Here is a 56,747-nt window from a genome sequence, read left to right as displayed (position 1 = left end):
TCGTCGTGCACCTCACTGCCCACGTCGCGCTCGACTGGACGCACCTCGAAGGAGTGAACCTGTTCTGGCCACTCCGCGACGCGTTCACCACCCTCGAGGGTGAGCTGACGTGGTCGCTCGCAGACGGATTCGTCCAGACGTTCGTGGACGTCCGTGTCAACCCGGCGACTGGGCAGACGCGGGTCGGGACGGACGTGACGGGGACGCGAGCGTCCGTCCACGTGAACAACCCGGTCGAGCCAGACGACCCGACGGCCCTCGCCGAGGCCGAAGTGATCGACCGGCGATTCCCGGTTGCTGGACGCGGTTGGCGGCTATACCTACTCGGACTCGGGCTCTTCACTATCGTCGCGCGACAGCTTCAATCGGCGCCGCCGGCCGACGCGTAGCAGTGGTTCGGTGCACCCAAGTTCGCTCGAACTCGCGGGCGCGCAGGCACGCGCAATGATGACGATAACGGACAGATACTTGACGGAGTATGGCCAACCTCTCATATGCCCACGGAACCCGATGTACTCGTGATCGGCGGCGGGGCAACTGGCACCGGAACCGCCCGTGATCTTGCGATGCGCGGACTAGATGTCACACTCGTTGAGCGCGACGGGCTCTCGAGTGGTACCTCCGGTCGGTCACACGGACTCTTGCACAGCGGTGCTCGGTACGCAGAGAGCGACCCAGCGGGCGCAACCGAGTGTATCGAAGAAAGTGCGATCCTGCGCGATATCGCCGGGGCGTGTCTCGAAGAGACCAGCGGTCTCTTCGTAAGCCTCGCTGGCGACGACACAGACTACTTCGAGGAGAAACGCGAAGCGTGTGAGTCGGTCGGAATCCCGACTGAAACGCTCTCACCTGACGAGGCCCGCGAACTCGTCCCCGGGCTCAGCGATGACGTCGAACGCGTGTTCCGAGTGCCGGACGGTGCCGTGTTTCCGTCACGGCTGGTCGCGGCCAACGCACTAGATGCCGAGGCACACGGTGCGACCGTCCACCCAGACGCACCGGTTGAGTCGGTGACCGTCGAAGACGGGTCGATCACCGCGGTTCGCGTCGGCGGGAGCGTCGACGACACGATTCACCCGGCGTACGTGGTCAACGCGGCCGGCGCGTGGGCCGGCGAGGTCGCAGCGATGGCCGGACTCGAGGTTGACATGCAGCCGACCCGCGGAGTGATGGTTTCGCTCGCGTACGACGACCTCGGGCCGGTGTTGAACCGATGCCGGGATCCAGACGACGGCGACATTGTCGTCCCGCACGGCGAGGAGGCGGTCGTCGGGACGACAAGCGTACCGGTGAACGATCCCGATGACTACGAGCAAGCGCGCTGGGAGGTTGAGACCTCGATCGACGAGTGTGCGGCAATGCTCCCGCCGGTCGCCGACGCGCCGGTCGTCCGCGAGTGGTGGGGAGTTCGTCCGCTGTACGCCCCGGACGAGAACGAACGCGGCGGCCGCGGGATTTCACGCGGGTTCTTCCGGTTAGACCACGCTGCAGACGGCGTTGAGAATGCCGTCAGTGTCGTTGGAGGGAAGCTGACCACCTACCGAATGATGGCCGAGTCGACCGCCGACCTCGTGTGTGAGCGGCTTGGTGTTGATGCCGCATGTCGCACCGCCGAGGAGCAACTCCCCGCCGCAGACGACCCACAGCGGCTTGACGCGGCTGTCGCCGCGTACGACGGCCAGGGTCCAACCGATGCGGACGTCGTTGATGCCAGTGCGGGTGCAGCGGGAGCAGAGTCCGCCGGGACTGCCGAAAGCGACGATTGATCCCGGTTGATAACCGAGGGGCACGGCGAGCCCGCCCTCAGCGAATAGGGGTGTCTCGTTTCGACTACGGTTGGTTCTTGTCGTCGAAGCGTTCTCGTATAGTATCGGATGTAGTGTGACTCCGACAACCGCGTGACTCCCGGATACTCCGTTCCGCCATACCCTCCCCAATATGTGTGTGTGATGGCGGCCCTGTAACGAACACGATTCCGCGACACACGGACACCCATTCCAGCCACACCCTCCCCAACCGCTTCCGTACGATTGTATCGGTGACTGTGTGACTCCGACGACCGTGTGACTCTCGGACACTCCTTTCTCCCACAGCCTCCCCAACCGATTCACTCGTCGCCCACGGGCGACTCGTTCATCCCTCGCACGCGCTCGCAAGCCCGCCTTCGGCGGCCTTGCGAGGCGCGCGCCACCGCAAGAGGTGGGATGGAAATGTGTACGAACGTTTCGTGAACACTCGACTGGGTGCCGTGCCCGCAGCGGCTTGAGCCGGAGTGGACAGCTGTGTATTTGGTTCGAGAACACTGCACGCCGACGGTTGCACACGGATCACCAACGCACCGACGATTCGAACACAAGCACAATATAAAGGCCGCGTCTCCTCAGAAGAGGTAAAACAGCGGGAAGAGGAACACCCAGACGATGTCCACGAAGTGCCAGTAGAGGCCGAAGTACTCGATCGGCCGGTTGTCGTCGAGGTACGCCCCCTGGTACGCCCGGTAGAACAGGAACCCGGCGATGAGCAGCCCACCGACGACGTGGATGCCGTGAAGGCCGGTCGTGACGTAGTAGATCGACGCCTGGATCGGGTCACCGTGTGCATTCGCCGAAATTGTTACACCGCGGTGGAAGATCTCGTGGTGCCACTCCCACAGCTTGATCGCGAGGAACGTACAGCCGAGCACGATCGTCGTCCCGAGCGTCGCCAGCACGCCCTTCCGGCTCCCGCGGTGGGCGGCCACGAGCGCCAAGATAACCGTGAACGACGACGTGAGTAGCACGAACGTGTTGATCAGTCCGGGCAGCGACTCCGTCAGCGGCTGCCAGGTTCGCCACCCGGCGTTGAACCGGATGAACACCGCAGCCGAGATGAACGCCCCGAAGACGATCACGTCAGACGCGAGGAAGAACCACATCCCGAGTTTGACCTTCTCGACGCCGTTGAACGGCCAGCGCTCGGCGAACTCCGTCGGCGGCGCATAGAAGTCCTCGAGGCCCCACTTCACGCCGGTGTACACGAGCGCAAGCAGGCCGAGGACGGCAAACACCGGGTACATCGGGTTCGTCACCGTGAGCCCGGTCGCAGCCAGCGACTCCCCGAGCGTGAACGTGACCGTCTCGCGGAAGCCGGAGAGGCCAAACAGGAAGATACCTGTCGCCAGCGAGAGCGCAAATGGCCAGATGCTCGCGTGGCTCGGGTGTTTGTCCCAGTGTGGGTACGCGCGGATGTGGTTCGAGTGTGAGTCACCGCCGTCGGTGACGGCGTTGCCGTTCTCGTCGGCTCGCACGGCCGGTCCACCGTCCGGCACGTAGTCTTTCACGAACTCGAGCTTGCCAGACGCGTACGAGGGCCGGTTTGGCCAGTTCTCAAGCGGCGGCGGCGACGGCACTGCCCACTCAGCCGTTCGCGAGTAGTCCCACGGGTTCTCACCTGCGTCCTCGCCCGAAACGTACGACTTGGCGAGGTTGTAGAACATGATGAAAAAGGAGCCACCGAGCACGAACGCCCCAATGGTCCCCGCCTGGTGAATCGGCTGGAAAGCCGGGTTGTACTCGAAGACGCGTCGCGGCGTCTCCCACGCGAGGAACATCGAGAAGTACACCGCGTTGAAGCCGAGGAAGAACGTCACGAAGTGCACCTTCCCGAGGAACTCGTCGTACATCTTCCCCGTCATCTTCGGGAACCAGTAGTAGACCCCGCCGACGAGCGCCGTCGCCCCGCCGAACATCACGTAGTGGAAGTGAGCGACAACCCAGTAGGTGCCACGGAACTCGTAGTCAAGCACGATGGCGCCGAGGAAGACACCCGTGATGCCACCGAGGATGAATAACAACAGCGCGCCGAACGCGAAGAGGAACGGCGTGGTAAACTGGATACGGCCTTTCATTAGCGTGTAGATGAGCGCGAACACCAGCAGGTCGAACGGGAGCGAGATGCCGATTGTCGTCGCCATCATCAGCGTCTTGATTTCGAGATTGATCGTCGTCAAGAACATGTGGTGCATCCACACGAGGAACGACTGAACGGCGATCAAACAGATCGCGATGATAACCCACTTCCGGCCGACGAGTCGACGTCCGGAGAACGTCTGAAAGAGCTCAAGCATCACTCCAAGCGCGGGGAAGAAGACGATGTATACCTCAGGGTGGCCGAAGAACCACCAGAGGTGACCCCACAGCAGCGAGCCGCCCTCGGTTGCCGAAAAGTACACGCTCCCGAGGACGCGGTCAGCGCCGAGAATCATCATCGCCGCGAGCAGTGCAGCGAACGCGAACAACATCATCCAGACGGTCGCGAGGATAGACCAGGTGAACATCGGCATGTCCATGATGCCCATCCCTTCGGCACGCGAGTGGTGGATCGACGTGAGGAAGTTTACCGTTGAGGCAGTAACGCCGACGACGAACATGAACAGCGCCAAAATCGCACCTGTCGATCCGATCGTCGGCGTGTACATCGGCACGTTGAGCGGCGCGTACATCGTCCACCCCGCGCTCAGCGTTCCACCTTGGAAGAAGCTGAACCCGAGCAGCACGCCCGAGAAGAGGTACATCCAGTACGAAAGCGCGTTGAGCCGCGGAAACGCAAGGTCGTCGGCGCCGATCTGTAGCGGCACGAAGTAGTTCGCGAACGCGAACGCGAACGGTGAGAGGAACCAGAACACCATGATCAATCCGTGAGCGGTGACGGCCTCGTTGTACGCGAGCCCCGAGAGGATGTGGTTTGCCGGGTCCCACAGCTGCAGGCGGATGAGCAGCGCCATCACGCCGCCAAACAGCAGGAAGAACAGCGACGTGATCAAATAAAGGATCCCGATGTCCTTGTGATTCGTTGTGACGAGCCACCGGCGGACGGAAGTGGTTGGCGGCAGTTCGCTCACGCGGGGACACCTCCGATGGTCGCACGGTCACCAGCGAGGGCCACGCGGTCGGCGCTCACTGACGCGCTCTCGGCGCCGTCGAGCGTCGTCGCTTCGACGCTCGAACTGTTCTCGCTTGCGGCGTCACCGCCCGTATTCGCGTACCACTCTTCCCACTCGTCTTGCGGGAGGACGGTGATCTGTCCTTTCATCGCCGAGTGACCGGAGCCACAAAGCTCGAAGCACTCGACCATGTACGTCGCCTCACCGCCTTGGGCTTCGACCTCTTCTGAGCTGACGGAGAACCATGTCTCGCTCTCCTCGCCCGGGATGGCATCCGATTTTATGCGTAACTCTGAGGAGCCGAAGTTGTGCCACACGTCTCGTGAGGTCACCGTCAGGTCGATCCGCTGGTCGGCCGGGACGACGAGTTCAGTCATTTCGCTGTGTCCGTTGGGGTAGATGTACTCCCAGCCGAACTGGTACCCTTCGACCGTGATCTCGATGTCGCCTTCTGCACCGGTGTCGGGTCCGTCCTCGACGTAGAGGAGAAGACCGTAGGCGTACACCACGAGACTGATCACGACGACCGCGCTCAGCCCGAACGAGAGGAAGAGCTTCTTCGCTTTCGGCCCGCCCTGTCCGGTCGGAAGTTCGCCGACGACCGGCGCGTCGAACTCCTCGTCGGGTTCGCTGCCGTCGTCGCGGTACTTGTAGACGTTCCACAGCGTATACGAGACCACGACGATGCCGACGAGGGTGCCGAGCGAGAGGAAGACGAAGAAGATCTCTTCGAACACCTCCGCTTGCGCCTGCCAGTCGGTCCCTTGTTGTAGGGTGATTGGGTCTATCATGTTCGTCTCTCAGCTCTGCTTTGTCAGATGGTGAAAGCGCACTTAGCTCTTTTGTACTCCACCGTTCGGTGACCCGGACATGTACCGAAAATCACCGTCAAAAAGTCGATCGTGAACCCACTCGTGGGGTCGCCACCGTGCCGTCGACGGCCGCGTACACGAAGGCTATTTGTACATACGGGCGAACTGAATAGTACTACAAGCACCATGGTTTCGCTCACCCTCTTGAGTACCGTGTTGATGGGGCTGCTCGTCGTCGGGACGTTCGCCGCCGTCGCGCGGATTGGCAGCAAGCGCACCGCGCCGGGCACGGACGACACCGTGGACCGCTACACCGCCGTGACGCACGCGCTCCGCGACCTTGCCCGCACGCCCGCCGTCTGGTCGGTTGCGTTCATCGTGCTCGCGTTAGGCGTTGGCGGGCTCGCGGTGCTCGCAGTCGGCAACTTCGACCTCGTTGAGGGACTCTCGGGGTCGCTTTTTGCCATCGTCTACGCGATGGTCGGACTGCTTCTCGTCGGGTTCGTCTTCACTGGGGCGTATTTCGGTGCCCGTGGCCGCGGACTTGGAAACGCCCATGGTATTGCTGCCGGGTCATTCGCCGCCGGATTGGCGTTCCTCGTGCTTGTGGTCGGGCAACTCATCGTCGGCGTTATCGGCTGAGGTCGGTCAGTCGCTCACTTGGTGACACAGTGGGCGACCGGCCATTGGGGCGATTTTTATGCCACCGAGACGCCGTGTCGAGTCAAGAACGCGCTCGCGGTTTTGATCTCCGTCGGACTTCCGACGATCCGACGCTGCGAGCCGTCTTCGACGATCGTCACGGTACACCGCGCTTCGAGTGCGTCGCGGAGCCCGTCGAGTGCGTGAGCGGGGACGAGGATCTGCGTACTGTCGCGGAACGTCGCGGCGTCTGGCATTCGTCACTCCGACCGACGGCCGACCACCGGATAACCGTGTCGAAGTATCATTCTAACAACTCGTGAGGCGGGGCCACGGCTGTCGGTCGTCCGGTGACTTCTGGGGTCCGCGGATGCGGAAGGACACTTTTAACGACTCCACCGGCCGAGTGAGACACGATGGGACTGGAAGAGGAGATCGAGGACCTCCGCGAGGAGATCGCCAACACGCCTTACAACAAGGCGACCGAGGCGCACGTCGGACGGCTGAAGGCGAAGCTCGCGGAAAAAAAAGAGAAACTGGAGAACCAGTCCTCGGCCGGCGGCGGCCACGGCTACGCCGTCGAGAAACACGGTGACGCCACGGTCGCACTCGTTGGCTTCCCGAGCGTGGGCAAGTCGACGCTCATCAACGCGCTCACCAACGCCGACAGCGAGGTTGGCTCGTACGAGTTCACGACGCTCAACGTCAACCCAGGAATGTTGCAGTACCGCGGTGCCAACATCCAGATGCTCGACGTACCAGGGCTGATCGAGGGGGCAGCTGGCGGGCGCGGCGGTGGCAAAGAGGTGCTCTCTGTCGTCCGCACCGCAGACCTCGTCGTCTTCGTGCTCTCGGTGTTCGAGATCGAACAGTACGATCGACTCCGTGAAGAGCTGTACGCGACGAACATCCGGCTCGATACGGATCCGCCGACCGTCACGATCCGCAAGACGCACAAAGACGGGATTCAGGTCACGACCGGCGACGGCGTGACGCTCGACGAGGCAACCGTGACACAGGTGTTACGCGAATACGGCTACGTCAACGCCCAAGTCACGATTCCACACGACCTCACAATCGACGAGTTGGTCGACGCCGTCATGGACAATCGGGTGTATCTGCCGTCGATGGTGACGGTGAACAAAGCCGACCTGATCGACCGCGAGTACCTCCCGACGGTGAACGAAGCACTCCGCGAGCGCGACCTCGATCCCGAAGCGGTCGTGTTCATCTCCGCCGAGGAGGAGCGCGGGATCGACGGACTCAAAGAACGCCTATGGTCGGAGCTTGGGCTCATTCGTATTTATATGGACAAGCCGGGTCGCGGGGTCGACTACGAGGAGCCGCTGGTGTTGTTCGCGGGATCCACCGTCGGTGACGCCTGCGAGAAGCTCGGTGGCGAGCTTGACGAGCGGTTCAAGTTCGCACGAGTGTCCGGGCCGAGCGCGAAGCACGACGAACAGCAGGTCGGGAAGGGCCACGAGCTCGAAGACGAAGATGTCCTCCGCGTCGTCGCTCGGAAGTAAGACTGTACGCGGGACGGCGTAGGGTCTGAAACTACGCAGGAGATCGTGAGATCTGAGACCACACAGGAGACAGCGTGAGATCTGAGACCGTCGAGAGGGGAGAAGTGGGTCTGCTGTGTGTGGCTCGACTCGGTATCACGTTTCTCGGAGTGCCCGATGCCGCTTCGTTCTGCTGCTCGAGATTCTCGTGTCGGAGACGAGTCGCCGGGCGCAGTGTGGCCGCCCCGCAACCGCCCGGCAACCGCCCCGCCGCCCCACAACCGCCCCGCAACCACACCGCACCTCGCGGCTCACGGCGGAGCCGTTCGCCGGCCGAGCGCTCCCAGTGGTCGCGCTCGGCACCTCCCCAGCCGCGTCGCTCACTGCGTTCGCGACGCCCTCGCGCTCGGCTCGCGCCCGCTGGGCGCTCGTCGGAGCGCGCCAGCGGGTGTGAATCACGCAGCTGGGGCCCGGCCTACTGGCGGGTCGACCGAAAGGCGCTTTTCGAGCCGTCGCCTCACTCGGACATGATCACGGTCGCGCTGGCCGGCAAGCCAAACGCCGGCAAGTCGACGTTCTACACCGCTGCGACGATGGCCGACGTCGACGTCGCCAACTACCCATTCACCACTATCGACGCGAACCGCGGCGTAGCAGCCGTCCGTACACGCTGCCCCTGTCTCGACCGTGACCAACGGTGTGGCAACGACCGCTGTCACGACGGCATCCGGTACGTCCCGGTTGAGCTTCTCGACGTCGCCGGGCTCGTCCCCGGCGCCCACGAGGGACGCGGGCTTGGCAACCAGTTCCTCGACGAATTGACCGCCGCGGACGTGGTGTTGCAGGTCGTCGACGCCTCCGGCGGGACAAACGCCGAAGGAGAGCCGATCGAGCCCGGGAGCCGAGATCCGGTTGCAGACGTCGATTTCGTCGACGAGGAACTCGACGCCTGGCTCGCGGGACTCGTCGACGACAACTGGGAGAGCGTCGAACGCAAGTCGCGCTCGCCCGAGTTCGACCTCGAGGACGCGCTCACGGCGATGTTGACCGGTGTCGGTGCCACCGAGCCCGACGTCGCGGCCGTGTTGCGTGACCTCGAGTACCCCGACGATCCAAAGCGGTGGACGGAGGGAGACCGCGACCGCCTCGCACGGGCGATTCGTACCAGAACGAAACCGATGGTCGTGGTCGCGAACAAGGCCGACGCCGCGTCCGAGGCAACTCTCGACCGACTCCGTGCGGGTACCGACAAGCCGGTCGTGCCATCGACCGCGGACAGGGAGCTCGCGCTTCGTCGAGCCGCCGACGCGGGCGTCGTGGTCTACAATCCCGGTGACGACGACTTCGACGTCGTCGGTGACGTCTCCGGCGCTCAGCGCGCGGGGCTCGATGCGATCCGCGAGATAATGGCTCAGCTCGGCGGGACGGGCGTGCAAAAAGCGTTGAACACAGCCGTCTACGACCGGCTCGAACAGATCACCGTCTACCCCGTCCAAGATGCGAGCCGGTGGACGGATGGGTCCGGGACGATGCTCCCGGACGCATTCTTGTTACCGGCGGGCTCGACGCCACGTGACCTCGCATACGCGGTGCACACAGATATCGGCGACGGGTACCTTCACGCGGTCGACGCCCGGTCGAGCCGCCGGATTGGCGAGGACCACGAGCTCTCAGAGGGCGACGTAGTAAAGGTCGTCTCGACGGCTGGTCCGTAAGCCGGCAGCACTGAAGCGGTCGCGCTACTCGGCTGAGATGACGTCGTCGATGCGGAGGACCATCGTTGCCGCCTCGGTGGCGGACTCGACCGCCTCGTGTTTCACCGCCGCGGGGTCGACGATGCCGGCCTCAAGCGGGTCACCGACGGTCGCCGTTCGACCCTCGGCAAGGATCCCGGCACGCCCTTCGCTGTCGTGTGTCGCCCGCAGGTCGACGAGCGTGTCGATCGGATCGGCACCAGTGTTCTCCGCCAACGTTCGCGGGAGCGCGTCGACCGCGTCGGCGAACGCCTCGATAGCGAGTTGTGCTCGCCCTTCGACAGACGCTGCGGCGGCACGCAGGTGTGTGCTGATCGCGATTTCGGTGGCACCAGCACCGGGGACAACCCCGCTCTCACGCGCCGCAATCACCACGTCGGCGGCGTCGTTGACGGCGCGCTCAAGTTCGTCGACGACGTGTTCGGTCGAGCCGCGCACCAGGAGAGTGACCGCCTCCGAGGCGTCGCCCCCGCGAACGGAGACCATGTCGTCGTCGTCACCGGCAGATTCAACCGTCACCGTCTCCGCGTGACCGAGGTCGTCGGCGGAGAGTCCATCGAGCGTCCCGAGTCGAGAGGCACCGGTGACGCGGGCCACGTCGTCGGCATCGCTCGAGCTCACGCTCTCGAACGCTAGGATGCCGGCGTCGGCGAGGTGCCCGGCGACGCGGTCGTCGATCGCCTTTCGACAGACCAGCACGTCGACACCGGCCGCCGAGAGGGTGTCGGCGTATCCGCGAAGCTCGGCCTCCTCCGCCTCAAGTGCGGCCGTGAGTTCGTCGACAGATCCAATGGCGTACTCCGCGTCGACGTCTCCCTGGCGCAACTCGAGTTTCGTCTCGAGGACGGCAACGGATGCGTCCTCAACACTTTGAGGCATGCTATCGTGTGCGGAGTCGTCTTCGAACACCACGCCGTCGACGAGCTCCGTCGCCGATGATGGCGCGCCGCTTCGGGGCTGAATGTGGATCGCGTCGTCGTCGACGCCGTGGTCGGTCGCAACCTGCTCGACCGCCCCGACGACGAGTTCAGCCAAATCACGGGCGGTGACGTCCCCGGTACCCTTCCCGGTCATCGAGGATTCTGCGACCGCTTCGAGGAGGTCGGTGTCGATGTCACCGTCTATTACCTGCTCGTCTACGGCCTCGGCGGCCAACCGGGCAGCCTCGGCGTACCCTTCGACGACGACCGTCGGATGGAGCTCATCTTCGAGCAGGTCTTCGGCGCGCGAGAGCAGCTCACCGACGAGGACTGCGGCTGTCGTCGTGCCGTCTCCGACGGCCTCCTCTTGGGTCTCTGCGACCTCGACCATCATCTGTGCGGCCGGGTGGTCGATGTCCATCTCGTCGAGGATGGTCGCCCCGTCGTTCGTGATCACGACGGTCCCCGACGAGTCGACGAGCATCTTGTCCATCCCGCGTGGTCCGAGGGTCGTGCGGACCGCCTCGGCCACCGCCTTGCCGGCGGCGACGTTCGACTCTTGGGCGGCCCGGCCGCGAGTTCGTTCACTGTCCTCAGAGAGTACGTACAACGGTTGGTGAGTACGGGATGCCATACATCGCTCAGTAGGCTAGCGCTTCTGTATATATCTGTCGCTATAGCGTCGGGCGGACCGGCAGACGGCAGTGGGATGGACCATCAGGCGACAGCCGGCTCCCTTAGTCGAAGACAGTGTTCGAAGCGGCGTCGAGTGAGGAGTGCGGCGTGGTCCAGTTTAGCTCGAACCGACGAGGATTTGGGTGACTCTCTCGAAGCGTTCGATCGATGACCGATCCGCTCGTCGAGGTCGTGCATGCTCGCGGTCACGAGCACGTGTCCGCAACGCATGTGAGCACGTTCGAGGTCACCACCGACGACTGGCTCACGCCGGCCGGCGATTGTATTCTGGCGGTCGAAGCTAACCGTGCTCCACGTGACTTCTCGACAGCGTTTCGGGACGCGTGTGCGACGACCGAGGCGACGGTCACGGTGACAATCACCGTGGAGGGCCCGTCGGCGACTCACACTGAAACGATCGTGGGGCGCGGTGATCCCGGACTCAACCTCCTCAACGACCGGTCGCTGGTGGCGCGCACGAGCGACTATACCGACGACGCGCGGACGATCCTCGTCGGTGCCGACGCGGCCGCGGCCGACCTCGACCGAGACCTCGTTGAGGCGCTCGCCGCCGGTGCGCCCGTCAAGTTGCGGCTGTCGGTCAGAGACTGAGGTCCCGAGTCTAGGGGGACGTGACCGACACCGGTTCACTGTGTTATTTTCCAACTGCCGTTGTGTGAGACACAGGCAGTCGTGTCCATCAGAGGTGACAGCCTCCCCGTCGTGCACAGTGGTTGCTGAACCACGCGCTACGTATCGCTGAGTAACAACAGATCGTGTGTGAACCGCCTCGGGGTCAAGTGGTTCGAGACGCGGAACGTCTCGTCACCACGGAAATCTCCGATTTCCGTACGACCCCGAGGCACTCGGTCTGCTCCGCCTGTAGAACTCGGTCGCGTCGATGGACTCGCCGGGAGTCCCGTGAGCGAAGCGAGGGGGACGTCGGCGAGGGAATGACTGAGCGAACGAAGTGAGCGAAGGAGTGGACTCGCCGGGATTTGAACCCGGGGCCTCTCCCATGCCAAGGGAGTGATCTACCACTGATCTACGAGCCCGCGTTTGCATTCAAATGTATCCTGCTGTATCTATTAAGCGCTTCGACTCGGCCTGCAGATCGGGCGACTCACAACCGGTCCGAGTCGACGTAGACGTCCAATTCGACGCTCCGTGAGGACCCCTCGAGATCTCTGACTGCCCGCTCGACGACCCGCTCGGCCTCGGATTTGATCAGCGGGATCGCCTTCTTCAACACCCACTCGAAGGAGACGAGCCGCGGTAGATCGAGCACAGCTGGACTCGCCGAACTGGGGTCGAACTCCACCTCGAGGGCGACCCGACAGCTGGCTGCACTCGAGTCGTCGTCACGCCGACCGGCTTCTGCAGCCCCTATCTCACGGGTATCGGGGTCGCCCCCATCGTCCGCCATCGGCGTCACCCGCCATCGACCCCCAGCATCGATGTCCTTCGTGATTGTCCAGTCGATCGTGGCCGGTGGCTCCACGTCGGTCACGCGTGAGTGGGCGGTGTACGTGAGCTTCCACCACGAGAAGTTGAGTGCGTAGCGGGTTCCGGGACCACCGTCACCGGTGAGCGTCTCGACCTCCTCTAAGTACGCCGAGTACCGGGCGTACTGGGGGAAGTCGACGAGAAAATCGTACACCGTCTCCGGGTCGGCGTACACCTCGGTGCACACGACAAGTTCGTCCACACCGAATCCTTCGGGCGGGAGTTAATAAGCGGTCCGGGCGCAGACCCGAACCGAGTTGGCTGTCCCGGCTCAGTCGTCGCTCGAGACCTGGCCAGTCGTATCGCGGCCGGCGTCAGGTGTCTCGTCGGCGGGCGACGGGAGTGTGTTACGGACGTCAGCACCGACACCCTCGTCGATCACCTCGGCGTACGCGTCGGGGAAGACTCGCACGAAGTCGTTGAGTGCCGCCTCCCAGTCATCAAGCAGCGCCACGGCACGGTCGCTGTCGGTGTAGCTCTGGTGGTTCTCAATGAGCCGCCGGAGCATCGCCTCGTCACTGTCGTCAAGCTCGCGTGAGAGCGAGACCATCCCGCGGTTAAGCCGGTCAGCGAGCTGGTCTTCGGGGTCGTACACGTACGCGATACCGCCGGACATCCCGGCCGCGAAGTTCCGGCCGGTCTCACCGAGCACCGCGACGACGCCACCGGTCATGTACTCACAACCGTGGTCACCGACGCCTTCGACGACCGTAGCGACACCGGAGTTGCGAACACCAAAGCGCTCGCCTGCCATGCCGTTGACGTACAGCTCGCCGTCGGTCGCGCCGTACAGACATACGTTTCCGGCGACGACGTTGTTAGCGGGGTCGTAGCCGGCGTCCTCAGGCGTCGAAACAACGATTCGCCCGCCAGAGAGGCCCTTTCCGACGTAGTCGTTGGCCGCACCAGAGAGCTCGAACGTAACGCCGGCAGCAAGGAACGCACCGAAGCTCTGTCCGGCGTGACCATCGAACCGGCAGGCGACCGTGTCATCAGGGAGTCCGTCCCCACCGTGTGCGGTGACAACGCGGTTTGACAACGTCGCGCCAACGGCCCGGTCAACGTTTTCGATGTCTCGGGTGAGCGCGACTGGTGCGGCCTCCTCGATGGCGGGTGATGCCTCCTCGATGAGGTCCCAATCGAGCTGCGCCTCGATGCCAGGATGGGTCTGTGCTCGGGTCTTCGTCCGTGACTCGCCCGCTGGCTCGGCAATCACGGCCGCGAGGTCGAGGTGTTGTGCCTGCTCGTGGTCGGTCTCGCGCTGAGTGAGCAGCTCGGGCCGTCCGATGAGCGACTCGACGTCTGTGACACCGAGCTCGGCCATGAGCTCGCGCAGCTCCTGGGCGATGAACGTCATGTAGTTGATGACGTGGTCCGGCTGGCCGGGGAAGCGCTCTCTGAGGTCCTCGCGCTGAGTGGCGACGCCGACCGGGCAGGTATTCTCGTGACACTGCCGAGCCATTACGCAGCCGGACGTGACGAGCGAGGCGGTCCCAAAGACGTACTCCTCTGCGCCCAGTGCCGCGGCGACGGCGACGTCGCGACCCGTCTTGAGTCCACCGTCGGCCGTGACTCGGATCCGGTCGCGCAGCCCAGTCGCACAGAGCATCTGGTTCGCCTCTGCGAGACCTAGCTCCCACGGTAGTCCCGCATTCTTGATCGACGTCTTCGGTGAGGCGCCGGTACCACCGGAGTGCCCAGAGATGTGGACGACGTCGGCATTGGCCTTCGCGACGCCGGCCGCGATTGTGCCGATGCCGGCCTCTGAGACCAGCTTTACGTTCACGTCGGCTGAGGGGTTTGCGGCCTTTAGGTCGAAGATGAGCTGTTTGAGGTCCTCGATAGAGTAGATGTCGTGTTGTGGCGGTGGTGAGATGAGCCCGACACCCGGCGTCGAACACCGGACGTGTGCGATCATCTCGTTCACCTTCTCTCCGGGGAGGTGTCCGCCCTCACCGGGCTTCGACCCCTGTGCCATCTTGATCTGCAGCTCGTCAGCGTTAGCCAAGTAATCAGCAGTCACGCCGAACCGGCCGGACGCAACCTGTTTGACCGTACACTCTTTTTCTGTGTCGAAGCGCTCTGGCGGTTCTCCTCCCTCGCCGGTGTTCGACTTCGCGCCGAGTCGGTTCATCGCGATCGCGTTGTTCTCGTGGGCCTCCGGCGAAAGACTCCCGAGGCTCATTGCAGCCGTCGAGAATCGCTCGACAATCGACTCGACCGGCTCAACCTCCGATATCGGGACCGGGTCTCGGTCCGACTCGAACTCGAGGAGGCCACGGAGCGTCTGGAGCCGTTCGGACTGGTCGTTGACCAGCTCGGCGAACTCCTCGTACGCCTCGTAGTCGCCGGCACGTACCGCCTTCTGAAGCGTCCCGACCGTCTCGCGGTTCCAGCCGTGATACACCCCAGACGACCGGTTCTCGTACTCGCCGGTCGTCTCAAGCTCCGGATCGGCGCCAAATGCCATCGCGTGTCGCGTACGAAGATCGTCTTCGATCTCTTCGATGCCGATCCCCTCGGTCCGAATCTCGGTTCCCTCGAAAAACTCGGCGACGAAGTCGGAGTCGAGCCCGACTGCCTCGAATATCTGGGCACCTTGGTAGGACTCGACCGTCGAGATCCCCATCTTCGCCATCGTCTTCAACAGACCGTCTTCGAGTGCGCCGCGGTACGCCGCGAGTGCCTCGGCTTCGTCTGCCCCGTCCGGTCCTGCAACGACGTCGGCGATCGACTCGTACGCCAAGTACGGGTCCACCGCGTCGGCACCGTAACCGACGAGCGTCGCCATGTGGTGGACCTCGTGGGGCTCACCAGACTCGACGACGAGTCCAGCCCGATTTCGGAGTCCGTTTCGCACAAGATGGTGGTGAACGGCACCGGTGACGAGCAGACTCGGCACTGCGAGCCGATCGGGACCGATTGCACGGTCGGAGAGCAGTACGATGTCTGCACCCGCCTCAATCGCCTCTGCGGCCTCGCGTCGGATGTCGGTGATAGCGTCGGTGAGTGAGGTGTCGCGGGCGTACGTCGTATCGACGGTTGCCGCAGAGAATTGGCCCTCTGCACGGTCATCGACGGCCCGCAGCGCGTCGGTCTCGGCGTCAGAGAGAACGGGCGACGATGCAACTATTTGTCTGGCGTGTGCGGGCGTCTCTGCGAGCAGGTTTCGCTGGTTGCCGATGCGCGATTCGAGGGAGGTGACGAGCTCCTCGCGAATGTAATCGATTGGCGGGTTCGACACCTGTGCAAACAACTGCTTGAAGTAGGTGAAAAGCGGGCGGTCGACGTCCGCGAGCACAGAGAGCGGCGTGTCGTCCCCCATCGAGCCGACCGGGTCTTTGCCCTGCTCGGCCATCGGCTCGACAAGGTGATTCAGTGAGTCAGTCGTGTAGCCGAAGGCGGCCTGGTGTGCGCGGACCGACGGCGTCTCGTGGTTATCGATGCCGGTCGCGAGACCGTCATCGGCGACGATGTCGCCCAACTCAACCTGCTCGTCCTCGACCCACTCTCCGTATCGTTCGTCGGTGAGCTCGGCGAAAACCTCGTCGTCGGGGACGATGCGACCGGCTTCGGGGTCGGCGACGAAGATCTCACCCGGCTGGAGCCGGCCGCGGTTGGTCACGTCTGCCGCATCAGTCGGGAGTGCGCCAACCTCGCTCCCGACGATCAACCGGTTGTCGGTCGTGACCTCGTACCGACACGGTCTGAGTCCGTTCCGATCGAGGACACCGGCGACCTTGTCGCCGTCGAAGCCAATAACGAGCGCCGGGCCGTCCCACGGTTCGACGAGTGAGGCGTGGTAGTCGTAGAAGTCTGCACGGTCTTGTGACATCAACTCGTCGCCGCGGAATGCTTCGGGAACGAGCATTCGGAGGACGTGCGGGAGGTCGCGACCGGTCTGTAAAAGCAGTTCGGCCGCGTTGTCGACGCTTGCGGTATCTGACTGGTTGGGGTCGTCGATCACCGGTCGAATCGTTTCGAGCTCCGCGCCGAATGCTGGGTGTTCAAGATCGTTCTCGCGGGCTCGCATCCAGTTGACGTTCCCGCGAATGGTGTTGAACTCGCCGTTGTGCACAACGTTTCGATATGGGTGTGCGAGGTGCCATGCGCCGAGCGTGTTCGTCGAGAAGCGCGCGTGTACCAGCGCGACGTGGCTGGCGAACCGGTCGTCGGCGAGGTCCGGGTAGTAGTCGGCGAGCTGTGAGCCCCTCAGCAGGCCCTTGTACACGACCCGCTGTCGGTCGAGCGAACAAACGTAGAACCGGCCTGCACCCGAGATGTCGGCGACCGCCGTTTCGATCTCGCGTCGAGCCGCATAGAGCGCGCGGTCGAAGCCGAGTACCGCTGGATCGACGTCGTCGGGATCGCTCGAAGGGTCGGTGAATCGCTCGGCGAGCCCCGCACCCTCGACCGGAGCGACGAAGAGTTGGGCGACGTGTGGCTCGGATTCGAGTGCGGTCTCGCCGAGCCCCTCGTTGTTCGTCGGCACGTCTCGCCAGGTGAGCACCTCGAGTCCGTACACCGAGAGCACCTCGGCGATGACGTCGTGAATCTCCGCCTGGACGCTCGGTTCGGTCGGCATGAACACCGACCCCACTGCGTACTCCGAGGGCAACTCGGCGTCGACGACGGTTCGGAAGAAGTCGTCCGGGCGTGCCACCATGATCCCGGCGCCGTCACCGGTGTTCTCTTCTGCGCCGGTCGTTCCCCGGTGTTCGAGGTTCTCTAACAGCTGTACTGCGTCCGATACCGTCTCGTGAGTCGGTCCGCCGTCGAGGTCGACGACTCCACCGATACCACAGTTCGACCGGTCGTCAGCCGGGTCCGCGAGCCCCTCTCGCTCGCGACCGGCGCCGGTCGGTGACGTGCGGGTGGTACTACGTGACTTGGTCATACGTACACACACGGAGCGCCGCTTAAATGTATAACCCTGATACGGGTAGGATCTATCGCATACACATTAGGGAATATAAGGTAATTATTCATCAGGGGTGGATATCAGGATATACAGTCACGGATCGATCAGTTATGGGCCCAGCTGCGAAAGATAGTACTATGATCGTAGAGAATACTGGGCGCTCGACGCGCGGCTTCGGATATATATCGCCGTATGTTCACCGTTCGATCGGTACGTACGTGCCGTTGATGTCCCAGTGGTGGATACAGTAGACGTCTCCGACCTCGGTTGCGATCTGCCAGCCGTCGGCTTCTTCGTCCCAGTGTTCGGTACGGCCACATCGTTCACACGTTCGCTCTGTCGGCGGTGCAATCGTGACGCCCATGACGCTCGCTACGCGGCTATATATAAAAAGCGTACCGTCGTCGACTCCTGACGAACCACGATGTCCTGCTCGCGACGTCACCATGTATCACGTACAGTTGCGCACCCACCGCATCACCGTACGACGTCGACGTCACCCTGCACGAGAGATCACGGGTACAACTCGTGCACGCGCGGGAGGCCTACGACGTCGTCGTGAAGGGAGGTCAGACGGGCCACGGCCTCACTCCGCTCGTGTGCGCGCCGCGATCCCGGCCACGACGAGGAGTGCGACGACGGCCGGCACGATGCCGAATCCGGAGACGTCGTACGCCGTTCGGCGAATCGGGGCGTCTTCGAAGCCGGGGAGTTCATCCGACCGAGGGGTGCCGCTCAGTTCCTCGGCCCGTGACTCTCCACCGTCGGGGGTCGAAGAGACGGTCTCCGACGTGGCGTCGGATTCTTGATCGGCGGGTCCGGACCGTCGCTCCTCGTTCACAGAACGTTCGCTCGGATCGACGGCGGGAGTGGTGCGGGCGGTGAGCACGGACTGAACGCCAGATCGCCGACTCGCAGTCGTCGCTTCCCCACCGTTTCTCGTGCCCGCTGTAGCTGCGCCATCGGCGGGGTGGGCGCCACCACCACCGCCTCCACCGCCACCGCCTCCGCTACTGCCACCGCCACCACCACCGCCTCCACCGCCACCGCCACCACCGCCGCCTCCACCACCACCGCCTCCGCTACTGCCACCGCCACCACCGCCTCCGCTACTGCCGCCTCCGCTACTGCCGCCTCCACCGCCACCACTGCCGCCTGCGTCCGCCCCAGTACCGTCGTTGTCCCCTCCAGGACCGGCCGCTTCGTCTGGACCATCTTGCGTGTGGTTGCCGTCCGTGGTGCCGTCGTCGGCCTCTCCGCCCGAGACGCTGGCACCGCCGCTGCCATCGTCGCCGTCGGCACTCCCGTTGGTGCCACCGCCGGTGCCACCCGTGTCCCCAGTCTCGTTGCCTGGGTCAGTACCGGAGCTGGTGTTACCACTGCCCCCCTCAACCCCACTGCCGGTCTCACCCTCGGTGTTTCCACCGTCGTTACCGCTTGCGTCCGCCCCGTCGCTCCCGCTTTCACCACCACTGGCTTCACCACCGCCGCTCCCTCCCCCACTCGTTCCGCCACCACTCGTTCCGCCACCACTCGTTCCGCCACCACGACTGCTTCCCCCGTCGCTCGTTTCGCCATCTCCGCTCGTCTCGTCGGAGCCACTGCCAGAGGTCCCAGTACTGTTGCTTTTCTCGCCGTCGGCGCTCCCACCAGTGTCGCCGTCGGTGGGCGTCGAGGTGTCCGTCGTCGAGTCTGTGTCTCCTGTGGTAGCGTCTGGGTCGGTGGGTTGTGTCTCGTTCGAGTCGGACGAATCGGTAGTGGTCTCGTTTGTGCCAGTCGTGTTCGACGGCGACGAGCTGGTGTTCGTCGTGTCGGCATCGGCGGTCGACGGCTCGTACCGGAGCGGTACAGACACGGTCTCTGCTTCCGAGTCACTGCTACCCGAGAGCTCCCGGAGTCGGTCGTCTGTCACCGAAAACGTCGGTGTGAGAGACGCCGTGGTCCCGTCTGCGTGCGTCGACGACCCGAGCGTCTCGGCCACGCTCCCGACGAGGTACAGCCCGTCGGTGTGAGTGACGACCGTCGTCCCCACAGCCGTCGTCCAGACGCTTCGATTGGTTGGTGTGTCGTGAGCGGTCCACACGGTGAACCCGAGCCCAGCGGTCTCGTCGAGGTCGGTCCCCGTCTCGAGCGATCCGGGTTGCGTCGCCTCATAGCCATCCAGCCCGGTCGCCTCGATCGCGTACACGACGGTGTCGTCGTCCGTCACCGTCGTCGCCGGTGTGAGGGTCCCGTTCGAGCGTGCCTCTACGATCGCAGCCAGTGAGTCGAAGGCCGTCGGCTCTCGTGACGTCGAGTAGACGGTCAGGTTGCTCGTCGACCGGTTCTCGAGGCTGACCGTCGCCGTCTCGGTCGCACCGCTCGGATTCGCCGTAGCAGTGAGGACGTACGCTCCAGGTGACAGAGATCCATTCGTCGACGTGGTCGACACCGACGTCACGGTCGTAGAGGGGGACACCGAAAGGAGCTCGCCGGCGAGAGACGGGTCACCGAGTGCGTAGGTGTTGACCCCGATCGAAGTCGGCACAGACCGTGGAGTCGCGATCGTCGCAGTCGCGAGCGCGCCGTTATCGTTGGCAGGTGAGAAGGCGAGAGAGGTAGTATTCGTACTAGCATTAATGGTGAATCTAGCGATTTGACCTAAATGCGGCGGCAGTCGAGAGTACGTAACTGACGGCGATTGTGAATTTATAATACTTAGTCTTAGCGAGGAAGTCGTTGTCGAATGCGTGTCTGTTACGGTTACAGAATAGTTTCCCGCATCTTTGGGATCAAACGATATAGTAGCATTACCAGTTGAATTTGTAGCTGTTTTTTGATATTCCAATATATTTCCGCCGGATTCGGAGATGTTTATAATTAGTGTTCTGTTGGGGATAGAAGTAGTCATGTCTACTTTTATACTGTCTTCTTCTGATATATACTGTGGCTTGGTTTCTAGTGAAATGTTTAATTTTTGAATATTTATGAGAGAATCTCCTGCGTGTCCTGTGTTAGTAACCGTATACTCCCCTACTCTTAGCCGTGAAGTGTTATACAGTAGAACTTGACTGTCATGTGTAGATTCTAACTGTTGAGTGACTCCATTTTGATCAAGTTCAACAGTGAACTCCCCAGGAGAAGTTGCCTCAAATACGATAGATTCTCCACGGGCAACAGATGTGGTCGTATCATTTGAAATGGTATTTGATGCAAATGTATTATTATACACCTCTGTCCTTATCGGGAATCCGGTACTTTCCGGTACGATATTCTGGAGCGAGATCGTCTGTACATCATCCAAATTAACATTAGGATCAAAGATTTCAGAAGTGTACAACTGTAGTGTATTATTGTATATAGCATATGAATTACTGTCATTAAGTAATATAGGTTTTGTTTCTGATTTATTATAACCCAAAATAATTTTTCCTGAATTACTAATTTTGTGGCTGAACACTATTTCAATAACGCTAGGATTCCCGTCAGCTATTCTAGATATATAGCTAACTGGCCGACGTACTACTGACAAGTTAACTGGAGGAGATATCTGCGCAGTATCAACCGCATATATCGTTTGATAATGGGGCTCTCGGTTTCCAGGGTGTATTGTTACAGTTATGTCTGTAGTATTGGTTATTTCCGGTATTGTCACGTCCATATTTCCTTCTGATGCTATTTTTTCAGTCAGAATGTTTTCGGTTGTGTTGTTCGTACGATGAATAACAATATAATCAGATCCTGGGTTCTCTAAAGAGATGTTCTGCAGATGGACAGTGTTACTGAGAGCGTCGTAGCCAGCAATATCAACGGTTGAACCTGATGAGATTGTAAAGGAGGTTGTGACAAAATAGCCCCCTTGTTCTAATGAATAAGTGACCGATTTATTTAGCTTGGATTCAGACGTAGGGTCAAGTGAGACAGCGGTCGTATTTATGTTGTCAATGAGAATATCATACGTTCCAGTTGAGGAGATTGACGACGCATTGACGATGATCCTAGGACTTGATGAATCTGGGTTATCAATGTATACCCCGTCAGTAATTACGGACTGATCGTTTCTAATAGAGTATGATGACGAATTAGCATCTAGTTTGGCTCCAAGGTCAATTAGCTGATCTACATTGACAACTATTGGATTTGAGTCACTGTATACTTCTACACCAGAGATAACTTGCTCCTCAGTTGGACTTATTCCAATATCGTCTGCTTTGCCAACGTCGTAAATGAATGCACTCGCTGTTCTCACATCTGTAGCAAGCATACCACCAGCAACAACCAACAGCACGATCACCGTCGCCCAGAGCGTTTTGTTAGCGTTCATGTGTGTCTTCCCCCTCCGAGAGCCGTCGCTAGCGAAGAACGCGACCTCCTACTCCGCTGCGCCCGCAGACGGGCGGGCACCGACGGGTGGTGGGGCACGTTCACCGAGACGTATCGATTATAAATTTATTTCGAGCCGAGTAATTTCTTCATCGTGAAACATCTGCAGCGCCCAGAAATAGTGGTCGTTCTCAGGATCCTACGGGGTGATGACGGCTCGCCCATCGATCTCGCCGTGCTCAAGCTTTTCGGCGACCGTGTTCACGTCGTTGAGGTCGTATCGGCTCGTGTGTAACTCGACGTCACCCTGCTCCACGAGCGCGACGAGCTCTTGGAGTTCGGCGTATCGACCGACGATGTTCCCGACGAACGAGAACTCACCATTCACCAGCGCCTGGGCTGGCTCGTGGATGTGGCCGCCGTAACCGATGATATGGTGATCGCCGCCGGCCGCGGTGATGTCCGGTGCGTACGCGGTCGTCACGTCCTCGCCGACGAAGTCGAGCACCTGTGCGGCACCGGTGTCGTCGGTAATCGCCGCCACCTCCTCGCGGACGTCGGCGCCTGTGGGGTTGACCACGGCGTCGGCACCGTATCGCTCGGCGAGTTCCAGTGCGGAGTCTTTCACGTCGACTGCGGTGATCCGTGCGGCACTCATCGCGTCGAGACACTGCAGGCCGATGTGGCCGAGTCCCCCGATGCCGATGACGACTGCGTGGTCGCCCGGGTTGAGCTCTCGGACGGCCTTCTTCGCGGCGTGATACGCCGTGATACCGGCGTCGGCGTGCGGCGCGATGTCGATCGGGTCGACCCCACCGGGCAACGGAATTACCGACCGCTCGCTCGTGTGGAGGTAGTCGGCGAAGCCTCCATCGGTGGTGAGTCCGTTGAACGCGTCGTTCTCACAGTACATCGTCTCGCCGAGCCGGCAGGGCCGGCACGTCCCGCAGGTCTGTACCGGGTGACAGATCACCGCGTCACCCTCCGAGACGAGCTCGACGTCCTCGCCGGTCTCGACGACCGTCCCCGCGTTCTCGTGGCCGAGTGTCATCGGCAACTCCTGAGGGACGTACTCTGCCCACATTCCCTCGATAATGTGATTATCTGTTTGACACCATCCGGCGCCCTCAACGTCGACTATCACGTCGCTCGCACCCGTGGCACTCGGGCGGTCGACCTCGTCGATCGCGAGTCCATCGGTCATGTCGTCGGTGTACGCGTGGAGTCGTGCTGCTTGCATGCACGACACACTTCGCTGGGGGCTATCATAAACGTTCGTTATGAATGATCGAGGCGTCCGCTCACAGGAACGGTCGAAGCTCGCCGAGTGGCGGGAATCGCAGTGGCTCGTCGGCGTCGTTGTCGAACACGACCGGTTCGAGCGCGTCTGCGTCGGTCAAAAGCGGTGAGGTGAACGCTTCGGTGGTCAGTTCGTTGACGACGACACCTGACGCCAATCGGGTAAACGCCGGAAGACACACCACGTCGGCGCCACGGAAACACCCTCGGCCGTGGAGTACACATGGATGCCGGGCACCCTCAAGAACGATCGTCGGGTGCACGTGCCCGAAGAGGTACCTGTCGGCCGTCGTCGTCGGCAGTTCGTGGCCGTGACAGACGACCGTGTGTGAGCTCGTACCATCGTCTGCGAGGACGTACGCGTCGTGAAGTGGTCCATCCCACACGTTCGCGAGCCCGACATCGTGGTTGCCAGCGACGAGGACGAGTTCGGCACCGGCGTCTGCACAGGTGGTCTCGAGCGCTTCGAGCGTCTCACGGCTGTGATCGCTCACCCGACCGAACGTGTGGACGACGTCCCCAGCGATCACGACTGTTTCGGGGCCGAATCGGGCGAGCAGTCTGTCGAGCCCCTCACGCATGTCTGTCGCTGCACCGAGCGGGAGCGAGACCGCGGACGACTCGTCGCGGCCGATGTGGGTGTCGGCAATTACGAGCGTCGCAGCCGTCTTGAGGTACACCCCTCGCCCGGTAACGGTGATATCCGTCACCGACCGAACCCGGATCGTGCCGTTCGCGCGCCTGCCCGAGTAGAGGACGGTCGGCTTCCATCTGCGTGGTCACTGGCCGTGGCGTACGCCTCCTGTACCCGCCGAAACGTCTCCTCGTCGCCGCCGCGGTCGGGGTGGGCGTCTTTTACTCGCTCACGATAGGCGTCTCTCACCGCGTCGGCGTCGGCGCTTGGCGGAAGTCCGAGCTCGGCAAAGGCGTCTGTAACAGACCGATTCGGTGCCGACCGACCCGCAGGCGACTCCTGATCCGGCTCTGAGACGTCGAATGGGAGTCGTCTGCCAAGGCCACGACCAGGCATCTCGTGTTCACACAACACAGCGTACACATCTGCGCCGTCTAGTCGAAAGTAGTCGTGTGCGTCGAAGGTCACCGCGACGTCCCGCGCCGGGAGGTAGAACGGGACGGTCACCTCACCAATTGCGTGGTTTTCGTGGAATCGCTCGTCGATAGCGCTCAGGTATGCTCGTATCTCGGCGTGTCGGCGCTCCCCGATACCGCCCGAATCATTCCCGCTCGGCTGTTCACGCGGCGGCGAGAGCCGGCTACCGAAGTAAAAGACGAGCGCAACGCCGACAGAGGCGACCGCTCCGAGAGCGACACCGGCAATCACCCACGGCGGAAGCCCACTGGGTCCAACCACGGTCACGCCCGCAGTAACGCGGCCGGGGGTATGAATCTCTCGGAGCCGATCACGTCGCGACGGTGAGTCGCACGCACGTGGAGACGGCGAGCCACGCGCACGCCGCCGGTCAGATCAACCCGTTCGCCTCGACGGCTGCCATCACGTCGTCGACGAGCGACTCGACGGTGTCGTACGGAAACTCCTGCTCACCGGCGAGTTTGGTGGCAAGCTCCATTGCAGTGAAGCTTATCTCGCCCGCCTCGAATCGCGTTGCCGGGCCGTTCGGGAGCGCGGGAACGAGGTCCATCTGGCTCTCGACGGGGAAGTCTGCGCCGGCGAACGCGTCGAGAAACTGTTCACGAAGCTCCGCTTTGGCCTCAGTCATGTGCACACGTGGCCAGAGCGCCCGCAAAAGGATTGCGACCGGACTCGGTCAACCTCGCTCGTCACGACATTGGGTGCCGGAACCTGCGATACTTTGTCCATGGAACAAGGAATAGTGGATATGGACTGGCCGTTCGACGACAACCTGCTCCGTGAGCTCACAGAGGCCCGTGGCGTCCCCGGCTACGAAGACGACGTACGCGAGATCGTCTGTCGCGAACTCGACGAGACGGTCGACCGCGTCCAGACCGACGCGATGGGGAACGTCGTCGGCACGCTTGAGGGGTCACGCGACACTAGCCTCGCAGTGGCAGCACACATGGACGAGATCGGGTTCATGGTTCGACACGTCACCGACGAGGGGTTTCTCCAAGTCGATCCGCTCGGTGGGTTCGACGCGCGAGTACTTAGAGCCCAGCGCGTGACGGTCCACACGGCAGAGGCGGACCTCACCGGCGTGATCGGGTCGGTACCGCCACACACACTCACCGACGAGCAGCGCGAGGCCGACGATGAGGTCGCTGACGTGTATATCGACCTCGGACGCGATGGCGAGGCGGTCACAGAACTGGTGTCCGTCGGCGACCTCGTCACGTTGGATCAGACACTGACCGAGCTGGGCGACTGCGTGACCGGCAAGGCACTTGACGACCGTGTGTGTTTGTTCGCGATGCTTGAGGCGGCCCAACGGATCGAGGACCCCGCTGTGACGATCCACTTTGCCGCGACGGTCCAAGAGGAGGTGGGGCTCCGCGGGGCCCACGCGCTCGGCGTCGATATCGACCCCGACTTGGCGATCGCCCTCGACGTCACCGTCGCCAACGACGTCCCCCAGATCGGCGAGCCAGCGGACGCGGTGACCGAGGTCGGCGAGGGAGCGGCGATCAAGCTCAAGGACTCCTCGGTGATCACGAGCCCAAAGGTCCACCGACGCCTGACCGCGGTGGCTACGGAGCGCGACATCGCACACCAACACGAGGTGCTCCCGGCCGGCGGAACGGACACCGCAGGCTTTCAAAACACGCACGGCGCGAAGCCTGTCGGCGCGATATCGATCCCAACGCGGTACCTACACACCGTCACCGAAACAGCCGCTGTCGACGACATTGCCGCCACGATCGACCTTCTGACTGGATTCTTGGAGACCGAGACCGGCGAGTACGACTACACCCTGTAGCGGCCGAGCGCCGTGTCGCGGCTGCTCGAGACAGGACACCCCACGGCCCCTCGTGGCCGGTGCAGACCAAACTCGTTTTAACCGTCGGCGTCGAATCGCGGGATAAGGTAGTTATCTATGGAGATGCCACGCCGATTCAATACGTACTGCCCGCACTGTGACTCCCACCAGGAGCACGAGGTCGAGAAGGTGCGCTCGGGCCGCGCAACCGGGATGAAGCGCGACGCCCGACAGCGGCGCCGCGCCCTCGCGACGATCGGAAACGCCGGCGGGTACTCGAAGGTGCCCGGTGGCGACAAGCCAACAAAGAAGACCCACCTCAAGTACCGCTGTGGTGACTGTGGAAAGGCGCACATGCGCGAAGGATGGCGTGCCGGCCGACTCACCTTCCAGGAGTGAGCATGGCAGGAAGCTTCTACCGCGTCGTCTGTGCGGACTGTGAGAACGAACAGGTCGTCTTCGGCAAGGCCGCGTCCGTCGTATCGTGTGCCGTCTGCGGCACGACACTCGCGACCCCTACGGGTGGGGACGCCGAGTTGCAGGGTGACGTCGTCGAAACCGTTGAGGCACGGTAACCGCCTCACATCCACTCATGAAGTACAGCGGCTGGCCCGAACCCGGTGAGCTCGTGGTCGGCGACGTCGACGAGATAGCCGACTTCGGCGTCTTCGTCGACCTCGACCAGTACGAAGAAAAGCGCGGCCTGTGTCACATAAGCGAGGTGGCGTCCGGCTGGATCAAGAATGTCCGCGACCACGTCCGCGAGGGACAGACGGTCGTCGCGAAGGTGCTCGAGGTCGACGAGTCGTCGAACCAGATCGACCTCTCGATCAAAGACGTCAACGAACACCAGCGTAAAGAGACCATCCAAGACTGGAAAAACGAGCGGAAAGCCGATAACTGGATGCTCATCGCGCTCGGTGAAGACGTCTCTGATGACCGGTATACGTCGGTTGCGAACGCCCTGTTGCGCGAGTACGAGTCGTTGTACGACGCCTTCGAGGCGGCGGCGATTCACGGAGACGAAGCCCTCGAGGACGCCGATGTCGACGCGGACGCGGCTGAGGCGATTGTCGCCGCAGCCCGCGAGAACGTTTCGGTGCCATATGTAGACGTAACGGGATACGTCGACCTCGAGTCGATGGCTGCCGCGGGCGTCGACCATGTGCGGGAGGCCCTCGAGGCGGCCGCGGGGAACGGCGAGATACCAGACGGTGTCGACCTCGATGTCGCATACGTCGGCTCGCCGGAGTACCGAATAACCGTCCGGGCGCCCGACTACAAGACGGCCGAAGACCAGCTTGAGGCGGCCGCCGAGCGCGCCCGTTCGACGATAGCCGCCGCTGGTGGAATGGGTGCGTTCCACCGCGAGCGACGCGAAGACGACGAGTAACTCGGATACCAGAACACCTGATGCGATCCGATATTCGCGTGTGCTCGACGTGGGAAACCGATCACGACCGACCGGTGTACACCCTCACCGATACCTGTCCGATCTGTGGCGCACCAGCCAAGAACAGTGCACCCGCACCCTTCGATCCGACCGATCGGTATGGAGAGTACCGTCGCCGCGCGCGTCCGGACGCTCCCGATTGATGACCGGTCGCGGGAACAAGGAATATCGGAATAGCCACGCTCTTGTGACCGCCGACCGGACAGATGCGGTATGGACGACATCGAAATCGACGAGGTGGCAACGCCGACCCTCTCGGAGCCGGTGCTCATAGAGGGGCTCCCAGGCGTCGGACACGTGGGGAAGCTTGCCGCAGAGCACTTGCTCGAAGAGTGTGACAGCGAGCTAGTGCGTCAGGTGTATTCGACCGAGTTTCCGCCACAAGTGAGCGTCGAGGGCGAGGACGGCGTCGCATCGCTCACGTGTGCGGAGTTTCACGCGGTTGAGACCGACGGAGCGGACCTGCTCGTGTTGACCGGCGATCACCAAGCAGGATCGAACGAGGGCCACTACCGGCTGACGTCGACATTCCTCGACGTCGCCGAATCGTTCGGGGCGACGCGCGCGTTTGCACTCGGTGGCGTGCCGACAGGTGAGTTCGTCGAGGAGTACACCGTCCTCGGCGCGGTTTCAGGCGACGCGCTCTCTACGGAACTCCGTGAGGCTGACGTCGAGTTTCGGACCGACGAGCCGGCTGGCGGGATCGTCGGCGTCTCTGGTCTCGTGCTCGGACTCGGGGCTCGACGCGGGTTCGAAGCAGCGTGCTTGATGGGTGAGACGAGCGGCTATCTCGTGGATCCAAAGAGCGCCCGGGCGGTTCTCGAGTCGCTCTCGACGTTGCTTGAGTTCGAGCTCACATACGAGTCACTCGAAGACCGCGCCGAGGAGATGGAGGAAGTGGTCGGGAAGATCCAAGAGATGCAAGACGGCCCGGCTATCCCTGACGACGACCTCCGGTACATCGGGTGAATCATCCGCGCAGGGTGTTCGGGTTTCGGCAGAGCTAAATCGGGTCCCCGGTCATCGATCGTGTATGACAGAGGTACGCGTCGCTGGCGTCGGACTCACGCGGTTCGGCTCGCATCCGGACCGAACCGGGCGAGACCTCTTTGCGACGGCCGCCGAGCGCGCGTTCACTGACGCAGACGTCCCGCGCGCAGATGTAACGCGGCTCAACTACGGCAACTTCATTGGCGCGCTTGCAGAACAACAGGGACATCAAGCGCCGTTGATGGCTGAAGCCGCGGGAATCCGTGCGCCGGCCACCCGCTACGAGTCGGCGTGTGCGTCCGCCGGCGTCGCAGTACGGGAGGCAGTTCGGACGATCCGTGCCGGGGATGCCGACGTCGTCCTCGCCGGCGGCATGGAACGGATGACGAATCTCGAGACGCCGGCGGTGACCGAGGGCCTCGCGATGGCCGCCGACGACCTCTTCGAGGTTCGCGCGGGTGTGACGTTCCCAGGGGCATACGCGCTTTTAGCTCGTTCGTACTTCGAAGAACACGGCGGCACCCGACGCGACCTCGCGCATATCGCCGCGAAGAACCACGCGAATGCGGTGCCGAACGAGTACGCGCAGTTCCGCGATCCGATCTCCATACGAGACGCGCTCGACGCCCCACCAGTGGCCGACCCGCTTCACCTCTACGATGCCTGCCCGATCACCGACGGGGCGAGCGCTATCGTGCTCGTCTCGGAGTCGTACGCTGCCGACAACGACATCGACGCGCCAGTAGCCGTCACTGGGGCCGGCCAAGGATCGGACCGGTTGGCGCTCGCAGACCGGGCTGATCTCACGCGAACGCCGGCCGCGGTCGCCGCCGCGGAGACGGCGTACGACGCGGCCGCAATCGAACCCAAAGACGTCGACGTTGCGGAGGTCCACGACTGTTTCACCATCGCGGAGGTGCTCGCGATCGAGTCGCTCGGGCTGGCCGAACCGGGTGCCGGCATCGCCGCCGCCCGCGACGGGGTGACGACTGCCGACGGCGACACCCCGGTGAACCTCTCTGGCGGGCTCAAAGCGAAGGGACATCCCGTCGGCGCCACGGGCGGCTCACAGATCGTCGAGGTGACCCGCCTGTTGCGCGGTGACCATCCGAACAGCGAACACGTCCCAGACGCGCGAGTCGGCGTCGCGCACAACGCCGGCGGAACAGTCGCGAGCGCGGTCGTCCACGTGCTGGAGGTGGCCCGATGAGCGCCCGCGAAGAGGGATACGACAAGTGGCTCGACGCACTCCAAGCCGGGAACGGACACGCGCTCGTGTGTCCGGAGAGGCACGGGTCGCTTCCGCCCCGCCGGGTGTGTCCGACGTGTGGGGCGACTACGCTGTCGCGCGAGCCGCTGCCGGAGACGGGTACTCTAGAGACGTTCTCCGTGGTCCACGTTCCGGCACCGCCGTTCGCCGGAGACACTCCGTACGTGACCGCGATCGCGTCGTTTGGTCCGGTGCGGCTGACTGGTGTGCTCCGCGGGGTTGACCCGAGTGCCATCGGTGGTGGCAAAGATGGCCGCATTGACGACGGTGCCGACGTCGACGTGGGCACGCGAGTTTCGGCCGGCGTCGAGACGCGAGACGGAGCGGCCGATCGAGTCGTCGTGTTTCACCCAATCGGAGACGACACCGAGTGAAGCGTGGTCGTCGGAGTCGCTGCGGTCTGACCGTCAGCTACTCGGTGACGATTTCGATCTCGTGGCCGTCGGGATCCGTGGTGAACGCGTAGCGGTTATCACACGATTCGGGGTCACGGTAATCACGCGCTTCACGTCCCATCAGGGTCTCCCAGGCGTCATCAAGGTCGTCGACGGCGAGGGCAAGGTGGCCCCAGGCGTCACCCATCGTGTAGCTGCGCCCGTCGTAGTTGTAGGTGAGCTCGATTGACATCGCCTCGTCAGGAGCGGCCGCAGGCTCGACAAAGTAGTTCGCAAACGTGTCGGACTCCCAGCGACTGACCTCGTCGTATTCGAACTTTCGGCTCCAGTAGCCGAGTGCCGTATCGGCGTCTTCGACCCGGATCATGGTGTGATCGAGGCTCCACTTCGCGCCGTGGTCGCGCTTGACGATCTCGACTTCGTGGCCGTCGGGGTCTTTGACGAACGCGTACCGGTTGTTACACGACTCGGGATCGCGGTAGTCTTCGACGCCACCTGCAAGCAGTTCGTCGTACGACGACTGGAGCTCGTCTTCTGGCACGCGAACTGCGATGTGGCCCCAGGCGTCACCCATCGTATACTCCCGGTCGTCGTGATTGTACGTGAGCTCCAACAGCGCACCGGACTCGTGGACAGACTCCGGGCCGAGGAACACGTTGGTAAACGTGTCGGCATCCCATCGGCCCTTCTCCTCGTAGCCGAGGTGCGTCTGGTACCACTCGAGGCTCTCCTCGAGGTCTTCAACGCGCATCATGACGTGATCGACGGTGGGCTCCATACGTGACAACTCGGCGGCTCGACGCAAAAGCATACTGAAACCGGCGTGGCTCCGAAGCGTGTGCAGACGGTATCGTCCGCGAGCCGCACCGCGATGTCGGCACACACTTGCCTGCGCCACAGAAACAGCGGGTATGGACGCCAGTTACTTGCCGTACGCGATCCTGGCGATGGCCGCGTACACGTTTGTGTCACCGCTCATGCGGCTCGCAACCACCGGTCCCGACGCCGTTCCGAGCGACGTCGCCGTCATCGTCTCCAACGCGCTGCTCATCGGAATCGCCGTCTCCGTCGTGTGGTACACCGATCAAGGATTCAGCACCCACCTGAGTTCGCCAAAGCTGTCGTACGTGCTTGTCGCCGGCATCTTTCTCGCGGTCGGAATCCTCGCGTTGTATCGGGCGCTCTCGCTCGGTCCGGTAAGCGTCGTGACGCCGATCTTTGCGCTGTTTCTCGTCTTCTCCTCGCTCATCGGGGTGGTCTTGCTGGGTGAAACCTTCTCGGCGCGGAAAGCACTCGGGATCGGCTTTGCGGTCGTCTCCGTCTACTTGGTCTCTGGTGCATGAGCTGCATACCTCTTGATACGCTTGTCCGATCGATCCGGAAACGCCCGCCGCGTGAGCAAACACCTTTGACACGCGGGCGGTAGACCAACCGGTTCAGTGGTCTCCGTTCCGAATCCAGTTCGCCTCGTCGTACTCGCCGTGGGTCTTTTATTGGCCCGACTCGGCATCATCGACCGCCACCGGGTGGTCCGGACGACGGACTTGGCGTGGCCGCGGATCGTCACCGGTATCGCCCGGATGTCGAAGAACGCAGTCGACGTCGCGATGGTTGGCGTTGCCATCGGTACTAGCGCGGTTGCCGGTGTCGGGTTCGCCGGCCCGTTCTGGGGAATCGCGTTCGCGATCGGCGGAGGCGCGGCCGGTGGTACGATCGCGCTCGTCTCCCAGCGATACGGGGCCGAGTCATTCGAGGAACTCGGAGACGCCGTCCGCGCAGGCGTGCTTCTCGTGGTCGTCGCCAGTCTCCCGGTGACGGCCGTCTTTTACGCTGTTCCCCACGAACTTATTTCGCTGCTCTCCAGTAACGAGCAGGCGATCACCTACGGTGCCGACTACCTGCGGATTGTCGGGTTCGGGGTCCCGTTCGCTGGACTCAACCTCGTCGCCAGTCGGGTGCTCGTCGGCTGTGATGACGCGTACACCGCGATGCAGCTCCGGGCCGGCGGTGCGGGTGCGAACGTCGTGTTGAACGCGGGGTTCATATTCGGGTTGGGATGGGGTGTTGAGGGCGCCGCGCTCGGGACCGTCTTTTCGAACCTCGCGGTCACGGCCGCGTTCGCGCTCGGGATCGCGCGCGGGCGACTTCCCGTGCTCGGCGCGTTTCCCGTCGCGATCGACCCGTTCGGGTCGTATCTGAACCGTGAGATGCTCTCTGATCTCGTTGAGATCGGGCTTGCGGTCGGCGCGCGCAACCTCGTCTGGGTCGCCGCGGAGTTTCCGATGTTGTTCGTGCTCGATATTTTTGGAGAGACGACCGTGGCTGCGTTCGTGATCGCCCGTCGGATCTGGGGCATTATGAACACCCCTGGCTGGGGATTCGGTCTGGCGTCCTCAAGTCTCGTCGGGCAGGCGCTCGGCTCAGAGGACCCAGCCGAAGCCGAGGCGTACGCCCGCGATATCATCCGGTTTTCCGTCGGGACGTATCTCGTGAGCGCCGGGCTCGTCGCCGTCTTCGCGCCCGACATCGTGGCGTTGTTCGTCGAGGACCCGACGAGTCCGGAGGTGCCGATCGCAGTGCAACTCGTCTATGCGGCCTGTATCGCGGTCGTCTTTCAAGGCGTCTCCGGAGGTGCAGCAGGGCCGCTTGACGCCGCCGGCGACACCACCGTCCCGTTTGCGAGTCAGTTTGTCGGGATGTTCCTCGTCGCCATTCCGCTCACGTATCTCGGGGCGACGACCGCGCTCGGACTCTGGGGGCTCTACCTCGCATTCCTGGCTGAGACGTCGATCCCCGCGTCGATCAACTACTGGCGCTTCCGGTCGGGGCGGTGGAAAGCCATCAGCGAGGCGTACCGTCCGGACCCGGTGGCCGTAGACGACTAACCGACGACCCTACCCACCACCCACTCGACGCTCTACTCAAACACCCGTTCCGGTGGCGCGTGCCTCGTAGGCCGCCGAAGGCGGACTCGCGAGCGCGTGCGAGGGATGAGCGAGTCGCCAGAGGCGACTCGCGAATCGGCTGGGGAGGGCGTGGCTGAAAATCGTGTCCGGGTGTCGTGCGGTCGTCTTGGTCACACAGTCATCGGCATATGAGAGCAAATCAGCAGGAGAGGGCATGAGTAAGTAGTACCCATGCATCGCAGTGTCGTGTTCGACACACGCGGTAACACAGAGACACCATCCTACCCGGAGCTTATCACGACGACAGTCGAACTGCCCGGGTACGTGCAGCGACGACGACTCCTCAGCGGACTCGGAGCCGGGTTCATCGGGTGGACCGCAGGTTGTGTGTCTACCACCAACGATACCGACGACACCAACGATACCGACGACACCAACGATACCGACGACACCAACGATACCGACGACACCAACGATACCGACGACACCAACGATACCGACGACACCAACGATACCGACGACACCAACGACACCACCGCCAACGACACCGATACGAACACAACACTGGCGGAGCATTCCCGAGCGATCACCATCGTTTGCAGGTCACGCACTTCGACATCGAGAACGGTCACCCTCGAACTGTCGAGAGACACAACACAGATACAACAAACCACGTTCCAGCTCGATCCGAACTCCGAAACAAGAATCACGACACCCATCACAGAGCCGGGTCGCTACGAGCTTACCGTCTCAGTAGCGGCGGGCCCGACGACCACACGGCCGTTCGCGATCGACGACTACGACCTACGCGCGGGGTCGAACCTCATCGTGGAGATCAGCGGGTCTGACATTATGGTGGTACTTCAAGAGTAGTGCTCAACAGCCCGCGACGTCACCTGCAAGCGCCAGCGCTATGCGGTCTGTGTGCTTTCGGCGCCACTTAGCCCCTCAAAGAAACTCACGATCGCGTCGATAAGCGACTGAAGCGCACTGAGATCGATACCTGTCAGAGAGGATCCTCCGTCGGCAGCGCCAATACCGGCGAACAACAGGACCACGGCTCCGAGTGCGGCCACTGAAAGTGTAGTACGGTACATACAGAGAATATACACACGCATGCAACTAAAACGCTGTGCTCGATCTGCGTGTGAACGAGCTACGTCGCGGCCTCCCCGTTCCCTTCTCTAGTCGTGCCGGAAACATCGCGTGCCCGTGAACGCCATCGCGATATCGTGTGCGTCGGCGGCGGCAATCACGTCTTCGTCGTTGACCGAGCCGCCGGGCTGAATCACCGCTTCAACGCCCGCTTCGGCTGCCTCCTCTATCGCATCCGGGAACGGGAAGAACGCGTCAGAAGCCATTACGGCGCCGTCAGCGGACTTACCCTCGGCGTCAGAGTCGGCTTTCATCGCCGCGAGCGTTACCGCGTCCACGCGTGACACCTGACCCATCCCCACGCCAACCGTTTCGGTGCCGGTCGCAAAGAGAATCGCATTCGATTTGACGTGCTTGATCGTCTTCCACGCGAACGTCATCGTCTCGAGCTGGGCAGCCGTGGGCTCGCGCTCGGTTACAACCTCGAGATCGTCGACAGTCGGCGACTGAGTGTCTCGCTCTTGGACGAGCCGACCGCCGACGAGTGGCTTCTCGGTGAACTGCTCGCTCGGCTTGGCGGTGTCGGCGAGCGGCCCCACCGCAAGCACGCGGAGGTTCTGTTTCGCGGTGAGTACGTCGAGTGCGCTGTCGGTGTAGTCGGGAGCGACGACGACCTCTTTGAACGACTCGGCGACGGCTTCGGCGGTGTCCGCGTCACACCGTCGGTTGAGCGCGACGATACCGCCGAACGCCGACTTCGCGTCGGTCCGCAGCGCCCGGTCGTACGCGTCGGCAAGTGTCTCGCTCGTCGCACACCCCGCCGGGTTCGTGTGTTTGATCACAGCCGCTGCGGGATCGTCGAACTCGGCGACGAGTCGGAGCGCAGCGTCGGCGTCGTTGTAGTTGTTGTACCCCATTCCCTTCGCGCCGGAGTTCAGCTGGTCAACGCCGACGACGGTGGCAGTCGCACACGTAGCGTCGGCGTACAACGCGGCGTCTTGATGCGGGTTCTCACCGTATCGCAGCGTCTCGGCTCGATCCTCGGAGACGAGTCGCCGCGTGGGGAAGGCCCCGCCGACGTCTGCGTCGACGGTCACCGAGACGGGGATGCCTGCGTCCGTCGTCTCGACGTCGACGTCCCCTGAGGCGAACCACCGCAGCGCCCGCGGATACGCGCTGAACTCGGCCTCGTACAGGACACGGTCAGCAAGCGTCTCGACGTCGTCGTCTGCGTACACCGGAACGGGTTCTTGAGCGAGGATCGGGCCGTCGTCGACCGCCTCGGTGACGAGGTGGACGGTACAACCGGTGGTTCGCACACCAGCATCCAGGACCTGTTCGTGGGCGTCGGTTCCAGGGAAAGACGGGAGCAACGACGGGTGGACGTTGAGCGTCGGCGGCGCCGCCGACAGGAACGTCTCCGTGAGCACGCGCATGTACCCGTCTAGGCAAACGAGGTCGGCGTCGTAGTCGGCCAGTCGGTCAAGGATGCGCTGTTCGTGGCTCTCACGTGATTCTCCCGAGTCGCGCTCGACGACCTCGGTCGGGATGCGGCGCTCGGCGGCCGCCTCGAGGATCGGGGCTCCCTCGCGGTTGCTCACCACGACGGAGAGTTCGGCGCCACCCGGCGCGACGTCGTCGATGTGTCGAAGGTTTCGCCCGCGGTTGCTGGCGAGTCCGGCGATCTGCATGTGCGAATCGTCCAACCGGTTGCGTTTATCCGTTGCGGTCGAGATGCGGTAGTGTACACAAACACGGACAGATACGGGCGGTAGATGGGCGATCTGCTGCCGACGTATCCACTTCCGTGCACGCACCGGTCGGTCGCATCGACACGCTTTTGCGCGCGCCGGGGGCAGTCGCCGACATGACCGACGACACGATCACGGGGCTCTCTCGCTCGGATCCGCTCGCTGCCGTCTCGCCGCTCGACGGCCGGTACGCCGGGCGAACAGCGCCGCTATCACCGTACGCGAGCGAGGCCGGATTGATGCGCGCGCGGGTGCAGGTCGAAGTTGAGTACCTGATCGAGCTAGCGGGCCTATCGGCGACGCCGATCACCCTCGACGACACCACCATCGATGCACTCCGAGACCTGTACGAATCGTTCTCGGCCGACGACGCCGAGCTAATCAAGGCCCTCGAGGTCGACGGTGCCGCAGGATACGCGGCCACCAACCACGACGTGAAAGCGGTGGAGTACTTCTTGCGCGTGCGTCTTGCCGAGTGGGCCGATAGCGTTGAATCGCGGCGAAGCGACCCCGAATCGCTGTACCCGTGGATCCACTTCGGCCTCACGAGCGAGGACGTGAACAACCTCGCCCAGCGGCTGCTCGTCGGGCCGGCGGTCGAGACGGTGCTCGTGCCTGCGATTCGCGACGTGCGTGACGCGCTCGTCGGGCTGGCACACGAGTATCGGGACGTATCGATGCTCGCCCGGACACACGGCCAGCCGGCGACGCCGACGACCTTCGGCAAGGAAATGGCCGTCTACGCGGCGCGACTCGGCCGCGCGCTCGGCCGGGTCGAGGCCGCTCGTTCGGGTCTCTCAGGAAAGCTCGCCGGCGCCTCCGGCACGTACGCGGCACACGTCGCCGCGTACCCCGAGGTCGACTGGCCGTCCGTCTCGCGGTCACTCGTCGAGCGACTCGGAGTTAAGCACGTCTCGCTCGCGACGCAGGTGAACCCTTGTGACGACCTGGCAGCGCTGTTCGACGCGCTCCGGGGCGTCAACGACGTCCTGCTCGACCTCGACGTCGACGTCTGGCTGTACGTCTCCGACCGCTACCTCGGGCAGCGCGCAGTCGCAGGCGAGACGGGGTCGTCGACGATGCCGCACAAAGTGAACCCGATCGATTTCGAGAACAGCGAAGGGAACCTCTCGGTGGCGAACGGCGACCTGACACTCTTGACCGACTACGTCACGAGTTCGCGACTCCAGCGGGACCTCTCCGACTCGACGGTGAAACGAAACATCGGCGCCGCGTTCGCTCACTGTCTGATCGGCTACTCGAAGACGGCCGACGGGCTCGAGACGGTCGTGCCGAACGAGGCCGTGATGCGGGAGGCGCTGGAGTCGACGCCCGCAGTGATCGGTGAGGCGGTCCAGACGATACTCAGACGCGAGGGCGATACCGAGGCGTACGAGCGCGTCAAGGAGCTCACCCGTGGGTCGTCGGTGACGCTCGCGGACTTCCACGAGCTCTTTGCCGAACTCGACGTGGCCCCATCGGTTCGCGAGGAGCTCCGCGCGCTCACACCGGCGACGTACACGGGAATCGCCGCCGACCTCGCAGACGGTGTCGGTGAGCCGGCGGCGACCGACACGACGGACGCCGAAGACGCGCCGTGAGCGACGGACGGACGAGCCGGACGACCGCTCGGTACCGTCGTCCGAGCGGTTGCGAGACTGACCCCCGAACCACAACGCATTTTTCTCGTGCGGCGTCAGCGCCGAGCGTGTCTACCCTCCACACGCTCTCTCGTCGGTCGCTCGCGGGTCTCCCGGTGATCGGAGTCCGCTTCGAGCGGCAGACGTACGCAAACGTAGCGTACCTGACCGGCGGCGTCCCGCTCGGTGTCCTCTACTCGATTGTCTTCGGTCTCGGGATCACGCTCGGGGCGCTCTCGAGTATCGTCGGCGTCGGGGTGGCGTTGTTGGCCGCGGTGTTGTTTGGCTCCCGACTGGTCACCGGCCTCGAGCGTCGACTAGCGAACGCCGTCTGGCCGGTCGACCTCCAGCGGCCGACGGATGTCGGCGACCCGGCGGGGAGTGTAGCCATCCTTCGAGCGTACGTCGACGCGCCGTCGACGTGGCGCGGACTTGGGTTCCTCTCGATGCGAGTCTGGCTTGCCCCGCTCACCGCGGTAGTATTCGTCGTCCTCGCAAACGCGATCGCGGTCGCGTCCGTGCCGTTGCGATACCCCACGACCATGACGTTCGGCGAGCTCAACGGCGAGCCGGTGACGTGGACGGTCGACACCACACCAGAGGCGGCACTTGCGGTTCCCGCCGGACTCGTCGGCGTCGTCGTCGCCGGTCACGCCGCGAACGGCGTCGGCGGCGTCGCCCGACGGATGGCGGTCGCCTTGCTCGGGTCGGAGCACCCCGAGCCGTCGTCGTAGCCCACCGATCTGCCATCGTAGCGACTCACGTCTCCACGAACTCGACGAGGACGCCGCCCGTCGACCCCGGGTGACAGAACGCGACGCGGTGCCCGCGCGCGCCGGGCCGCGGCGACTCGTCGACGAGCTCGACGCCGAGATCACGGGCGTGGTCGAGTGTCGCTTCGATCGCGTCAGTCGCGAACGCGAGGTGGTGGACTCCCGATCCCGAGGCGTCGAGGTAGTCAGCGATCGGACCGTCGCCGGTCGGCTCGAGCAGCTCGAGGGTGGCTCCGCCCTCGAGCCCGACGAAGACGACGCACATGTCTTCGAGCGTCTCTTCGTGAACGACCGCCGCATCGAAGAGCGCGACGAACAGCTCGGCAAGTGCGTCGATGTCACGCGTGGCGATGCCGGCGTGGTGGAGACGCATACTCGGTGTGGCATCCCGTTCGGATATAAGCTGTCGGGTCGCCGACCGAGACGGTTGTCAGCGTGTTTGACATCCACCCACAACTGAAGTCGTGATCTTTCTCCCTTATTTTGTGTAACAACAAGCGAATACTTTGTGTGGTTCTAACAGCGACAAGGTAGTAGACAGTTCGTGAGCGATCCACCACCCGACCCTACGTCGAAGGCGTCCTCGTCGGAATCTAACCTGTCGACAGGCGGTGTCACCGATAACGCTGTGGGCGCTACGGTCCCATCTGAGTCAGGCGATCAGATGAGCTCACGGAACGTCCTCGGCTCGCTCATCGAGACCGGGCTCCACGAGATGCGCCGCGAGTCGTCCGGACTCTTGCTCTCAGGGCTCTCAGCGGGCCTCGACATCGGCTTCGGACCGCTGATGATGGCGGTCGTGTTGACGCTGTCGCCGGGCAGCTACGGTGACCTCGGCACCGAGTTGTTGTTGGCGGTCGTCTACTCGATCGGGTTCATCTTCGTCATCCTCGGTCGCTCGGAGCTGTTCACCGAGCACACGACCCTCGCGGTCGTACCGGTCATCGACGGGCAGGCGTCGCCCCGACAACTGGCACGGCTCTGGGGGCTTGTATACGCCGGTAACGTCGCCGGCGGGATGGCATTCACACTGCTCGTGAGCCTCCTATTGCCCGAGCTCGGTGTCGTCTCGCCAGCGGCCTTCGAAACGATAGCGAACAAACTCGTCAGCCACTCGCTGACGTGGCTCTTCGTCGGCGGAATATTCGCTGGCTGGCTGATGGGACTGCTCGCGTGGCTCGTCACTGCGGCCCAAGAGACGACGAGTCGACTGATCCTCATCGTCGTCGTCACCGCAACGATCGGACTGCTCCACCTCCCGCACTCGATCGCCGGCAACGTCGAGGTGCTGTTCGGGCTGTTCACCTCGCCGACTATCGGCGTCGGCGACTACCTCGCGTTTCTCGGGCTTGCGACCGCAGGCAACGCTGTCGGTGGAGCCGTATTTGTCGCGCTGTTGAAGTACGGACACGTGGTCCGCGGGGCGAGCTGAATCGACCCGAGACCTCACCGGCCCGGCGTGTACTCGCCGAACTCCTCGCGAAAGACGTCGCTGATCTCTTGAACTGTCGCATACGCTTTGACCGCCTCGAGAATCGGCGGGAGAACGTTGTCGTCGCCGCGCACCGCCGCTCGGACGGCGTTGAGTGCGTCATCGACAGCCGCGTCGTCACGGTCGCGTTTCACCGCCGCCAGCCGGTCACGCTGGGCTGCCTCTCGTTCGGGATCGACCGATTCGAGGTCCATCTCCGGTTCCTCGTCGGCCTCAAAGGAGTTGACACCGACGATGACCCGCTCGCCGGCTTCGATCTCGCGCTGTCGCTCGAAGGCGACATCCTGGATCTGGCGTTCGACCCAGCCGCTCTCGACGGCCGCGAGCGCTCCGCCACGATGATCAACCTCCTCGACTATCTCGTGGGCGGCCGCCTCGAGTTCGTCGGTGAGCGACTCGACATAGTAGGATCCTGCGAGCGGATCGACCGTGTCTGCGGCGCCGGACTCGTGTGCCAGGATCTGTTGGGTCCGCAGGGCAGTCCGGACAGACTCTTCGGTCGGAAGCGCAAGCGCCTCGTCTTTGCCGTTGGTATGGAGACTCTGGGTGCCGCCGAGGACGGCTGCGAGCGCCTGATACGCGACCCGCACAACGTTATTCTCGATCTGCTGGGCGGTGAGCGTCGACCCGCCGGTTTGGGTGTGGAACTTGAGCTGCGTCGAGGCGGGGTCGTCCGGATCGAACCGCTCCTCGACGAGCCGCGCCCACAGCCGCCGGGCGGCGCGGAACTTCGCGGCCTCCTCGAAGATGTCGTTGTGGGCGTTGAAAAAAAAGGAGAGCTGTGGGGCGAACGCGTCGACGTCGAGACCGGCGTCAATCGCGGCCGTCACGTACTCAAGCCCGTTTGCCAGCGTGAACGCCACCTCCTGAGCCGCTGTCGACCCTGCCTCGCGGATATGATATCCCGAGATCGAGATCGTGTTTACGTTCGGGACCTCCTCGGCACAGAACGCGAAGATATCTGTGATGAGCCGCATCGACGGCTCCGGGGGGTAGATATAGAGATTCCGCGCAACGTACTCTTTCATAATGTCGTTCTGGACGGTTCCTCGGAGCTCGGTGCGATCGACGCCCTGTCGATCGCCCATTGCGATGTACATCGCGAGCAGGATTGCCGCCGGCGCGTTGATCGTCATCGACGTCGACACCTGATCGAGGGGGATTCCCTCGAACACCGTCTCGAAGTCGGCGAGCGTGTCGATGGCGACGCCCGAGCGGCCGACCTCCCCGGCCGCCATCGCGGCGTCGGAGTCGTACCCCATCTGTGTCGGCAGGTCGAACGCCATCGAGAGCCCCGACGACCCCTCGTCGATGAGGTAGCGGAACCGCTCGTTCGTCTCGGCCGCCGTCCCCATGCCCGCGTACTGACGCATCGTCCAGAGCCGACCGCGGTACATCGTCGAGTAGACGCCACGCGTGTACGGCGGCTCACCCGGGAACCCCACGTCCTCGCGGTAGTCCGCGTCCGCGCGATCCGCGGGAGTGTAGAGCGCGTCGACAGACCGACCGCCGGTATCGGTCGTGAACGACTCACGCCGCTCACCGAACCGGTCGACGGCGTCGCCGTACGGACCATCCTCCCACGCCGTCTTCGCGTCTCGGATCGCAGCTAGTTCCTCCGGATCGTACATTATGATCACGCTCGCCTGACCGCGACTTAATCATTGTCCGTCCGCCTCCACCGCACCGGGGGCGCCCGAACCGCCAGTCGTTAGAGGCTCGCGCGTGCAGGTGAGTACGTGACTACCGAAACGATGCGTGCGATGCGGGTGCCGGCGGCCGGCGAACCGTTCGAGGCAGTCGAGGTCCCGATTCCCGAGCCGTCGGCCACGGAGGTCCGTGTCGCCGTCGAGGCGTGCGGCATCTGCCACAGCGACGTGTTCGTCAAATCCGGAGCCCATCCCGCCGTCGAGTATCCCCGGATCCCAGGCCACGAGATCGCCGGTCGGATCGACGCGGTCGGCGACAACGTCGAGCGCTGGGAGCCGGGCGACCGTGTCGGTGTTGGCTGGCACGGCGGCCACTGTTTCACCTGTGACCCCTGTCGACGCGGCGACTTTCAAGGATGTGAACACGGTGAGATCACCGGGCTAACGTTCGACGGCGGGTACGCCGAGTACGCGACCGTCCCAGCGGAGGCCGTCGGTGCGATCCCCGACACGCTCGGTGCCGTTGAGACGGCTCCGCTCTTGTGTGCTGGTATCACGACGTTCAACGCGCTGCGAAACGCCGAGGCCGATCCAGGCGATCTCGTCGCCGTCCAAGGGATCGGCGGACTCGGCCATCTCGGCCTCCAGTACGCACACGAGATGGGCTTCGAGACGGTCGCGCTCTCTCGGTCGAGTGATAAAGAAGCGCTCGCGACGTCGCTTGGCGCTGACCACTTCGTCGACACGAGCGAGCGCGACGCCGGCGAGGCACTGCAGTCGCTCGGGGGCGCCCGCGTAGTGCTCGCGACTGCCCCGTCTGCGGACGCCATCGCTGCGGCGGCCGCCGGCATTGGCCGCGACGGATCACTCGTCGCGGTCGGCGTGCCGGACGAGTCCGTCGCGGTCGACGTGCAACACCTCGTCGGCACCCGAGGAGCTATCGAGGGATGGGCCTCGGGACACGCGGCCGACTGGGAGGACACTCTGGCGTTCAGCGCCCTCCGGGACGTGACTCCCACGGTCGAGACGATGCCGCTCGAGGAGGCCGCGGCCGCCTACGAGCGCATGCTGGCGAACGACGCACGGTTCCGGGTCGTCCTCGAACCGTAGTCCGACGGTAGTGATCCGAGGTCCCATTGCACGGCCGATCAGACGCTTTGAAGTCGCCCACCACGAGAGGGGAGATATGCCAACCGGCGACCGGCGCGTGTTGCTCGTGGGGGCGCTCGGAGCGCTCGTCGTGCTTGCCGTGTTGTTTACGCTCGTGGGTCCGACAGCCGTGTTCGAGACGCTCGCGGCTGCCGACCGCCGGCTCGTCGCCGTCGTTATCGGGTTCGCGCTCGTTTGGCTCGCCGCCTGGGGACTCATGCTGCGGGCAGTTCTCGCCTCGTTGAGCGTCGAGGTGCCGACACACACCGCGATCGTCGTCTACGTCGGGGCAGTGTTTGCGAACAATGTGACACCGTTCGGACAGGCCGGCGGCGAGCCGGTCGCTGCACTGCTCATCTCGAAGGTCTCTGACTGCCGGTACGAGACCGGGCTCGCCGGCATCGCCAGCGTCGACGTGCTCAACGTCGTCCCCTCGCTCTCGCTCGTGTTCGTCGGTGTCGGGTACTACGCCACCACCGCGGCCGTCGGCGATCGGCTCGTGACGGCCGTGACGTCCGCGGTCGTCGTTATCGGAACCGTCGTCGTCGTACTCGCGCTCGCCTGGCGGCACCGCGAGACGCTCATCGACCGACTCCCGGCCGTGATCGCGCCGATAGTCGGCCGGCTCACTCGTGGTCGGTCTGACTCAGACACGCTGGAGGACGGACTCAGTGAGCGGCTCGAACGCTTCTTCGCGGACGTCGAGCGGGTCGGGACCGACCGCCGGCAGCTCTCAGTCGTCGTCGGCCTATCACTTGTCGGGTGGCTCGCACAGGCCGCCGCGTTGACCGCTGCCTTCGCCGCGATGGGCCAACCCATCCCGCCACACGTGGTGGTGTTCGCGATCCCGCTGGCGAACCTCGCCGGGGCGACACCGCTTCCCGGCGGGCTCGGCGGCATCGAGGCCGCGTACGTCGCGCTGCTCGTCCCGACTACCGGCGTGGCCGCCGCGACGGTCACGGCCGCCGTGCTCGTGTTTCGTGGGGCGACGTACTGGATGCCGGTCGTACTCGGCGGGGTCGTCACGGCCGCCTTCGGCGTCTCGGCGGTTCGTGCCGACTGAGCGCAGGCGCCGTGGCCGTCGACCGGCACCTGAACCAGCCCTCACTCGACCGGCCGGAACCGGAAGCCATCCCACGACTGGCTGGCCGGCTCGCGAATGCCCGCCTCGGGGTCGCGCAACTCCGCGACGTAGACCGGCTCGACCCGGTCGCCGATGGCGACGACCTGCGTGTCGGTTCCTGGTTGGTCCTCGCTAGCGTCCTCGCCATCTGCGGCTTCGTCGTTGGGGGTACCCTCGTCTGTGCCACCATCGTCGACGACGACCTGACCGAGCGCCCGGACCGGCGGTCCGTCGTACGACACGCCGAGGTCAAACTCGACGATAGCGAGCGTGTTGGGCTGTCTAACGCCTGGTGGCGTCGCCGTCGACGTCGTCCACGTCACCACGTGTGCCTCGTACTCGCGGAGGTCAAGGGTGTCAGTGCGCTCAACACCGTTGGGGCCGACCGGGTGTGGCGGGTACGTGACCGACCCGTCGGCGTACACCGCCGCCTCGAATGGGTGGGCGTTGTCGCTCATTGGCCCCCCTCCAAGATAGTCGTCGTCACACAGTTGCCGAATCCACCGACGTTACACGCGAGGCCGACGTCGGCGTCGACCTGGCGCGGTCCCGCAGTTCCTCGCACCTGGTTGACGACCTCGTACACCTGTGCGACCCCGCTCGCGCCGAGCGGGTGGCCCTTCGATTTGAGGCCGCCGGAGGTGTTGATCGGGAGGTCGCCGTCCCGGTCGGTGACGCCGTCCTCGACCGCACGCCAGCCTGTCCCCTTCTCGAAGAACCCGAGATCTTCGCTCTGGAGGAACTCGAGGATCGTGAACATGTCGTGAAGCTCAGCGACGTCGACGTTGTCCGGGCTGATATCGGCCATCTCGTAGGCGATTTCGGCCGAGTCGCGGACGCCACCCATCGTTGTGAGGTCCGCCCGCTCGTGGACAACGTGGGTGTCCGTCGCCCCGCCGATACCCGAGATCACGACGTACTCGTCGTCGTCGACGTACTCCTCGGCGACCGACGCCGGACAGCAGACGAGTGCGGCCGAGCCGTCAGTAATCGGACAGAAGTCGTACAGCCGAAGCGGGTCGGCGACGATCGGGGATCCGAGGACCGTCTCGAGGTCGACCTGCTTTCGAAACTGTGCGTGGGGGTTGTCGACGCCGTTGGCGTGGTTCTTTACCGCGACCTTCCCGAGGCTCTCGCGGGGGGCGTCGTACGTTTCGAGGTAGTGTCTGGCGGTGAGCCCGGCGAACGATGGGAGTGTCACCCCGTGTTTGTACTCCACCGGGTGGGTGAGCGAGGCGATCACGTCCGTCGCCTCTGCGGTCGACCGATGGGTCATCTTCTCGCCGCCGACGAGAAGCGTACACTCGCTCGCACCGGAGGCGACCGACTGCCACGCGGCGTAGACGCCGGCACCCCCGGACGCTGACGTCTGGTCCACCCGGGCGGTGTATGCAGGCGTGGCTGCGAGGTCGTGTGCGAGCGCGTTGACGACACCTGTTTGTCCCTCGAACTCACCGCTGGCCATGTTCGAGACGTAGAGGTGATCGAGGGCTGCGCCCGTGACGTTCGCGTCCGCCAGCGCGGCCTCGCCGGCCTCGACGAGCAGCTCGCGAAGCCACGCGTCGCGCTGCCCGAACTGGGTCATCGACGCGCCGATGATCGCTACGCGTTCCATAGCGTCGGGTCCGGCGGGCGAGTCAAAAGCGTACCCTTCTCGTCGTCGGCCCCGGCGGTCACTCGCTTCGGCGGCCGGCGTGACCCGGGTAGTCGCGCTCGAACCGGGCGCCCAGTTCGTCGTGGTTGAGACGGATTACCACCGGTCGGCCGTGTGGGCAGGCGTAGGGATTCGAGCAGTCGTCCAGCCGGTCGAGGAGGTCGACGACCCGGCCGTCTGTCAGCGATGTGTTACCTGTGATCGACGGGTAACACGCGAGGTCGGCGAGCAGCTCGTCGACCGCGTCGGCGACCACGGGCGTGTCGGCAATGGCGTCCGGGTCGGCTCCATCAGCATCTGCTTCGCCGCTCGCGGTTGCGTCGGCGACGAACTCGGCGAGAACGTCACGCAAAAGCGTCGGGTCAAGCGTGGTGTCGAAGACAGCGGGGACGGCCTCGACGGTGACTTCCCGTTCGCCCGCCCGCTCTGCGCGGAAGCCGACCGCGTTGAGGTCCCTGAGGAACTCGTCGAACAACGCGGCTTCCCTCGCGGTCAACGCGACTGTCACCGGCTCGGCGAGCGCCTGGGCCGCGGGACCGTCCGCGAACGCGGCTCGAAGGCGCTCGTAGTTCACCCGCTCGTCGGCTGCGTGTTGATCGATCAACACCAGCCCGTCGGGTACCTCCGCGACGACGTAGGTATCGTGAAGCTGGCCGAGCACCCGTAGTGATGGGAGTGAGTCGTACTCGCGTTCGGTTCCCGTTTTCTCGCCGCCGAGGGTATGTTGGGTGGGTTCAGCCCGCCGCATCGGCTGTTCCCGGTGATTGCCCCGTTGATCGGTCGGCGCAGCTGCGTCAGGCCGTACCGCTGAATCGGTCCTCGGGAGAGTCTCGGAGGCGCCTGATCCGGCCGTCGACCCAGCGGTGTCGTTCGCTCCTCCCAGTTGTGTACTGTCTGGTGTATCGGTATCACCGGGTATATCGGCGTCGTCGGGTGTATCGGTGTCGTCAGCCGTATCGGTGTCGTCAGCCGTATCGGTGTCGTGGCCCACGACCTCTGACTCCGACGTCCGCGTCTCCCCTCCGGAAAGTCCGTCGACCGACCACGCCTTGTCGTCGGCTGGGTCAAGTGCTTCGGTCGGACTATCAGAGACGCGGTCTGCATCTCCGGTGGCAGTCTCGTTGTCGGCGGTGCTGGCCGCACGGTCACTCGCACTGTTCTCACGGTCGCTCGCACTGTTCTCACGGTCGCTCGCACTGTGCCCATGGTCGCCGGTAGCGCTTTCGGCGTCGGCTGTCGGGTCCGCTGAGTCGCGCTCAGCTGTCCCCGCCGCGTCTGCTGTGTCGTTGGCGTCGCGTCCGGATGCCCCTGCGGCACCGCCGAGGACCTCGTTGGTCGGCCTCTCGGGAGCGACATCGACCTCGTCGGGAGCCGATCGACCGCGCGGGGCCGTCGACCGGATCAGGCCATGGTCGAGTAGCGCCGACTCCACGGCCGACTCCACGGCCGACCGCACAGCCGCTTCGCGGTCGAACCGAACCTCGAGTTTGCGGGGGTGCACGTTCACGTCGACGTCGGCCGGCGGGACCTCAACAAAGAGGACTGCGAACGGGTACCTGTCCGGCGCAAGTTGCCCGCCGTAGGCGTCGAGCACCGATTCCCGAAGCGCGCTCGCGGTGACGTACCGCCCGTTGACGTACGTGGTGAGGTAGTCGCGGCTCGAGCGCGTCGTCTCGGGGTGCGAGACGAGTCCCGCGACACGACACACGGGCTGATCGGTATCGGCATCTGCATCGCCGCCGCTCGGCGTGTCGTCGCTCGGCGTGCCATCGCTCGACGTGTCGTCGTCGCCCGGGGTCCACTCGACGTCGATCATCGACTCGGCGACCGGCCGGCCGTAGACGGCGAGGACCGCAGAGCGGCGGTCGTCGTTCCCTTCGGTGGCGAAGGTCTCGCGGCCGTCGTGCTCGAGTGAGACGGCGACGCCCGGGTTGGCGAGCGCGTAGCTCGAGACGACCGTGTTGACGTGGTCGAACTCGGTTGTCACCCGCTTGAGGAACTTCTTGCGTGCGGGGGTGTTGAAAAAGAGGTCCTCAACCTCGACGGTCGTCCCAATGGGACAGCCGACAGGCCGAACCGCGCCCACCTCACCACCCTCGACGGTGACCTCGGCGCCGGCGTCCGCACCGGGCGGGCGCGAGCGAACGGTCAGTCGCGAGACCGCACCGACCGTGTACAGCGCCTCGCCTCGGAATCCGAGCGTCCCGACGCCGGCTTCGAGGTCGTCGATGTCGGCGATCTTCGAGGTCGCGTGTTCGGCGACCGCCGCCTCCAGCTGGTCGGCCGGGATCCCGACGCCGTCGTCGCGAACGCGGATCCCTTCGGTGCCACCCGCCTCAACCGCGACGGCGACGCGGCTCGCACCTGCGTCGAGGCTGTTTTCGACCAGCTCTTTCACCACGCTCGCCGGGCGCTCGACCACCTCGCCGGCGGCGATCCGCTGAACCGTCTGTTCGTCCAACCGCTCGATCTCCGGCGGCTCCATCACTGCCCGTCACTCCGCACAGCGTGTACTTGAACTCGTCCCCCGCGTCATCGCCATCTCGTCTTCGTCTCGTCTCACCGTCGCGTCGTCGCTCTCCGGAGATCGCCTCGATCTCCGGTTCCGCGAGCGCTAGGATTATGCCGTCACCGATCGTGCTATTTTACCACATGTCACAACAGTCCGTTCAAGAGGAGTTGCACGTCGATCAATACACACTCGGTCTCGTCGGGCCCGATCAAGAGTGGGCCGGGACCGTCGCCGACGGGGGACGCGTGACGACGTACACCCCGCCGGGCTGTTGGGGTCCGATGGTCACTCCCTCGTTCCGCGGCGGCCACGAGGTGACCCGGCCGATCCGCGTCGAGGGGGCGTCCGTCGGCGACGCGGTGGCGATCCACATCCGTGATATCGAGGTGACGAGCATGGCGACGAGCACCGGGTCGATGGCCGAGCGCGAGGCGGCGTTCGAGGACGACCCGTTCGTGGACCACCGCTGTCCCGAGTGCGGAGCGACGTGGCCGGACTCCGTCGTTGAGGGCACCGGCGAGGATGCGATCCGCTGTGCCGAGTGTGGTGCGAACGCTTCCTCGTTCGGCTTCGAGTACGGGTACACCGTGGCGTTCGATCACGAGAACGGGGTCGGTGTGACCCTCGATGCCGACGGGGCCCACGAGCTCGCCACCGACGCCGAATCCGTGATGGATATCCCGGAGAACGCCCGACAGCACCCGATACTGTTGTACGAGCCCGACGGAATGCCGGGGACGCTCGGCCGGCTCCGACCGTTCATCGGCAACATCGGGACGACACCGCCGGTTACCATTCCCGACTCACACAACGCCGGCGATTTCGGCCAGAGCCTGATCGGTGCCGACCACGACTACGGTGTCGAGACCGAAGCCGACCTCGAACAGCGTACCGACGGCCACATGGACATTCCAGAGGTACGTGCGGGCGCCACGCTGATCTGTCCGGTTGCCGTCGACGGCGGCGGCATCTACGTGGGCGATCTTCACGCGAACCAGGGTGACGGCGAGCTCTCGTTGCACACGACCGACGTGAGCGGGACCGTCACGATGGACGTCGAGGTGATCCACGACCTTGAGCTCGACGGGCCGATCTTGTTGCCCAACGAGGAGGACCTGCCGTTCATCAGCAAGCCGTACGACGACGACGAGTGCGAGGCCGGGGTCGCACTCGGGGCCGACCATGGTGTCGACGTCGAGACCGAGATGGCGCCGGTCCAGGTTGTCGGGTCAGGCGCGACCGTCAACGATGCCACCCAGAACGCCTTCGACCGGGCTGGCGCGCTGTTCGATATGAGTGAGGGTGAGATACGCGCTCGAAGCACGTTTACTGGTGGCGTGCAGATCGGCCGGCTGCCGGGCGTGGTTCAGCTCGACATGTTGGTTCCGACGTCGCTCTTGTCGGACCGCGGGCTGGGCGAGGTTGTCACCGCACAGTACGAGGTATGAGCGCGTTTGACATCCTCCTCCGCCTTCAGGCGGAGGAATCCCACGGCACCGCGCCGCTGGATTGGGATATTAGGGTTTGCAGTCTACCACTTGATCCTGCGGTTGGAATCCACTGGACAAGTCATATAGGTAGACTCCGGGCTGTGCCAACCAGCCGGTACTCCTATCCCCACCCAAAACGGGTGCAGACTCAGAGTTACTTTCTGTGTTGTTGATGTCGAGACGGATGTTCTCCGCCCCATTCACGTCAGCGTTGAACGCATCGTCGTGTTCCTCACACACGTACAAGCCACGTTCGACACGCTGACTCTCCTCTTTTCTACCGCAGACGCAACACGTCTTGCTCGTGTCGCGCTCTGACACTTCCACGACTTCGATTCCCTCGACCTTGGCCTTGTATTCGAGGATGTCCGTGAAGCGGTCGAACGCCCACCCGTGCAGGTCAAGGTTGCCGTGCTTACCCCAATTCTTCGACTCACCGTTCTCGTCTTCTCGAACACCAGCAAGTTCCCCGACGTTGATGCGACCCACTTCTTGCTCGACACATCGTTCAACGATGTGTTTGGCTAAGGAGTGGAAGAAGTGGGTGCGTCGCTCTGACCACCTCGCATGGAGTCGAGTGGCTTTTTCACCACCAGAGTCATCGCACTTTGCGATTTCTTTCGGGAAGTAGTACCCGTCCTGTTTCAGGCGGTTGCCGGGGCACAAGTCGGCTTCTTCGGTACTGTATGCGACGGCGGCGAAGTTGCAGATGCCGAGGTCAACACCTGCCGACTCGGTACCGGGAGCGTCGGGGGCCTCCACTTGGTGCTTACACACAAGGTGGAGCTCCCATCGCCCCTTTGCCTTGTCGTAGACGGCCCTAACCTGTTGCAGGTTCTCGACGGTGACGCCGGGGCGCGTCTCGTAGTCAACAAGGATGTATTCCCACGCTCTCGGATGCTCCTTGTGGTTCGCGCCTTTCGACAGGCGGACTCGCCCGTTGTTGGTGTCGTGACGGATGCCTTTCTGCTTCCACGTCACGGTCGAACGCGGGTGTTCTTCGTGGACGCGGTGGCCTTCTGAGTCGTAGTAGTTGCGTTTGCGGTAGCCGGGCGGATTCGCACGAGAGTCGGTCTTGCGTTTGCCGTACCACGAATTGAAGGCTTCAGCGAGTTCCTCCAGAACGCGCTGACTGGACTGTGAGTGTAGTCCGTTGTATTTGGGGTGAGTCTTCAACTCGCTTTTCAAGTCCGAATCGTCGGGAATTTCGCCCGTGTCCTCCCACACTTGGCGGGAGTGATAGTTTGCAACGTTCCAGAGCTTCGATGCACTCCATCCATGCCGGTCGAGCACCTCCTCTACCTGCTGGTAGTTGAGGATTTTCGCCCGGTAGGTGCAGTGGATGTGCATCGCAGAACACTCCATAACTGGTTATGAAATCTTTTGTTGTAAAATTTTTGATTCAGTGTGGAATATCCAACCGAGCGTTTGTATGGTTGACGGTGTAGGAAGTGTCGGATTCATCCCGCGCCTAAAGGCGCGGGTATTCTCCTTGCTCTATATAACCGATACTGATGGCGCGCGCCTCGCGGGGGCGCCGCAGGCGAGCTCGCGAGCGCGTGCGAGGGATGAGCGAGTCGCCACAGGCGACGAGTGAATCGGTTGGGGAGGATGTGGCTGAAAGAGGTGTCCGGGTGTCGCGGAGTCGTCGCAGTAACAGCGCAATCGACACGATCGTATAGAATTGGTTGGAGAGGATGCGGTCAACCGGCGCCCATGTGTCGCGGCATCGTGTTCATCACACCGCTGCTGTGACATTCATATGGAATCGGTCAAGGAGGATGTAGCCAAGTGGTGTCCGCGTGCCGTGGAGTCAGTTACACGACGTCGCCGTGGGTATGCGGGTGTCGGTAGGTACATGAGCACGACCGCGCGACACACGGACACTCTGTGCAGCCACACCCTCCTCAGCACGTGTGTGAGAGTGGCTCTACGAATACGACCGCGCGACACCCGGGCACCACTTCGCCACACCCTCCCCAACCGATTCGCTCGGTCGCTTCGCTCCCTCGCTCATCCCTCGCACGCGCCCGCAGGCACGCCTTCGGCGGCCTACGAGGCGCGCGCCATGCGAGTTGTGATTGGTTCACTCCCCGCTCGCCTTTCGAGGGACTCCCCTCGGTCGTCCCTCGCAATGCGCGGGACCGGATTTGAACCGGCGGACTCCTACGAGACAGCGTCCTAAGCGCTGCGCCGTTTCCTGGCTTGGCTACCCGCGCGCAGGTATCGTTACGCGAAAGCCGCAAAAGAACCTGACGAACCGCCCGCGGGTCACACACAGAACGAACAGTCACAGTAGGTCTCACACACCGGATTCGCACAGTCGGCATTCCGCGCCGAACAGTACGTCCGCCCGTGTTGAATCAACAACACGTGAAGCGGGTAGATCAACTCGTCCGGGACAACCTCGTCAAGCACATCGTGAGCCCGTTCGTTCGACGCCGACTCCGGAACGAGCCCGAACCGCTTCGAGACGCGCTCGACGTGCGTGTCGACGGCCATCGTCGGCTTCCCAAAGTGAAAGTTCAACACCACGCTCGCGGTCTTTGGCCCGACGCCCTTGATATCCATCAGCCACGATTTCGCTTCGTCAGTCGCCATCGCATCGAGGAAGGCGAGTGAGTACGCCCCACCGGTCTCCTCGCGAATCGCCGACAACGAGCGCTGGATTCGCGCAGCCTTCTGATCGGGCAGCCCGGCCACGCGGATCGTCTCGACCAGCTCATCGTGGTCGGCCGCCTCGATCGCCGCGAAGTCGTCGTACCGGTCGAACAGCGCCGCAACGGCCCGCCGAGTGTTCGTGTCCGCGACGTTCTGTGAGAGGATCGTCCCAACGAGTTGTCGGACGCCCTCACCGGGTGCCGCGGTGGGGTCAGCACCGTGTTCAGCCACCCGATCGACCGGTTCGTACAGCGAAACGAGGTCCGCGTGCAGCTCGCGCACCCGCGATTCAGTCCAGGCGTGTGTCGACATACCACCGATTACGAGGGGAGGAACTTCAGCGCCGCGGTCATCACCGCCTACGCGTCGCCTTTTTATTGCTCACTCACCCAGGATCGATGTGTACCGGGCGAGTGACCGCGTCGAGCACGCAGCGTGGATCGAGCGACTCGAAGCCGCCAGTGAGGCGCTCGATCTCGACGCAGAGACGCGATCGACGGCGACGGACCTCTTTTTGTCACAGGCACCCCCGTCCGCCGACGGCAAGCGCGTCGTGGCCGCTGGGAGCCTCTACGCCGCGGCACTGATTCGCGGCCAGCAGCGCTCGCAGTCGGCGGTAGCAGACGCCATGGACGTCTCGCGGCTCTCGGTTCAACAGCGCTGGAAGTCGATCCTGGCGGACGCCGGGTTCACGCCACCGACGTGGTGAACACGACCCCCCGGTGTATCGATCATGAATCCACTCGCGTGTCGACCACACCTCTCGCTCACCGCGGCGTCGCGACGACACCGAGGTGGTCGGCGTGGAATCGGTCGAGTGGCTTGGTCTCGAGCACCTCGTAGGTCGTCTCGAGCTCGGCAAGCACGTCAGCGTACACCGTCTCGGGATCGGCGGTCACGTCCTCGCTACGGGCTTTGATAGCCAGTACGAGTCGTCCGTCATCAGCCAGAAACGCGGCGTTTCGGTTCGCAACGGTCGCCTGCCCGCGAGTCGCGACGTCCTGGATGATCACGTCGACGTTCGATTCGACTACGTGCGCATACGTCGTCGGGCGTCTCGCGTCTTTCAACAGCGGAAAGAGACGCTCGCGTGGTTCTGCGGCCGCCACGAGCTCGCGGGCGGGGCGCGGCGCGAACTCGACCGCGTACGTTGGTCCAGCGAAGTCGGCGACGTGACTGACGGTGGTCCCGGCGGCGGCGCCCAAGTAGAGGACCGTCTCGCCTCCGGTGAGTCCTGTCTCTACGCCCAACTCGAGCATCCCACCGAGCTTCGACCGGGTCGGGTCCCACGCGCGCCACTCGCCGTCGGTCGGTTCGCCGTAGACGGGCGGGCCGCGGGTCGCCAGCTGAGACGTGCCGTCGAATGGACGGCGCTCGATGCCGGTCGGCAGCGTCGGATCACTCATGATGCTCCCCCGTGTGTCTCGTTGTCTTCGTTGGATTCCTCCTCGGCACGCGCACGGATCGTCGCCATCCGCTCGCGCAGGTCGTCGTGGAGCGACTCGCGATACACACCGGAGTAATGATCGACGCGGGCAGCAAGCGCGAGCTTGCCTGCGAGCGCGCGCGCAGCCGACCCACGATCGTCGGGGCAAGTGCCGCGAACGAACTCGTGGGTGTAGATGACGCCGTGCTTCGGCGACGGCGCCCGACCGGCGAGGTGTGCGAAGAGGGCGTCTTCGGCGCCGAGCACCTGCACCGTCCCCGCGGGTTTTTTCGCCAGCGACTCAAGCCCACCCGCGAGGGCGATCAGTCGCGCGGCCAGTGTCGCCCCCGCCATCGCCGCGAGGTTCGGCGCGACAGCTGGCGCTGTCTGCTCGATGGTCGTCTCGAGCGCGTCACCCTCTTCGGCCAGCTCGGAGACCTGCGCCGCGAGTGAGACGACTCGCCGGTCCAGCTCGTCTGTCGGATCCTCGTTGGCGAGTGTTCGTGCGCCGGCGATTCCGGGCGACGACGAGGGGAATCGACTGCCGGCCCACGTCGCGACGCGTTCGGCCAGCTCGTTGGCTAGCCGCTCACAATCGTCCATGGCGCGGACCGCGTGGACGAGCTGTTGGTCGTCAGCGCGCTCGCGCTCGCGAACCGCCGACCGCGTCGCCGCAGTCGTCACCGCGTGAAGACGGTCGTAGTAGGCGGCCCGCGAGTCGACGACCTCCTCGTCGACGGCGATCGACGGCCAGTCGCGCGGCGCCGCTGCAGAACCCGTCTGGACACGCTCTGCGGCCACCTCCGGGTCAGTGCCGTCGGTGAGCCCGGCGAACCAGCCTGCGGTGCCGTCGTTTACCGTGGATGCGGCCGCGGGCGGGTCGGTCTCGGTCTCCTCGTCCATATCGGTCATTGTCACCGGCTACTCGCCCCGATTGTATAGGCGTTCCCGACCGCCGCCCTCACAATGACCCGATGAGCGCCGCGTTGGGTGGCCTCGGCTTGGCGAGTCCCTGTGCGGTCACGAACGAGAGCCGGCTGCCGGTAGCACGGTGGGTATATGAGTAGGTCTCGTATCAGAGCACGATGGAATTCGAAGACGTTGTTTCGACCCGCCGTTCCGTACACGAGTACAGCGACGAGCCGGTCGACCGCGACACCCTCGATGCAGTGTTCGAAGCAGCCACCCTCGCCCCCTCTGGGTACAATCTCCAGCCGTGGGAGTTCCTCGCTCTTCGTGACCCCGAGAAGAAACAGGCACTGCGCGAGGTCGCATTCGATCAAGAACACGTCACCGCCGCCGACACCGCAGTCGTCGTGCTCGGTAACACCGACCCGACTGCACACGCCGAGCCGGTGTTCGACGACTGGCTCGCGAAAGAGTACATTCCGAACGAGGAGGTCCGTGACGCCCTCCTCGAGAACGTCGACGGGATCGGCGCACAGCCATCGGACGAGCGTCGAATCTGGACCACCCGTTCGACGAGCCTCGCCGCGATGACGCTGATGTACGCCGCGTGGGATCATGGCGTCGCGAGCTGCCCGATGGAGGGGTTCGACCCCGAAGCACTCGTCGAGACGTTCGACATCCCCGACGGCTACGAGCCCGTGATGCTCATCACGCTCGGCTACCCGGCAGAGGACGCCGCAGATGTCGAGAACGAGCGGAAGGCCCGCCGACCGGTCGAGGAGGTCGTCCACTACGACGAGTTCGAGCCGGTCGAGGAGACGCCACTCGACGGCGCGGACAGCTGAGCCGCCGCACCACGTCAGTCCGCCGCACGCGATCGTATCGCGCGACGGCGCCATCGAAGTCTCAGCAGCCGGTGGAGCGCAGCTCAGACCAGCCGAGTTAAGCGGGGCCGCGGGTATGAGCCAGTATGTCCAAGGAGCCGTCGCCTGCCGTCTCCAGCCGTGGGGAGCTGGTCGCCATCGTCACGCTGCTCATCGTCCCAGTGGCTGTGGTCCCCGCGCTCAGTGGCGGTGAGCCCACGGTGGTGAGTCTGTGGGGCCTCGTCAACGCCGGGGCTGCAGGCTCGGCGGGCGGCATCGGGCTCTATCCCATCTGGACGTACTTCCTCGATCAACCTCGAGCGTTCGGAGCGCTTCCGTCGTCGATCCGCGTCTGGCCGCTCGGCGGGTTCTTCCACCTCCTCGCAGCCGTGAGCGCGGCTGGTGGTGTAACTCTCGGACACGAAGACCGGCGGGTGACCGGCGGACTGCTGTTGTTCGCGGCGCTTGCTACGCTGTGGGTCGGCCTCGGTCTTGCCGGTCGGTTCGGCGTCGGGACCGGTGCGGGTATTCTCACTGTCGTGCCTGTCGCACCAATCGTGACCCTGGGCGTCACCACCCGATACCGGGATGCGATTCGCTCTGTGTTTCGGTCTCGGTGACAGTGACGGCCTCAACGGGTCGACTAGCCGCACGTGACCCGATGGTCCGTGGCCTAGTCACGCTGTCCGGGTACGGCGCGCGAGTCCGGCGACGACGAGCAGTGCTAGGGCTGCCACACCAACGCCGAACCCAGGGATGGATCCGCTCGTCTCGCCGGCTCCAGCGTCGGCGGTGTCGCCGCCGGTTTCGTCGGCCGCGTCGACGTCGAATCCTTCGACGACGACGGTCTCAGAGGTCAGCTCGTCGGTCGTCGCGACGATCAATTGCTCGCCAGTGGTCTCGATCGGGACCGCCAGCTCACCGTCCGCGTTCGTCTCACCCACGGTCGTCTCGTCGAGCTCGACGGTGGCCCCCGCGACTGGCTCATTATAGGCATTCTCGACGGTCGCACGTGTTGTCTCACCGACGACCACTCGTTCGTTCGCAAGCGTAAGCGAGAGCGCTGGGGTGCGCGAGATGATCACGTTGGTTTCGACGGCCGACTCGTCGACCGAGACCGACTCCGGCTCCGTATCGTAGCCCTCGGCGTCGACGACGAGCCGATACTCGTCGTTTACCGGGACGTTCAGCGAGGCGATACCGTCTGTCACGCTCGCTTCGGCACCGTAGGCGCCTGACTCGGCGCGGACGGTCCCTACAGACGTCCGTGCCGGTGGGTCGAAGTGGTCGTCGAACACCGCAACGTCAAGCGTCACCCGCCCGCGTTCGATTTCGATGGTCTCGGTCGGTTCGTTTGCGACTGTCTCGACGGTG

52 protein-coding genes and 2 tRNA genes (2 of these 54 only partly in view) are annotated in these 56,747 nt (G+C 63.9%); 27 read left to right on the top strand and 27 right to left on the bottom strand.

Annotated features, from left to right (window positions below):
* Window positions 1-389 carry the 3' portion of a metal-dependent hydrolase gene (locus ACWUI7_RS09815; RefSeq protein WP_496642034.1) on the top strand. 289 nt of this gene lie to the left of the window's left edge, so only the last 389 of its 678 coding nucleotides appear in the window; its start codon lies beyond the left edge, outside the window; it ends in the stop codon at window positions 387-389.
* 105 nt (window positions 390-494) lie between these two features.
* On the top strand, window positions 495-1,766 hold the full coding sequence (locus ACWUI7_RS09810) for an FAD-dependent oxidoreductase (RefSeq protein ID WP_496642033.1): 1,272 nt from the start codon (window positions 495-497) through the stop codon (window positions 1,764-1,766).
* 614 nt (window positions 1,767-2,380) lie between these two features.
* Here ACWUI7_RS09810 and ACWUI7_RS09805 read toward each other — a convergent pair.
* Together ACWUI7_RS09805 and coxB are read right to left on the bottom strand one after the other, a co-directional pair.
* The gene (locus ACWUI7_RS09805) at window positions 2,381-4,879 is read right to left on the bottom strand and encodes a cbb3-type cytochrome c oxidase subunit I (protein WP_496642032.1); all 2,499 of its coding nucleotides are present in this window, start codon (window positions 4,877-4,879) and stop codon (window positions 2,381-2,383) included.
* Window positions 4,876-5,712 carry a cytochrome c oxidase subunit II gene (coxB, locus tag ACWUI7_RS09800; protein WP_496642031.1) on the bottom strand — a complete coding sequence of 279 codons (837 nt, stop codon included), beginning with the start codon at window positions 5,710-5,712 and terminating at the stop codon, window positions 4,876-4,878. The genes ACWUI7_RS09805 and coxB overlap by 4 nt, the downstream gene beginning before the upstream one ends.
* A gap of 207 nt (window positions 5,713-5,919) precedes the next feature.
* On the opposite strand from coxB, the gene ACWUI7_RS09795 reads away from it, so the two are divergent.
* On the top strand, window positions 5,920-6,375 hold the full coding sequence (locus ACWUI7_RS09795; RefSeq protein WP_496642030.1) for a hypothetical protein: 456 nt from the start codon (window positions 5,920-5,922) through the stop codon (window positions 6,373-6,375).
* Between the two features lie 56 nt (window positions 6,376-6,431).
* Here the strand turns inward: ACWUI7_RS09795 and ACWUI7_RS09790 are convergent, their stop codons facing one another.
* Window positions 6,432-6,632 (bottom strand): VNG_1110C family protein, encoded by a 201-nt coding sequence (locus ACWUI7_RS09790; RefSeq protein ID WP_496642029.1) that lies wholly within the window; start codon window positions 6,630-6,632, stop codon window positions 6,432-6,434.
* A 159-nt stretch (window positions 6,633-6,791) separates the two neighbouring features.
* On the opposite strand from ACWUI7_RS09790, the gene ACWUI7_RS09785 reads away from it, so the two are divergent.
* Window positions 6,792-7,901, top strand: coding sequence for an OBG GTPase family GTP-binding protein (locus ACWUI7_RS09785; RefSeq protein ID WP_496642028.1), 1,110 nt, complete (start codon window positions 6,792-6,794; stop codon window positions 7,899-7,901).
* 506 nt (window positions 7,902-8,407) lie between these two features.
* On the top strand, window positions 8,408-9,595 hold the full coding sequence (locus ACWUI7_RS09780; protein WP_496642027.1) for a redox-regulated ATPase YchF: 1,188 nt from the start codon (window positions 8,408-8,410) through the stop codon (window positions 9,593-9,595).
* Window positions 9,596-9,619: 24 nt separating this feature from the next.
* Here ACWUI7_RS09780 and thsA read toward each other — a convergent pair whose 3' ends face one another.
* Complete coding sequence (thsA, locus tag ACWUI7_RS09775) at window positions 9,620-11,188, bottom strand: thermosome subunit alpha (protein ID WP_496642026.1); 1,569 nt, start codon at window positions 11,186-11,188, stop codon at window positions 9,620-9,622.
* A 209-nt stretch (window positions 11,189-11,397) separates the two neighbouring features.
* On the opposite strand from thsA, the gene ACWUI7_RS09770 reads away from it, so the two are divergent.
* On the top strand, window positions 11,398-11,841 hold the full coding sequence (locus ACWUI7_RS09770; RefSeq protein WP_496642025.1) for a DUF371 domain-containing protein: 444 nt from the start codon (window positions 11,398-11,400) through the stop codon (window positions 11,839-11,841).
* A gap of 371 nt (window positions 11,842-12,212) precedes the next feature.
* Here the strand turns inward: ACWUI7_RS09770 and ACWUI7_RS09765 are convergent.
* The 5 genes from ACWUI7_RS09765 to ACWUI7_RS09745 all read right to left on the bottom strand — a co-directional run bounded on the left by ACWUI7_RS09765 (window position 12,213) and on the right by ACWUI7_RS09745 (window position 20,183).
* Window positions 12,213-12,284, bottom strand: a tRNA-Ala gene (locus ACWUI7_RS09765).
* A 68-nt stretch (window positions 12,285-12,352) separates the two neighbouring features.
* Window positions 12,353-12,937 carry an SRPBCC family protein gene (locus ACWUI7_RS09760; RefSeq protein WP_496642024.1) on the bottom strand — a complete coding sequence of 195 codons (585 nt, stop codon included), beginning with the start codon at window positions 12,935-12,937 and terminating at the stop codon, window positions 12,353-12,355.
* Window positions 12,938-13,006: 69 nt separating this feature from the next.
* The gene (gene gltB / locus ACWUI7_RS09755; RefSeq protein WP_496642023.1) at window positions 13,007-17,632 is read right to left on the bottom strand and encodes a glutamate synthase large subunit; all 4,626 of its coding nucleotides are present in this window, start codon (window positions 17,630-17,632) and stop codon (window positions 13,007-13,009) included.
* A gap of 220 nt (window positions 17,633-17,852) precedes the next feature.
* On the bottom strand, window positions 17,853-18,020 hold the full coding sequence (locus ACWUI7_RS09750) for an HEWD family protein (protein ID WP_435160492.1): 168 nt from the start codon (window positions 18,018-18,020) through the stop codon (window positions 17,853-17,855).
* Window positions 18,021-18,242: 222 nt separating this feature from the next.
* Complete coding sequence (locus ACWUI7_RS09745) at window positions 18,243-20,183, bottom strand: hypothetical protein (protein WP_496642022.1); 1,941 nt, start codon at window positions 20,181-20,183, stop codon at window positions 18,243-18,245.
* A gap of 577 nt (window positions 20,184-20,760) precedes the next feature.
* Here ACWUI7_RS09745 and ACWUI7_RS09740 point away from each other — a divergent pair.
* Window positions 20,761-21,051 carry a hypothetical protein gene (locus ACWUI7_RS09740; protein ID WP_496642021.1) on the top strand — a complete coding sequence of 97 codons (291 nt, stop codon included), beginning with the start codon at window positions 20,761-20,763 and terminating at the stop codon, window positions 21,049-21,051.
* Between the two features lie 1,106 nt (window positions 21,052-22,157).
* Here ACWUI7_RS09740 and ACWUI7_RS09735 read toward each other — a convergent pair.
* The 4 genes from ACWUI7_RS09735 to ACWUI7_RS09720 form a co-directional block, all read right to left on the bottom strand.
* Window positions 22,158-23,198: an NAD(P)-dependent alcohol dehydrogenase gene (locus tag ACWUI7_RS09735; RefSeq protein WP_496642020.1), complete on the bottom strand. Its 1,041-nt coding sequence runs from the start codon at window positions 23,196-23,198 to the stop codon at window positions 22,158-22,160.
* 61 nt (window positions 23,199-23,259) lie between these two features.
* Window positions 23,260-23,967 (bottom strand): metallophosphoesterase, encoded by a 708-nt coding sequence (locus ACWUI7_RS09730; protein WP_496642019.1) that lies wholly within the window; start codon window positions 23,965-23,967, stop codon window positions 23,260-23,262.
* Window positions 23,964-24,635: a J domain-containing protein gene (locus tag ACWUI7_RS09725; protein WP_496642018.1), complete on the bottom strand. Its 672-nt coding sequence runs from the start codon at window positions 24,633-24,635 to the stop codon at window positions 23,964-23,966. The genes ACWUI7_RS09730 and ACWUI7_RS09725 overlap by 4 nt, the downstream gene beginning before the upstream one ends.
* Window positions 24,636-24,738: 103 nt before the next feature.
* The gene (locus ACWUI7_RS09720) at window positions 24,739-24,996 is read right to left on the bottom strand and encodes an MTH865 family protein (protein WP_496642017.1); all 258 of its coding nucleotides are present in this window, start codon (window positions 24,994-24,996) and stop codon (window positions 24,739-24,741) included.
* A gap of 120 nt (window positions 24,997-25,116) precedes the next feature.
* Between ACWUI7_RS09720 and ACWUI7_RS09715 the strand changes: the two genes are divergently transcribed.
* The 8 genes from ACWUI7_RS09715 to ACWUI7_RS09680 all read left to right on the top strand — a co-directional run bounded on the left by ACWUI7_RS09715 (window position 25,117) and on the right by ACWUI7_RS09680 (window position 30,259).
* Complete coding sequence (locus tag ACWUI7_RS09715) at window positions 25,117-26,172, top strand: M42 family metallopeptidase (protein WP_496642016.1); 1,056 nt, start codon at window positions 25,117-25,119, stop codon at window positions 26,170-26,172.
* A 117-nt stretch (window positions 26,173-26,289) separates the two neighbouring features.
* Window positions 26,290-26,571, top strand: a complete 282-nt coding sequence (locus tag ACWUI7_RS09710) for a 50S ribosomal protein L44e (protein ID WP_053771189.1) — start codon at window positions 26,290-26,292, stop codon at window positions 26,569-26,571.
* 2 nt (window positions 26,572-26,573) lie between these two features.
* Window positions 26,574-26,747: a 30S ribosomal protein S27e gene (locus ACWUI7_RS09705; RefSeq protein ID WP_435160499.1), complete on the top strand. Its 174-nt coding sequence runs from the start codon at window positions 26,574-26,576 to the stop codon at window positions 26,745-26,747.
* Between the two features lie 17 nt (window positions 26,748-26,764).
* A complete protein-coding gene (locus ACWUI7_RS09700) occupies window positions 26,765-27,565 on the top strand; it encodes a translation initiation factor IF-2 subunit alpha (protein WP_496642015.1) in 801 nt (266 codons plus the stop codon).
* Window positions 27,566-27,585: 20 nt separating this feature from the next.
* Window positions 27,586-27,768 carry an RNA-protein complex protein Nop10 gene (locus ACWUI7_RS09695; RefSeq protein ID WP_496642014.1) on the top strand — a complete coding sequence of 61 codons (183 nt, stop codon included), beginning with the start codon at window positions 27,586-27,588 and terminating at the stop codon, window positions 27,766-27,768.
* A gap of 70 nt (window positions 27,769-27,838) precedes the next feature.
* On the top strand, window positions 27,839-28,594 hold the full coding sequence (locus ACWUI7_RS09690; RefSeq protein WP_496642013.1) for a proteasome assembly chaperone family protein: 756 nt from the start codon (window positions 27,839-27,841) through the stop codon (window positions 28,592-28,594).
* A 64-nt stretch (window positions 28,595-28,658) separates the two neighbouring features.
* Complete coding sequence (locus ACWUI7_RS09685; RefSeq protein ID WP_496642012.1) at window positions 28,659-29,825, top strand: thiolase domain-containing protein; 1,167 nt, start codon at window positions 28,659-28,661, stop codon at window positions 29,823-29,825.
* Window positions 29,822-30,259 (top strand): Zn-ribbon domain-containing OB-fold protein, encoded by a 438-nt coding sequence (locus ACWUI7_RS09680; RefSeq protein ID WP_496642011.1) that lies wholly within the window; start codon window positions 29,822-29,824, stop codon window positions 30,257-30,259. Before ACWUI7_RS09685 ends, ACWUI7_RS09680 begins: the two co-directional genes overlap by 4 nt.
* A gap of 37 nt (window positions 30,260-30,296) precedes the next feature.
* Here the strand turns inward: ACWUI7_RS09680 and ACWUI7_RS09675 are convergent, their stop codons facing one another.
* Window positions 30,297-31,058 carry a VOC family protein gene (locus ACWUI7_RS09675; protein WP_496642010.1) on the bottom strand — a complete coding sequence of 254 codons (762 nt, stop codon included), beginning with the start codon at window positions 31,056-31,058 and terminating at the stop codon, window positions 30,297-30,299.
* Window positions 31,059-31,191: 133 nt separating this feature from the next.
* On the opposite strand from ACWUI7_RS09675, the gene ACWUI7_RS09670 reads away from it, so the two are divergent.
* The 3 genes from ACWUI7_RS09670 (at window position 31,192) to ACWUI7_RS09660 (ending at window position 34,059) form a co-directional block, all read left to right on the top strand.
* On the top strand, window positions 31,192-31,623 hold the full coding sequence (locus ACWUI7_RS09670; protein WP_496642009.1) for an EamA family transporter: 432 nt from the start codon (window positions 31,192-31,194) through the stop codon (window positions 31,621-31,623).
* A gap of 96 nt (window positions 31,624-31,719) precedes the next feature.
* Window positions 31,720-33,165 carry an MATE family efflux transporter gene (locus tag ACWUI7_RS09665; protein WP_496642008.1) on the top strand — a complete coding sequence of 482 codons (1,446 nt, stop codon included), beginning with the start codon at window positions 31,720-31,722 and terminating at the stop codon, window positions 33,163-33,165.
* A 252-nt stretch (window positions 33,166-33,417) separates the two neighbouring features.
* Window positions 33,418-34,059 carry an Ig-like domain-containing protein gene (locus ACWUI7_RS09660; RefSeq protein WP_496642007.1) on the top strand — a complete coding sequence of 214 codons (642 nt, stop codon included), beginning with the start codon at window positions 33,418-33,420 and terminating at the stop codon, window positions 34,057-34,059.
* A gap of 38 nt (window positions 34,060-34,097) precedes the next feature.
* On the opposite strand, the gene ACWUI7_RS09655 is transcribed toward ACWUI7_RS09660, so the two are convergent.
* Together ACWUI7_RS09655 and purN are read right to left on the bottom strand one after the other, a co-directional pair.
* Window positions 34,098-34,283 carry a hypothetical protein gene (locus ACWUI7_RS09655; protein ID WP_496642006.1) on the bottom strand — a complete coding sequence of 62 codons (186 nt, stop codon included), beginning with the start codon at window positions 34,281-34,283 and terminating at the stop codon, window positions 34,098-34,100.
* Window positions 34,284-34,370: 87 nt separating this feature from the next.
* The gene (purN, locus tag ACWUI7_RS09650) at window positions 34,371-35,972 is read right to left on the bottom strand and encodes a phosphoribosylglycinamide formyltransferase (RefSeq protein ID WP_496642005.1); all 1,602 of its coding nucleotides are present in this window, start codon (window positions 35,970-35,972) and stop codon (window positions 34,371-34,373) included.
* A 176-nt stretch (window positions 35,973-36,148) separates the two neighbouring features.
* Between purN and purB the strand changes: the two genes are divergently transcribed.
* Window positions 36,149-37,633, top strand: a complete 1,485-nt coding sequence (gene purB / locus ACWUI7_RS09645) for an adenylosuccinate lyase (RefSeq protein WP_496642004.1) — start codon at window positions 36,149-36,151, stop codon at window positions 37,631-37,633.
* A gap of 107 nt (window positions 37,634-37,740) precedes the next feature.
* Entirely contained in the window at window positions 37,741-38,406 is a 666-nt protein-coding gene (locus ACWUI7_RS09640; protein ID WP_496642003.1) for a sensor domain-containing protein, read from the top strand.
* A 25-nt stretch (window positions 38,407-38,431) separates the two neighbouring features.
* Here ACWUI7_RS09640 and mce read toward each other — a convergent pair whose 3' ends face one another.
* Entirely contained in the window at window positions 38,432-38,818 is a 387-nt protein-coding gene (gene mce / locus ACWUI7_RS09635; protein WP_496642002.1) for a methylmalonyl-CoA epimerase, read from the bottom strand.
* 291 nt (window positions 38,819-39,109) lie between these two features.
* On the opposite strand from mce, the gene ACWUI7_RS09630 reads away from it, so the two are divergent.
* Window positions 39,110-39,877: a formate/nitrite transporter family protein gene (locus ACWUI7_RS09630; protein WP_496642001.1), complete on the top strand. Its 768-nt coding sequence runs from the start codon at window positions 39,110-39,112 to the stop codon at window positions 39,875-39,877.
* Window positions 39,878-39,891: 14 nt separating this feature from the next.
* Here the strand turns inward: ACWUI7_RS09630 and ACWUI7_RS09625 are convergent, their stop codons facing one another.
* Complete coding sequence (locus ACWUI7_RS09625) at window positions 39,892-41,568, bottom strand: acyl-CoA mutase large subunit family protein (RefSeq protein WP_496642000.1); 1,677 nt, start codon at window positions 41,566-41,568, stop codon at window positions 39,892-39,894.
* 123 nt (window positions 41,569-41,691) lie between these two features.
* On the opposite strand from ACWUI7_RS09625, the gene ACWUI7_RS09620 reads away from it, so the two are divergent.
* Together ACWUI7_RS09620 and ACWUI7_RS09615 are read left to right on the top strand one after the other, a co-directional pair.
* Window positions 41,692-42,696: an alcohol dehydrogenase catalytic domain-containing protein gene (locus ACWUI7_RS09620; protein ID WP_496642063.1), complete on the top strand. Its 1,005-nt coding sequence runs from the start codon at window positions 41,692-41,694 to the stop codon at window positions 42,694-42,696.
* A gap of 76 nt (window positions 42,697-42,772) precedes the next feature.
* Window positions 42,773-43,798 (top strand): lysylphosphatidylglycerol synthase transmembrane domain-containing protein, encoded by a 1,026-nt coding sequence (locus ACWUI7_RS09615; RefSeq protein ID WP_496641999.1) that lies wholly within the window; start codon window positions 42,773-42,775, stop codon window positions 43,796-43,798.
* 41 nt (window positions 43,799-43,839) lie between these two features.
* On the opposite strand, the gene ACWUI7_RS09610 is transcribed toward ACWUI7_RS09615, so the two are convergent.
* The 3 genes from ACWUI7_RS09610 to mutL are packed head-to-tail and all read right to left on the bottom strand — an operon-like array spanning window position 43,840 to window position 47,997.
* Complete coding sequence (locus tag ACWUI7_RS09610; RefSeq protein ID WP_496641998.1) at window positions 43,840-44,316, bottom strand: PhlB family protein; 477 nt, start codon at window positions 44,314-44,316, stop codon at window positions 43,840-43,842.
* Window positions 44,313-45,473 (bottom strand): thiolase family protein, encoded by a 1,161-nt coding sequence (locus ACWUI7_RS09605; RefSeq protein ID WP_496641997.1) that lies wholly within the window; start codon window positions 45,471-45,473, stop codon window positions 44,313-44,315. Before ACWUI7_RS09605 ends, ACWUI7_RS09610 begins: the two co-directional genes overlap by 4 nt.
* A gap of 58 nt (window positions 45,474-45,531) precedes the next feature.
* Window positions 45,532-47,997, bottom strand: coding sequence for a DNA mismatch repair endonuclease MutL (gene mutL / locus ACWUI7_RS09600; protein ID WP_496641996.1), 2,466 nt, complete (start codon window positions 47,995-47,997; stop codon window positions 45,532-45,534).
* A gap of 167 nt (window positions 47,998-48,164) precedes the next feature.
* Here mutL and ACWUI7_RS09595 point away from each other — a divergent pair, with 167 nt between their 5' ends.
* Window positions 48,165-49,472, top strand: a complete 1,308-nt coding sequence (locus ACWUI7_RS09595) for an acetamidase/formamidase family protein (RefSeq protein ID WP_496641995.1) — start codon at window positions 48,165-48,167, stop codon at window positions 49,470-49,472.
* Window positions 49,473-49,541: 69 nt separating this feature from the next.
* On the opposite strand, the gene ACWUI7_RS09590 is transcribed toward ACWUI7_RS09595, so the two are convergent.
* From ACWUI7_RS09590 to ACWUI7_RS09580, 3 genes are all read right to left on the bottom strand, one after another.
* On the bottom strand, window positions 49,542-50,864 hold the full coding sequence (locus ACWUI7_RS09590; protein ID WP_496642062.1) for an RNA-guided endonuclease InsQ/TnpB family protein: 1,323 nt from the start codon (window positions 50,862-50,864) through the stop codon (window positions 49,542-49,544).
* Window positions 50,865-51,649: 785 nt separating this feature from the next.
* Window positions 51,650-51,733: transfer RNA gene (locus tag ACWUI7_RS09585), tRNA-Leu, on the bottom strand.
* A 52-nt stretch (window positions 51,734-51,785) separates the two neighbouring features.
* Entirely contained in the window at window positions 51,786-52,487 is a 702-nt protein-coding gene (locus ACWUI7_RS09580) for an endonuclease III domain-containing protein (RefSeq protein ID WP_496641994.1), read from the bottom strand.
* Window positions 52,488-52,575: 88 nt separating this feature from the next.
* On the opposite strand from ACWUI7_RS09580, the gene ACWUI7_RS09575 reads away from it, so the two are divergent.
* Complete coding sequence (locus tag ACWUI7_RS09575) at window positions 52,576-52,884, top strand: transcription initiation factor IIB family protein (RefSeq protein ID WP_496641993.1); 309 nt, start codon at window positions 52,576-52,578, stop codon at window positions 52,882-52,884.
* A gap of 58 nt (window positions 52,885-52,942) precedes the next feature.
* On the opposite strand, the gene ACWUI7_RS09570 is transcribed toward ACWUI7_RS09575, so the two are convergent.
* Complete coding sequence (locus ACWUI7_RS09570) at window positions 52,943-53,581, bottom strand: fibrillarin-like rRNA/tRNA 2'-O-methyltransferase (protein ID WP_496641992.1); 639 nt, start codon at window positions 53,579-53,581, stop codon at window positions 52,943-52,945.
* Entirely contained in the window at window positions 53,578-54,513 is a 936-nt protein-coding gene (locus ACWUI7_RS09565) for an NOP5/NOP56 family protein (RefSeq protein WP_496641991.1), read from the bottom strand. Before ACWUI7_RS09565 ends, ACWUI7_RS09570 begins: the two co-directional genes overlap by 4 nt.
* Before the next feature lie 173 nt (window positions 54,514-54,686).
* Between ACWUI7_RS09565 and ACWUI7_RS09560 the strand changes: the two genes are divergently transcribed.
* Together ACWUI7_RS09560 and ACWUI7_RS09555 are read left to right on the top strand one after the other, a co-directional pair.
* Entirely contained in the window at window positions 54,687-55,355 is a 669-nt protein-coding gene (locus ACWUI7_RS09560) for a nitroreductase family protein (protein WP_496641990.1), read from the top strand.
* Between the two features lie 125 nt (window positions 55,356-55,480).
* A complete protein-coding gene (locus ACWUI7_RS09555) occupies window positions 55,481-55,993 on the top strand; it encodes a DUF8050 family protein (protein ID WP_496641989.1) in 513 nt (170 codons plus the stop codon).
* Window positions 55,994-56,050: 57 nt separating this feature from the next.
* Here the strand turns inward: ACWUI7_RS09555 and ACWUI7_RS09550 are convergent, their stop codons facing one another.
* Window positions 56,051-56,747, bottom strand: partial view of a carboxypeptidase regulatory-like domain-containing protein gene (locus ACWUI7_RS09550; protein ID WP_496641988.1) — the 3' portion only. Its footprint extends 524 nt past the window's final position; 697 of the gene's 1,221 nt are visible here — the last part of the coding sequence; the start codon falls outside the window, past its right edge; it ends in the stop codon at window positions 56,051-56,053.

It is taken from the genome of Halorubrum orientale (assembly GCF_059623105.1).
This window is presented reverse-complemented; position numbering and strand designations above follow the sequence as displayed.

Coding starts and splice junctions, on each gene's coding strand:
- ACWUI7_RS09810 (WP_496642033.1), top strand. CDS start 495: ATGCCCACGGAACCCGATGTACTCGTGATCGGCGGCGGGGCAACTGGC.
- coxB (WP_496642031.1), bottom strand. CDS start 5,712: ATGATAGACCCAATCACCCTACAACAAGGGACCGACTGGCAGGCGCAA.
- ACWUI7_RS09795 (WP_496642030.1), top strand. CDS start 5,920: ATGGTTTCGCTCACCCTCTTGAGTACCGTGTTGATGGGGCTGCTCGTC.
- ACWUI7_RS09790 (WP_496642029.1), bottom strand. CDS start 6,632: ATGCCAGACGCCGCGACGTTCCGCGACAGTACGCAGATCCTCGTCCCC.
- ACWUI7_RS09785 (WP_496642028.1), top strand. CDS start 6,792: ATGGGACTGGAAGAGGAGATCGAGGACCTCCGCGAGGAGATCGCCAAC.
- ACWUI7_RS09780 (WP_496642027.1), top strand. CDS start 8,408: ATGATCACGGTCGCGCTGGCCGGCAAGCCAAACGCCGGCAAGTCGACG.
- thsA (WP_496642026.1), bottom strand. CDS start 11,188: ATGGCATCCCGTACTCACCAACCGTTGTACGTACTCTCTGAGGACAGT.
- ACWUI7_RS09770 (WP_496642025.1), top strand. CDS start 11,398: ATGACCGATCCGCTCGTCGAGGTCGTGCATGCTCGCGGTCACGAGCAC.
- gltB (WP_496642023.1), bottom strand. CDS start 17,632: ATGACCAAGTCACGTAGTACCACCCGCACGTCACCGACCGGCGCCGGT.
- ACWUI7_RS09750 (WP_435160492.1), bottom strand. CDS start 18,020: ATGGGCGTCACGATTGCACCGCCGACAGAGCGAACGTGTGAACGATGT.
- ACWUI7_RS09735 (WP_496642020.1), bottom strand. CDS start 23,198: ATGCAAGCAGCACGACTCCACGCGTACACCGACGACATGACCGATGGA.
- ACWUI7_RS09720 (WP_496642017.1), bottom strand. CDS start 24,996: ATGACTGAGGCCAAAGCGGAGCTTCGTGAACAGTTTCTCGACGCGTTC.
- ACWUI7_RS09715 (WP_496642016.1), top strand. CDS start 25,117: ATGGACTGGCCGTTCGACGACAACCTGCTCCGTGAGCTCACAGAGGCC.
- ACWUI7_RS09710 (WP_053771189.1), top strand. CDS start 26,290: ATGGAGATGCCACGCCGATTCAATACGTACTGCCCGCACTGTGACTCC.
- ACWUI7_RS09705 (WP_435160499.1), top strand. CDS start 26,574: ATGGCAGGAAGCTTCTACCGCGTCGTCTGTGCGGACTGTGAGAACGAA.
- ACWUI7_RS09700 (WP_496642015.1), top strand. CDS start 26,765: ATGAAGTACAGCGGCTGGCCCGAACCCGGTGAGCTCGTGGTCGGCGAC.
- ACWUI7_RS09695 (WP_496642014.1), top strand. CDS start 27,586: ATGCGATCCGATATTCGCGTGTGCTCGACGTGGGAAACCGATCACGAC.
- ACWUI7_RS09690 (WP_496642013.1), top strand. CDS start 27,839: ATGGACGACATCGAAATCGACGAGGTGGCAACGCCGACCCTCTCGGAG.
- ACWUI7_RS09685 (WP_496642012.1), top strand. CDS start 28,659: ATGACAGAGGTACGCGTCGCTGGCGTCGGACTCACGCGGTTCGGCTCG.
- ACWUI7_RS09680 (WP_496642011.1), top strand. CDS start 29,822: ATGAGCGCCCGCGAAGAGGGATACGACAAGTGGCTCGACGCACTCCAA.
- ACWUI7_RS09675 (WP_496642010.1), bottom strand. CDS start 31,058: ATGGAGCCCACCGTCGATCACGTCATGATGCGCGTTGAAGACCTCGAG.
- ACWUI7_RS09670 (WP_496642009.1), top strand. CDS start 31,192: ATGGACGCCAGTTACTTGCCGTACGCGATCCTGGCGATGGCCGCGTAC.
- ACWUI7_RS09660 (WP_496642007.1), top strand. CDS start 33,418: ATGCATCGCAGTGTCGTGTTCGACACACGCGGTAACACAGAGACACCA.
- ACWUI7_RS09655 (WP_496642006.1), bottom strand. CDS start 34,283: ATGTACCGTACTACACTTTCAGTGGCCGCACTCGGAGCCGTGGTCCTG.
- purN (WP_496642005.1), bottom strand. CDS start 35,972: ATGCAGATCGCCGGACTCGCCAGCAACCGCGGGCGAAACCTTCGACAC.
- purB (WP_496642004.1), top strand. CDS start 36,149: ATGACCGACGACACGATCACGGGGCTCTCTCGCTCGGATCCGCTCGCT.
- mce (WP_496642002.1), bottom strand. CDS start 38,818: ATGCGTCTCCACCACGCCGGCATCGCCACGCGTGACATCGACGCACTT.
- ACWUI7_RS09630 (WP_496642001.1), top strand. CDS start 39,110: ATGAGCTCACGGAACGTCCTCGGCTCGCTCATCGAGACCGGGCTCCAC.
- ACWUI7_RS09625 (WP_496642000.1), bottom strand. CDS start 41,568: ATGTACGATCCGGAGGAACTAGCTGCGATCCGAGACGCGAAGACGGCG.
- ACWUI7_RS09620 (WP_496642063.1), top strand. CDS start 41,692: ATGCGTGCGATGCGGGTGCCGGCGGCCGGCGAACCGTTCGAGGCAGTC.
- ACWUI7_RS09615 (WP_496641999.1), top strand. CDS start 42,773: ATGCCAACCGGCGACCGGCGCGTGTTGCTCGTGGGGGCGCTCGGAGCG.
- ACWUI7_RS09610 (WP_496641998.1), bottom strand. CDS start 44,316: ATGAGCGACAACGCCCACCCATTCGAGGCGGCGGTGTACGCCGACGGG.
- ACWUI7_RS09605 (WP_496641997.1), bottom strand. CDS start 45,473: ATGGAACGCGTAGCGATCATCGGCGCGTCGATGACCCAGTTCGGGCAG.
- mutL (WP_496641996.1), bottom strand. CDS start 47,997: ATGGAGCCGCCGGAGATCGAGCGGTTGGACGAACAGACGGTTCAGCGG.
- ACWUI7_RS09595 (WP_496641995.1), top strand. CDS start 48,165: ATGTCACAACAGTCCGTTCAAGAGGAGTTGCACGTCGATCAATACACA.
- ACWUI7_RS09590 (WP_496642062.1), bottom strand. CDS start 50,864: ATGCACATCCACTGCACCTACCGGGCGAAAATCCTCAACTACCAGCAG.
- ACWUI7_RS09580 (WP_496641994.1), bottom strand. CDS start 52,487: ATGTCGACACACGCCTGGACTGAATCGCGGGTGCGCGAGCTGCACGCG.
- ACWUI7_RS09570 (WP_496641992.1), bottom strand. CDS start 53,581: ATGAGTGATCCGACGCTGCCGACCGGCATCGAGCGCCGTCCATTCGAC.
- ACWUI7_RS09565 (WP_496641991.1), bottom strand. CDS start 54,513: ATGACCGATATGGACGAGGAGACCGAGACCGACCCGCCCGCGGCCGCA.
- ACWUI7_RS09560 (WP_496641990.1), top strand. CDS start 54,687: ATGGAATTCGAAGACGTTGTTTCGACCCGCCGTTCCGTACACGAGTAC.
- ACWUI7_RS09555 (WP_496641989.1), top strand. CDS start 55,481: ATGTCCAAGGAGCCGTCGCCTGCCGTCTCCAGCCGTGGGGAGCTGGTC.